The sequence below is a fragment of the Helicobacter anatolicus genome (assembly GCF_021300615.1).
Lineage (GTDB): Bacteria > Campylobacterota > Campylobacteria > Campylobacterales > Helicobacteraceae > Helicobacter_H > Helicobacter_H anatolicus.
In genome coordinates this window covers 115,344-172,066 of the sequence record NZ_JAJTMY010000004.1, presented here as the reverse complement: position 1 = coordinate 172,066, position 56,723 = coordinate 115,344, and the positions used below count along the sequence as shown (strand labels likewise).

General features: G+C 32.3%; 63 protein-coding genes (2 of these 63 cut by a window edge). 36 read left to right on the top strand and 27 right to left on the bottom strand.

Annotated elements, in window-relative coordinates:
* Positions 1-686: the 3' portion of an alanine dehydrogenase gene (gene ald, locus LW133_RS06570; protein ID WP_233077616.1), read on the top strand. The gene continues 424 nt to the left of window position 1, outside the view; only the last 686 of its 1,110 coding nucleotides appear in the window; its start codon lies beyond the left edge, outside the window; it ends in the stop codon at positions 684-686.
* 18 nt (positions 687-704) lie between these two features.
* Here ald and LW133_RS06565 read toward each other — a convergent pair whose 3' ends face one another.
* From LW133_RS06565 to hemH, 4 genes are read right to left on the bottom strand one after another with little or no spacing between them, the layout of a single operon-like run.
* A complete protein-coding gene (locus LW133_RS06565) occupies positions 705-2,087 on the bottom strand; it encodes a hypothetical protein (protein ID WP_233077615.1) in 1,383 nt (460 codons plus the stop codon).
* Entirely contained in the window at positions 2,081-4,825 is a 2,745-nt protein-coding gene (gene ccsA / locus LW133_RS06560; RefSeq protein ID WP_233077614.1) for a cytochrome c biogenesis protein, read from the bottom strand. Before ccsA ends, LW133_RS06565 begins: the two co-directional genes overlap by 7 nt.
* Positions 4,826-4,827: 2 nt before the next feature.
* Complete coding sequence (locus LW133_RS06555; protein WP_233077613.1) at positions 4,828-5,430, bottom strand: thioredoxin fold domain-containing protein; 603 nt, start codon at positions 5,428-5,430, stop codon at positions 4,828-4,830.
* Complete coding sequence (hemH, locus tag LW133_RS06550) at positions 5,414-6,358, bottom strand: ferrochelatase (RefSeq protein ID WP_269843760.1); 945 nt, start codon at positions 6,356-6,358, stop codon at positions 5,414-5,416. Before hemH ends, LW133_RS06555 begins: the two co-directional genes overlap by 17 nt.
* A gap of 111 nt (positions 6,359-6,469) precedes the next feature.
* Between hemH and LW133_RS06545 the strand changes: the two genes are divergently transcribed.
* Together LW133_RS06545 and LW133_RS06540 are read left to right on the top strand one after the other, a co-directional pair.
* Positions 6,470-6,889 (top strand): hypothetical protein, encoded by a 420-nt coding sequence (locus LW133_RS06545; RefSeq protein WP_233077611.1) that lies wholly within the window; start codon positions 6,470-6,472, stop codon positions 6,887-6,889.
* Positions 6,886-7,557: a 16S rRNA (uracil(1498)-N(3))-methyltransferase gene (locus LW133_RS06540; protein WP_233077610.1), complete on the top strand. Its 672-nt coding sequence runs from the start codon at positions 6,886-6,888 to the stop codon at positions 7,555-7,557. The genes LW133_RS06545 and LW133_RS06540 overlap by 4 nt, the downstream gene beginning before the upstream one ends.
* On the opposite strand, the gene LW133_RS06535 is transcribed toward LW133_RS06540, so the two are convergent.
* Genes LW133_RS06535 through LW133_RS06515 form a run of 5 tightly spaced genes read right to left on the bottom strand, consistent with a single transcriptional unit; the run spans position 7,543 to position 12,194 of the window.
* On the bottom strand, positions 7,543-8,049 hold the full coding sequence (locus LW133_RS06535) for a DUF2393 family protein (RefSeq protein WP_233077609.1): 507 nt from the start codon (positions 8,047-8,049) through the stop codon (positions 7,543-7,545). The two genes, LW133_RS06540 and LW133_RS06535, sit on opposite strands and share 15 nt — an antisense overlap.
* Positions 8,049-8,729 carry a bifunctional phosphoribosyl-AMP cyclohydrolase/phosphoribosyl-ATP diphosphatase HisIE gene (gene hisIE, locus LW133_RS06530; protein ID WP_233077608.1) on the bottom strand — a complete coding sequence of 227 codons (681 nt, stop codon included), beginning with the start codon at positions 8,727-8,729 and terminating at the stop codon, positions 8,049-8,051. The genes LW133_RS06535 and hisIE overlap by 1 nt, the downstream gene beginning before the upstream one ends.
* Positions 8,729-9,802 (bottom strand): prohibitin family protein, encoded by a 1,074-nt coding sequence (locus tag LW133_RS06525; RefSeq protein ID WP_233077607.1) that lies wholly within the window; start codon positions 9,800-9,802, stop codon positions 8,729-8,731. The genes hisIE and LW133_RS06525 overlap by 1 nt, the downstream gene beginning before the upstream one ends.
* A gap of 21 nt (positions 9,803-9,823) precedes the next feature.
* A complete protein-coding gene (locus LW133_RS06520; RefSeq protein ID WP_233077606.1) occupies positions 9,824-10,741 on the bottom strand; it encodes a branched-chain amino acid transaminase in 918 nt (305 codons plus the stop codon).
* A gap of 16 nt (positions 10,742-10,757) precedes the next feature.
* Entirely contained in the window at positions 10,758-12,194 is a 1,437-nt protein-coding gene (locus tag LW133_RS06515) for a DEAD/DEAH box helicase (RefSeq protein WP_233077605.1), read from the bottom strand.
* 289 nt (positions 12,195-12,483) lie between these two features.
* On the opposite strand from LW133_RS06515, the gene LW133_RS06510 reads away from it, so the two are divergent.
* Together LW133_RS06510 and LW133_RS06505 are read left to right on the top strand one after the other, a co-directional pair.
* Positions 12,484-13,182 (top strand): cytochrome c biogenesis protein CcdA, encoded by a 699-nt coding sequence (locus LW133_RS06510; RefSeq protein WP_233077604.1) that lies wholly within the window; start codon positions 12,484-12,486, stop codon positions 13,180-13,182.
* Positions 13,179-13,379, top strand: a complete 201-nt coding sequence (locus LW133_RS06505; protein ID WP_233077603.1) for a hypothetical protein — start codon at positions 13,179-13,181, stop codon at positions 13,377-13,379. Before LW133_RS06510 ends, LW133_RS06505 begins: the two co-directional genes overlap by 4 nt.
* A 3-nt stretch (positions 13,380-13,382) precedes the next feature.
* Here LW133_RS06505 and LW133_RS06500 read toward each other — a convergent pair whose 3' ends face one another.
* On the bottom strand, positions 13,383-13,847 hold the full coding sequence (locus LW133_RS06500) for a tRNA (cytidine(34)-2'-O)-methyltransferase (protein ID WP_233077602.1): 465 nt from the start codon (positions 13,845-13,847) through the stop codon (positions 13,383-13,385).
* Between the two features lie 118 nt (positions 13,848-13,965).
* Here LW133_RS06500 and LW133_RS06495 point away from each other — a divergent pair, with 118 nt between their 5' ends.
* Positions 13,966-14,946, top strand: a complete 981-nt coding sequence (locus LW133_RS06495) for a Gfo/Idh/MocA family protein (protein WP_233077601.1) — start codon at positions 13,966-13,968, stop codon at positions 14,944-14,946.
* On the opposite strand, the gene LW133_RS06490 is transcribed toward LW133_RS06495, so the two are convergent.
* From LW133_RS06490 to thrC, 8 genes are read right to left on the bottom strand one after another with little or no spacing between them, the layout of a single operon-like run.
* A complete protein-coding gene (locus tag LW133_RS06490; RefSeq protein WP_233077600.1) occupies positions 14,929-15,669 on the bottom strand; it encodes a hypothetical protein in 741 nt (246 codons plus the stop codon). The two genes, LW133_RS06495 and LW133_RS06490, sit on opposite strands and share 18 nt — an antisense overlap.
* Positions 15,669-16,877, bottom strand: coding sequence for a bifunctional phosphopantothenoylcysteine decarboxylase/phosphopantothenate--cysteine ligase CoaBC (coaBC, locus tag LW133_RS06485; RefSeq protein ID WP_233077599.1), 1,209 nt, complete (start codon positions 16,875-16,877; stop codon positions 15,669-15,671). The genes LW133_RS06490 and coaBC overlap by 1 nt, the downstream gene beginning before the upstream one ends.
* A complete protein-coding gene (locus tag LW133_RS06480) occupies positions 16,877-17,485 on the bottom strand; it encodes an HP0838 family lipoprotein (RefSeq protein ID WP_233077598.1) in 609 nt (202 codons plus the stop codon). Before LW133_RS06480 ends, coaBC begins: the two co-directional genes overlap by 1 nt.
* Positions 17,485-18,135, bottom strand: coding sequence for an LPP20 family lipoprotein (locus LW133_RS06475; protein ID WP_408610467.1), 651 nt, complete (start codon positions 18,133-18,135; stop codon positions 17,485-17,487). The genes LW133_RS06480 and LW133_RS06475 overlap by 1 nt, the downstream gene beginning before the upstream one ends.
* Positions 18,136-18,190: 55 nt before the next feature.
* Positions 18,191-19,048, bottom strand: a complete 858-nt coding sequence (locus tag LW133_RS06470; RefSeq protein ID WP_233077597.1) for an ATP-binding cassette domain-containing protein — start codon at positions 19,046-19,048, stop codon at positions 18,191-18,193.
* A complete protein-coding gene (gene modB / locus LW133_RS06465) occupies positions 19,045-19,728 on the bottom strand; it encodes a molybdate ABC transporter permease subunit (protein WP_233077596.1) in 684 nt (227 codons plus the stop codon). The genes LW133_RS06470 and modB overlap by 4 nt, the downstream gene beginning before the upstream one ends.
* Before the next feature lie 8 nt (positions 19,729-19,736).
* Positions 19,737-20,453, bottom strand: coding sequence for a molybdate ABC transporter substrate-binding protein (modA, locus tag LW133_RS06460; RefSeq protein WP_233077595.1), 717 nt, complete (start codon positions 20,451-20,453; stop codon positions 19,737-19,739).
* Positions 20,454-20,455: 2 nt separating this feature from the next.
* A complete protein-coding gene (thrC, locus tag LW133_RS06455; protein ID WP_233077594.1) occupies positions 20,456-21,922 on the bottom strand; it encodes a threonine synthase in 1,467 nt (488 codons plus the stop codon).
* An 89-nt stretch (positions 21,923-22,011) separates the two neighbouring features.
* Between thrC and LW133_RS06450 the strand changes: the two genes are divergently transcribed.
* The 3 genes from LW133_RS06450 to LW133_RS06440 all read left to right on the top strand — a co-directional run bounded on the left by LW133_RS06450 (position 22,012) and on the right by LW133_RS06440 (position 23,879).
* Entirely contained in the window at positions 22,012-22,665 is a 654-nt protein-coding gene (locus LW133_RS06450; RefSeq protein ID WP_233077593.1) for a hypothetical protein, read from the top strand.
* Between the two features lie 70 nt (positions 22,666-22,735).
* Positions 22,736-23,311 carry a DedA family protein gene (locus tag LW133_RS06445; RefSeq protein ID WP_233077592.1) on the top strand — a complete coding sequence of 192 codons (576 nt, stop codon included), beginning with the start codon at positions 22,736-22,738 and terminating at the stop codon, positions 23,309-23,311.
* Between the two features lie 70 nt (positions 23,312-23,381).
* Positions 23,382-23,879 (top strand): flavodoxin, encoded by a 498-nt coding sequence (locus LW133_RS06440; protein WP_233077591.1) that lies wholly within the window; start codon positions 23,382-23,384, stop codon positions 23,877-23,879.
* A 134-nt stretch (positions 23,880-24,013) separates the two neighbouring features.
* On the opposite strand, the gene LW133_RS06435 is transcribed toward LW133_RS06440, so the two are convergent.
* From LW133_RS06435 to LW133_RS06405, 7 genes are read right to left on the bottom strand one after another with little or no spacing between them, the layout of a single operon-like run.
* A complete protein-coding gene (locus LW133_RS06435) occupies positions 24,014-24,709 on the bottom strand; it encodes a hypothetical protein (protein ID WP_233077590.1) in 696 nt (231 codons plus the stop codon).
* 21 nt (positions 24,710-24,730) lie between these two features.
* Positions 24,731-25,423, bottom strand: coding sequence for a DUF3943 domain-containing protein (locus LW133_RS06430; protein ID WP_233077589.1), 693 nt, complete (start codon positions 25,421-25,423; stop codon positions 24,731-24,733).
* 49 nt (positions 25,424-25,472) lie between these two features.
* Positions 25,473-26,558, bottom strand: a complete 1,086-nt coding sequence (aroC, locus tag LW133_RS06425; RefSeq protein WP_233077588.1) for a chorismate synthase — start codon at positions 26,556-26,558, stop codon at positions 25,473-25,475.
* Positions 26,555-27,238, bottom strand: coding sequence for a ribonuclease III (rnc, locus tag LW133_RS06420; RefSeq protein WP_233077587.1), 684 nt, complete (start codon positions 27,236-27,238; stop codon positions 26,555-26,557). Before rnc ends, aroC begins: the two co-directional genes overlap by 4 nt.
* A complete protein-coding gene (gene rnhA / locus LW133_RS06415; RefSeq protein ID WP_233077586.1) occupies positions 27,225-27,662 on the bottom strand; it encodes a ribonuclease HI in 438 nt (145 codons plus the stop codon). Before rnhA ends, rnc begins: the two co-directional genes overlap by 14 nt.
* Positions 27,659-28,696, bottom strand: a complete 1,038-nt coding sequence (locus LW133_RS06410; protein WP_233077585.1) for a hypothetical protein — start codon at positions 28,694-28,696, stop codon at positions 27,659-27,661. Before LW133_RS06410 ends, rnhA begins: the two co-directional genes overlap by 4 nt.
* Positions 28,697-28,701: 5 nt before the next feature.
* Positions 28,702-29,541, bottom strand: a complete 840-nt coding sequence (locus tag LW133_RS06405) for a SurA N-terminal domain-containing protein (protein ID WP_233077584.1) — start codon at positions 29,539-29,541, stop codon at positions 28,702-28,704.
* 198 nt (positions 29,542-29,739) lie between these two features.
* Between LW133_RS06405 and LW133_RS06400 the strand changes: the two genes are divergently transcribed.
* The 18 genes from LW133_RS06400 (at position 29,740) to rpsR (ending at position 45,238) form a co-directional block, all read left to right on the top strand.
* Positions 29,740-30,177: a Dps family protein gene (locus LW133_RS06400; RefSeq protein WP_233077583.1), complete on the top strand. Its 438-nt coding sequence runs from the start codon at positions 29,740-29,742 to the stop codon at positions 30,175-30,177.
* 34 nt (positions 30,178-30,211) lie between these two features.
* Entirely contained in the window at positions 30,212-31,501 is a 1,290-nt protein-coding gene (hisD, locus tag LW133_RS06395; protein WP_233077582.1) for a histidinol dehydrogenase, read from the top strand.
* On the top strand, positions 31,501-31,779 hold the full coding sequence (locus LW133_RS06390) for a DUF2018 family protein (RefSeq protein WP_233077581.1): 279 nt from the start codon (positions 31,501-31,503) through the stop codon (positions 31,777-31,779). Before hisD ends, LW133_RS06390 begins: the two co-directional genes overlap by 1 nt.
* On the top strand, positions 31,772-32,158 hold the full coding sequence (locus LW133_RS06385; RefSeq protein WP_233077580.1) for a hypothetical protein: 387 nt from the start codon (positions 31,772-31,774) through the stop codon (positions 32,156-32,158). Before LW133_RS06390 ends, LW133_RS06385 begins: the two co-directional genes overlap by 8 nt.
* A gap of 8 nt (positions 32,159-32,166) precedes the next feature.
* Positions 32,167-33,066, top strand: a complete 900-nt coding sequence (locus LW133_RS06380) for a polyprenyl synthetase family protein (protein ID WP_233077579.1) — start codon at positions 32,167-32,169, stop codon at positions 33,064-33,066.
* 9 nt (positions 33,067-33,075) lie between these two features.
* Positions 33,076-34,380, top strand: a complete 1,305-nt coding sequence (gene hemA / locus LW133_RS06375) for a glutamyl-tRNA reductase (RefSeq protein WP_233077578.1) — start codon at positions 33,076-33,078, stop codon at positions 34,378-34,380.
* A gap of 10 nt (positions 34,381-34,390) precedes the next feature.
* Complete coding sequence (locus tag LW133_RS06370) at positions 34,391-36,136, top strand: proline--tRNA ligase (protein ID WP_233077577.1); 1,746 nt, start codon at positions 34,391-34,393, stop codon at positions 36,134-36,136.
* On the top strand, positions 36,133-36,564 hold the full coding sequence (locus LW133_RS06365; RefSeq protein WP_233077576.1) for an FxsA family protein: 432 nt from the start codon (positions 36,133-36,135) through the stop codon (positions 36,562-36,564). The genes LW133_RS06370 and LW133_RS06365 overlap by 4 nt, the downstream gene beginning before the upstream one ends.
* Positions 36,561-37,496, top strand: a complete 936-nt coding sequence (hemC, locus tag LW133_RS06360) for a hydroxymethylbilane synthase (RefSeq protein ID WP_233077575.1) — start codon at positions 36,561-36,563, stop codon at positions 37,494-37,496. The genes LW133_RS06365 and hemC overlap by 4 nt, the downstream gene beginning before the upstream one ends.
* Positions 37,497-37,550: 54 nt before the next feature.
* Entirely contained in the window at positions 37,551-38,624 is a 1,074-nt protein-coding gene (locus LW133_RS06355; protein WP_233077574.1) for an NAD(P)-dependent alcohol dehydrogenase, read from the top strand.
* A gap of 71 nt (positions 38,625-38,695) precedes the next feature.
* On the top strand, positions 38,696-39,688 hold the full coding sequence (gene purM, locus LW133_RS06350; protein ID WP_233077573.1) for a phosphoribosylformylglycinamidine cyclo-ligase: 993 nt from the start codon (positions 38,696-38,698) through the stop codon (positions 39,686-39,688).
* Positions 39,688-40,293 (top strand): SH3 domain-containing protein, encoded by a 606-nt coding sequence (locus LW133_RS06345; protein ID WP_233077572.1) that lies wholly within the window; start codon positions 39,688-39,690, stop codon positions 40,291-40,293. Before purM ends, LW133_RS06345 begins: the two co-directional genes overlap by 1 nt.
* Positions 40,286-41,071 (top strand): shikimate dehydrogenase, encoded by a 786-nt coding sequence (locus LW133_RS06340; RefSeq protein ID WP_233077571.1) that lies wholly within the window; start codon positions 40,286-40,288, stop codon positions 41,069-41,071. Before LW133_RS06345 ends, LW133_RS06340 begins: the two co-directional genes overlap by 8 nt.
* Positions 41,068-42,987, top strand: coding sequence for an RNB domain-containing ribonuclease (locus LW133_RS06335; protein WP_233077570.1), 1,920 nt, complete (start codon positions 41,068-41,070; stop codon positions 42,985-42,987). The genes LW133_RS06340 and LW133_RS06335 overlap by 4 nt, the downstream gene beginning before the upstream one ends.
* On the top strand, positions 42,987-43,970 hold the full coding sequence (gene holA, locus LW133_RS06330; protein ID WP_233077569.1) for a DNA polymerase III subunit delta: 984 nt from the start codon (positions 42,987-42,989) through the stop codon (positions 43,968-43,970). Before LW133_RS06335 ends, holA begins: the two co-directional genes overlap by 1 nt.
* A gap of 83 nt (positions 43,971-44,053) precedes the next feature.
* A complete protein-coding gene (rpsF, locus tag LW133_RS06325) occupies positions 44,054-44,443 on the top strand; it encodes a 30S ribosomal protein S6 (protein WP_233077568.1) in 390 nt (129 codons plus the stop codon).
* A gap of 17 nt (positions 44,444-44,460) precedes the next feature.
* Complete coding sequence (locus LW133_RS06320) at positions 44,461-44,973, top strand: single-stranded DNA-binding protein (protein WP_233077567.1); 513 nt, start codon at positions 44,461-44,463, stop codon at positions 44,971-44,973.
* A 10-nt stretch (positions 44,974-44,983) separates the two neighbouring features.
* Positions 44,984-45,238: a 30S ribosomal protein S18 gene (gene rpsR, locus LW133_RS06315; RefSeq protein WP_233077566.1), complete on the top strand. Its 255-nt coding sequence runs from the start codon at positions 44,984-44,986 to the stop codon at positions 45,236-45,238.
* Positions 45,239-45,558: 320 nt separating this feature from the next.
* On the opposite strand, the gene LW133_RS06310 is transcribed toward rpsR, so the two are convergent.
* Together LW133_RS06310 and glyQ are read right to left on the bottom strand one after the other, a co-directional pair.
* Positions 45,559-46,188 carry a tetratricopeptide repeat protein gene (locus tag LW133_RS06310; protein WP_233077565.1) on the bottom strand — a complete coding sequence of 210 codons (630 nt, stop codon included), beginning with the start codon at positions 46,186-46,188 and terminating at the stop codon, positions 45,559-45,561.
* A gap of 9 nt (positions 46,189-46,197) precedes the next feature.
* Positions 46,198-47,097 carry a glycine--tRNA ligase subunit alpha gene (gene glyQ / locus LW133_RS06305; protein ID WP_233077564.1) on the bottom strand — a complete coding sequence of 300 codons (900 nt, stop codon included), beginning with the start codon at positions 47,095-47,097 and terminating at the stop codon, positions 46,198-46,200.
* 127 nt (positions 47,098-47,224) lie between these two features.
* On the opposite strand from glyQ, the gene serS reads away from it, so the two are divergent.
* The 9 genes in view from serS to LW133_RS06260 are tightly spaced (at most 44 nt apart) and all read left to right on the top strand, a layout consistent with a single transcriptional unit that may run on beyond the window.
* The gene (gene serS, locus LW133_RS06300) at positions 47,225-48,511 is read left to right on the top strand and encodes a serine--tRNA ligase (RefSeq protein WP_233077563.1); all 1,287 of its coding nucleotides are present in this window, start codon (positions 47,225-47,227) and stop codon (positions 48,509-48,511) included.
* Positions 48,512-48,519: 8 nt separating this feature from the next.
* Positions 48,520-50,937: a tetratricopeptide repeat protein gene (locus LW133_RS06295; RefSeq protein WP_233077562.1), complete on the top strand. Its 2,418-nt coding sequence runs from the start codon at positions 48,520-48,522 to the stop codon at positions 50,935-50,937.
* Positions 50,934-52,958 (top strand): ATP-dependent helicase, encoded by a 2,025-nt coding sequence (locus LW133_RS06290; protein ID WP_233077561.1) that lies wholly within the window; start codon positions 50,934-50,936, stop codon positions 52,956-52,958. Before LW133_RS06295 ends, LW133_RS06290 begins: the two co-directional genes overlap by 4 nt.
* 2 nt (positions 52,959-52,960) lie before the next feature.
* Entirely contained in the window at positions 52,961-53,629 is a 669-nt protein-coding gene (gene flgA, locus LW133_RS06285) for a flagellar basal body P-ring formation chaperone FlgA (protein WP_233077560.1), read from the top strand.
* Entirely contained in the window at positions 53,626-54,165 is a 540-nt protein-coding gene (locus tag LW133_RS06280; protein WP_233077559.1) for a UbiX family flavin prenyltransferase, read from the top strand. Before flgA ends, LW133_RS06280 begins: the two co-directional genes overlap by 4 nt.
* Positions 54,165-54,653, top strand: a complete 489-nt coding sequence (gene coaD, locus LW133_RS06275) for a pantetheine-phosphate adenylyltransferase (RefSeq protein ID WP_233077558.1) — start codon at positions 54,165-54,167, stop codon at positions 54,651-54,653. Before LW133_RS06280 ends, coaD begins: the two co-directional genes overlap by 1 nt.
* On the top strand, positions 54,644-55,204 hold the full coding sequence (tmk, locus tag LW133_RS06270; protein ID WP_233077557.1) for a dTMP kinase: 561 nt from the start codon (positions 54,644-54,646) through the stop codon (positions 55,202-55,204). Before coaD ends, tmk begins: the two co-directional genes overlap by 10 nt.
* A 5-nt stretch (positions 55,205-55,209) precedes the next feature.
* Complete coding sequence (locus LW133_RS06265; protein ID WP_233077556.1) at positions 55,210-55,782, top strand: ComF family protein; 573 nt, start codon at positions 55,210-55,212, stop codon at positions 55,780-55,782.
* Positions 55,783-55,826: 44 nt separating this feature from the next.
* Positions 55,827-56,723, top strand: partial view of a peptidoglycan DD-metalloendopeptidase family protein gene (locus LW133_RS06260; RefSeq protein ID WP_233077555.1) — the 5' portion only. 264 nt of this gene lie beyond the right edge of the window; 897 of the gene's 1,161 nt are visible here — the first part of the coding sequence; the start codon lies at positions 55,827-55,829; its stop codon lies beyond the right edge, outside the window.

The window sequence follows — 56,723 nt, the reverse complement described above, 5'->3', positions numbered from 1 at the left end:
AAGCTGCTAAATATGGAGAAAAAACCTTTGGTGGATCTGGGGTATTGCTTGGTGGTGTAGCAGGCACACAAAAAGGAAAAATTACAATTTTAGGTGGAGGAGGTGTCGGAATTAATGCCGCACAAGTTGCTGTTGGTATTGGTGCAGATGTGACTATTTTAGATATTGATACAAATCGTTTGGCATATATTGATCAAATTTTTGGAATGCGAGTAACTACGCTTTATAGTAATAGGGGCAACTTGCTTTCTTGTTTGAAAAATACAGATGTTCTGATTGGCGCAGTTTTAATACCTGGGGCAAGGGCACCTAAACTTGTTAAAAAAGAAGATTTAAAAGTTATGAAAAAAGGTGCGGTACTTGTGGATGTTGCGATTGATCAAGGAGGATGTTTTGAAACTTCTAGGGCAACGACACATGATGATCCGATTTTTGAAGTAGATGGAGTTATTCATTATTGTGTGGCAAATATGCCAGGAGCGGTGGCAAGAACTTCTACATTAGCATTGACAAATACAACTATATCTTATGGAATCATGCTTGCGAATTTAGGTGTGCGTGAGGCATGTTTGAAAAATACTGCACTTTTAGAAGGGCTTAATACATACAAAGGACATATTACCTTTAAGGAAGTGGGCGAGAGTTTTTCTATGCCGTATGTAGATGCAAGAGAAGCCTTGCAATAAGATATAAGGCGGAGGGGGTTATTTTCTATCTAATCTTAAGATATCATTAAGGTTAAATTTTGTGTGTAAATTATTGATGTTGCCAGATATTTTCATGTTTAGTATGCTGTTTTTTACACGCATTTTTAATAAAGTTTCTAAGAACATTTTTTCAAAATCTAATGTTATTAAACTGGTGGAGAAGCCCAAATTTGTGCTTTGTAAATTCATATCATGAAGTATTGCTTGCTGGTTTTGAATATTGATTTTAAGTGGCATGGGATCAAAAATTTCTTTTTGGATATCAAATTTTGTGTATTGCCTGATGAGATCTAAAAAAGTATTGCGATTAATAGTGAAATGATCAATTTCGCCCTCTAGAGTTCCTTCGTGATCTATAAGTGAATAATTTAGTGTACCTGTGAGATTGGCGTGGATATTTTGTGGAATTTTTGTGAAATATAAAATTTTATTAAGATTATTTTCGCTAAAAATAATAGAGATATGATTTTTATGTAAAAATGCTTGTAACTCCCCTTCAAAACTTGTTGTGTCGAGATCAACATCCCATTGTCGATTTTTTAGATTATAGTTTGCTTGGCCATTGGCTAAAATATGAAAATCTTTTTTAATTTTTGGATTAATGTTTGCAACGCTTGGGAGTTGGAAATTGTAGTGAAAAGATAGTTGGTCTTGCATAAGATTGAGGTTTTTTATGTTGATTGTGTAGATATCAGAGTGTAATACTCCTTGTGCTAAAAGTGTTCCATTTAAAGAAATATCTCCTTTTAATTTTCCATGGAATCGTTTTTTAATAAGGGTATCTAGAAATTGAAAATGAGTTTTTTTTGTAATATAAATATTGGATAAGTCTAGTAAAAAATTTCCCTCATTACCTTTTTGTATTTTGATTAATATGTTAGCTCTTCCATTAAATTGATTTTCTAAATCAAAGAATGGTGGCAATTCTTCTAAAACAAGGTTTTGTGATTTGAAATAAATTTTTGCGAGCTGTAGTTTTTGAATGTTGGCAAAAAAATTGCTTCGAGAGGAAGCAATGTCGCTAAAAATTTTTATGTTAAAGTCTTTGAAATCTCCTGAAATATTACCATCAAGCGTAAATTTTTTTCTAACTGATTTACTCTTTCCTGAGATTTTAAGATTAAAGGTTTGTTGTATAAGATGATGTGATCCTTTTAGGTTGAGATCTAAGAAATTTTTGTAATCAAAATTTGCATCAATACTATTAAAACCAAGATTAAAATCAAGCAGTGTAAGATCTCTAGAGTAGTGGTTTGTGATGTATTTTTGTACTAGAGGTTTGACAAAAAATTTTCCTACCTGTGTGAAAAGTGCAATATAGCATAGCACTGCTATTAAAGCAATAGATAACAACAAGCCAAGAGAAATTTTTTTCAACATATTTTATCTTTTTTTGGAATTGCAAGGATTATTAAAAGAATTGTGATGATAACAAAGATATAAACAAAAGTTGGTATAGGGAATGGATCCCCAGACGCATAGCTGTGCATTCCAGATAGATAATAATTGACGCCAAAATAAGTCATTAAAATTGAGTAAAATCCAATTACGCTAGCGAGTGAAAACACATAACTAATTTGTTTGATTTTCAAAAAGCGTAGATGTAAAATAATTGCATAAACACCAATAGAAATTAATGCCCATGTTTCTTTAGGGTCCCAACTCCAGTATCTTCCCCAAGATTCATTGGCCCATATTCCACCCAAAAAATTTCCTATAGTAAGCATTAGGAGTCCGAGTATCATGGACATTTCATTGAGCGCATAAAGAGAGTTAATGCTCTTTGTTATTTGTGTGAAATGGTAAGTATTTTTTGTAAATTTTTGCAAAACAAAAAGTATTAATGTAATACATCCCATTATAAAACAGAGTCCTAAAAATCCATAGCTTGCTGTAATAATAGAGACATGAATATTTAGCCAATAGGATTTAAGGACAGGAACTAGGGGAGTGATCTGTGGATCCATGAAACCAAGATTTGCAACAAAAAGACTAATGCCTGCTAAAAACATGCTAGATGCTAGAGCGATATTATATTTTCTAAAAAATATTGCACCTGCAATAGCACTAGCCCATGCAATATAAAGCATAGATTCATAAGCATTGCTCCAAGGAGAATGCTCACTAACATACCATCGCAATCCAAGTCCGATTGTATGGGCAATTGTGCATACAAGCAATAGGATATAAAGGGTGTAGTTTAGCCATTTTGGCATTTGTTTATCTTTGAGGATAAAATATATTACAAGAATAAAAAGTAATAATCCCAATAAAATATAAGGAAGAATTAATTTGCTGAAATAATTGGAATGATTGAGAAAAATTTCAGCTTTGATTCTATTTTCCGGGAGATAGAGCTCATTCCCATATTCTTTTTGATAGGTAGTGATTTTTGCAAGCGCAGAATCAAGATTTTTCCATTGATTATTATTTACACCTTGATCAAAAGCTTCAAAAAACTCTTTAAGAAGATTAGAGACTTGATGAGAAGATTCTGGAGATGCTTGCTGGAAAAAGCTTATGGGATCTAGCCAGTTTTGTGTATCAGGAAGAGGGAATATTTTTAAAAAACTGCCGCTAAAAATGCTATAAGTAAGATTTACTCTTTCATCAATTTTTAAAAGATTTTTTTCAAAAGTATTGCGTTTTGAAGGGTTTGTTTGATTGGCTTCTTCGATATGATTATGTAGTTTGTATCCTAAAGAATCTTCAAAAAAATCCGAAAAAGATGCGTGAGTATCTACAGGTTTTAGTCCTAAGATTTTTTTGATTTCTTGATCATTGACTGCTATAATCTTGAGATTTTTCCAAATATTTGGATAGAGCATCATACCTAAAAATATTTGCATGTTATCCATACCTAAAAAACCGTCTTTTTTAGTGATTTTATGTACGATGTTTGTGGCAATTGTGTCAATAGGCTCTATTCTACCTGAATAGTTTTGCAATTGGATTTTTGCAAATTTTTTTGTATGATGTTTTGTAGTGTTTTTAAAATTATTGATAAATTGTGCCATTTGTTCGGGAGTGAGGTTTTGAATATCTTGTGCATGTAGGATAGGTGGGGATGATAATGCAAAAAGCCCTACAAGAAAAAGAACAATTTTTTGTTCTTGTAAAAAATTTGCAAGCTTTCTAAAGCGTCCATTTTTGCTAAAAAGTACCCATATTGCGCCTAAAATCAAGAGTGTGTAACCAAAGTAAGTCATATTTTTTCCTGGATCCTTATTGACAGAGAGAATAGTGCCTCTCTCATCTTGGTCGTATGAAGATTGGTAAAAACGATAGCCTTTGTAATCTAAAACATTGTTCATAAAAATGCGATAAGGCATAACATGTTTGCCTTCTCTATCTAAGACATTGATTTCTGAAGCATAGGAGGATGGGCTCATGGATCCTGGGTAGCGTGTAAGTTCAAATTTTTTAAGTTCTAATGTAAAAGGAAGAGGAATCTGTCTTTTGCCCCAAGAGATTAAGATTCTTGTATCATGAAAATCTGCTTTAGCAAATTTAAGATCCTGTCTTTCACCTCCTAGAAAAAGAAAATCTTGTGTTATGCCTTCATAATGAGCAGAGAGTTTAATACTTAAAGAATCATCTTTTTTACTTGGGGAAATTTTTGTAATGATAAAATGACTTAACTCCAAGGTTTTGTTAAAAATTTTTATTTTGATGGATTTGTTGTATCCTTCTTCTAAGGGAGGGGTTAAAAAATAACTCTCATGTTGATTGTCTTTTATTGCAATAATATTAAGTGTTAGGTTTGATGCTGTAATAAAGTTAGATTTTTCCCCTTCGCGGATATGCATAACTCCTTCAAAACTAAAGAATCTTGTAATTCCCGCTCCAAGGATAATAAAAATAAAAGAGGCATGTAAAAGCAAACTAGCATATTTTTTTTGTTGCCAGTATTGTAAAGAAAAGAGTGTGCAAGTTAGGGCAATTAAAAGGTAGAGGTGTAGAGTATTGAACCACCAAGTTGAGTAAATTTTTAGTTGTGCTACTCTGGTGCCATAATCATTTTCTATGAAGGTTGCAATTGCGCATGCAGTGGCATATATCGCCATTATTGGCAAGATGATCTTAAATGAGCAAAATAGATTTTTTATGCTTTGCATTTTTATTCCTTGTTAAGATAATTTTGTAAAAGCTTCATTCGTTCTTTGCTATTTGTGCTATTTTCCCATTGTCTAGATGTGATAAACTTTAGAATTTTGGAGAAATTGTGTTGTTCGATATATCCAGGAATTTCAAAAATTGTTTTACCATTATTGTCTCCAAAAATTATAGTGGGGGTTACTTGGATTTTATAAATACTATTTGAGAGTTGGGAAGTTTTGATATCTGCTTGATGTATTTCTCCAAGATCAAACAAATGATCTTTATTGTAACTAATATTGATGTAATAAGGGCTAAAGTCTTTTGTGATTTGATTTTGTAATGCTTGCGAATTTTTGATATCTTCTTTGAATTTTTCACAATAAGTGCAATTATTTTTTCCAAAAACTAACATAAGGTATTTTCCATTAGTTCTTATTGTGCTAGTATCTTGAAAAACATGCTCCAAACCCGCATAGCTTTTTTTATCTAGATTTTGTATGGCATCTTTTGTTTCCTGTTGTAGTGCTGTCCCCATGGAAAAAGTTTCAGAATCAATTTTCCCATCATTTTTACATCCAAACAGAAAAAAAAGTAGTATTAGAAAACTAAGAAAAACTTTCATAATTTTGCCTTTTTGTAAGATTTAATATGAGTTCTACAAACAATTCGCTGTCATTAAGACAAGGGCATGCTATAAAATCAAGTACCCCGACTTTTTGTGCAAGTTCTTTATATTCTATATGAATTTCATAGCTTGTTTCAGAGTTGTCAATTGTGAAGCTTAGCGGATAAATAAGCAGTTTTTTATCTCTGCTTTGTTTGATTATGCTTTCTGTGCTTGGGCCAATCCACTGCATTTTACCAATTTTTGATTGGTAAGCTAAGATAATATTTTGAAAAATAATATTTTTTTCTTCAAGGATTTTTTTAATTCCTAACAAACTTTCTTCACATTCTTTTTGATAAGGGTCACCTTTGTCAATTGTGCTTTGTGGCAATGAATGAGCAGAGAGAATTAAGGTATATTCGGAGGGATTTTTATTTGCAATGGCTTGTATGATTTGTTGTGTTATGGTTTGTAGATAAAACACATTGTCAAAATAGCGTTCAGTGAAAGTAATTTTAGGTTTGTAATTTAGCTTTTTTAATGCTTTTTGTACTGCATCAAAAGAAGAGAGTGTGGTGGTAGTGGAATATTGGGGATACATACTAAAAAGATGGATAGATGTTATACCTTTTTGCTGCATTTCTTGTAAGGCATTTTCTGTGTAGGGGGGTGCATAACGCATTGCATAGGAATAAAATCTTTCAGGATCTTTTTTTTGTAGTTTTTGGCATAATAAAAAAGTGAGTTCTACCATGGGAGATTTTCCCCCAATAGCGCGATAATTATTTTTGGCATATTCTAGGCGTTTTCTGATAATATTATAGCCTACAAATTTGCGTATAAGTGCATTTTTTATGGGTAGGATATAAGGATCATTAAACATATTTTTTAAAAAAACTTTCACCTCGCTAAGATGGCTCGGACCACCCATATTTAAAAGCAATACACCTTCTTGAATTGTCTATCCTTTTTGATTTTTTTGCATGATTCTACCATAGTAAAGTAAAATTTATATGCTAGAATAAGCCCTTGTTATGAGTTTTAAGGAGTTTTGATGGAGAGTGATTTGACTTTGAGAACATTAGAAATTTTAAAAAGTTATCATGTATTTTTTCTTTTTATTGTTCCCGTGGTATTTGTGTTAAATTTATTGTATCTTTACACACAAAAAAATTATGCATCTCTTAATAAAAAAATTTGGTTTAGTATGCCTTTGCTATTTTCTTTATATGCAGTGGGATTTGTATTGGGAATTGTAATTTGGGCTATGCTTGGATTTACTTATCAAGGTAAAATTTTATTGATGCTTTTTGTGTGGACTATATTTTTGGTAGGGGAGATTATTCGTAGTAAAAAACTAAAAATAATGCGTTTGTCACAAGAGGGAATGGAGCGATATATTGCAGGATGTAAAATTTTTTACATACTTGCCCTAGCGGTTTATCTAGTAAGTATTGGGGTATTTTTATTATGAGATTTTGCTATCACGATAGATCTGGAGATGTAGAAATTGTAGTTTCTGATAATTTATTTTTACATCTTTATAAAGCAAGGCGCACAAAAATAGATTCTGTGATTTGTTTTCGAAATCTAAGAGATGAGAATCTATATTTCTATAAACACAAAGAAATTGGAAAAAAAAGTGCAATTTTAAGACTTGTAAAATTTGAAAAATCTCAAATAAATTCTAAGCAAGCCCATATTGTATGGGCAATTACAGAAAGTAAAAATATTGAAAAAACTCTCCCGTATCTTAATCAATTGGGCGTTAAAAAACTTACCTTGTTTTTTGCCAATAGAAGTCAAAGGAATGAAAAACTCTCTTTAGAGCGTTTGCATAAAATTTTGATTGCTTCATGTGAGCAGTGTGGGCGTTCACATTTAATGGAAATTGAATTATTAAAAAATACAAAAGAAGTGTTGGAAAAATATCCACTCTGTCAAGTTTTAAATTTTGGTGGTTATGATATTTATGCAGGGGAACGTAGCTTTGCGCATGGGATTATGATTGGGCCAGAAGGTGGTTTTGATAAAGAAGAAGAGGAAATGTTTTTTGATAGAGAAGTTTTTAGTATTTCTGGGGGCATTGTTTTAAAAAGTGAGTGTGCTGCGATACTTGTTGGAAGTTTAGCGGCAATTTAGTGAAAATTTAAAATCTTTTTTAGAAGCGTTATAGGGAAGAATTTTTTCTAAGTGTTTAATAGATTTTTTTTTGATTTTCTCATAAAAAGTATAAGATATTCTAGGAAGAGGATTAAGAAGATCTAAGAGTTTGTTTTTTAATGAGTTTTGTGCTCTTGTGGGCATTATATCAAATTGACATTTTTTGATTTTTAATTTACCCATATTTTTAATGGTGATATCAATTAAAAAAGATTGGCTAAAAACGAGTGGGCGTGAGTGATTTTCTAGAATTTCTAATTTAAAAAGAAAATTTTGCGAAGATAGGGCGATGACAAATGGTGTGGAAAATAGTCCAATAAATGCGCAGAAAAAGCAAAATTTTGATAAAAAACTTTTTTTAAAAAGAAAACCAAGGAGTAAAAAAAGAAGAAAAATCAAAAAGCAGACGCCAAGCGTTGCAAACATTAAAAGGTCTAAATTGTAGATAAATTCTAGCATAATATCGCGCATTAGGATTTCCTGCTATTTTTTTCTTCTATTCCACTAAATGCAAAGCGACGTTTTAATTCTTGCAAAATTGCATCAGGATGGATATTAAAAGAAGCAAGAGCTACGAAAATATGATAAAAAACATCCGCACTTTCATAGATGATTTGCTCCTTGTTTTTATCTTTGATTTCGCAAATAAGTTCCCCAGTTTCCTCAGAGATTTTTTTGCAAATTGTGTTGATTCCTTTTTTATAAAGAGAAGCAGTGTATGAGGTGTCGCTAGAGGTAAACTTTCGTTCTAATAATGTGTGATAGAGCGTGTCAAAAATATTTTCTTCTGGTTTATTTTGAGACTGGAGTGTTGTAGCAGGATTGTTTTCCAATGTTCTAAAAAAACAACTTCTTGATCCACTGTGACAAGCACTTCCTTTTTGATCCACTGTGACAAGCAGACTATCACGATCGCAGTCAAAATTTATCGTAATGATTTTTTGATAATTTCCACTACTTTCCCCTTTCTGCCAGATTCTATTTTTAGTGCGGGAAAAATAATGCATGAGGCCAGTCTCTAAGCTTAGTCTTAGAGCTTCTTGATTAAGAAATCCCAACATTAGAACTTCTTTATTTTGGTAGTCTTGGATAATGGCAGGGATAAGTTCTGACTTACCCCAATCTAGTTGTTTTAAGAGATTTTCTAACATTAGTTGGCACTTGCAGCTTTTTTCTTAGAATCTACCCATAGATTTGGTACAGCACCTCCTGGCATTAGGAAAATTTGGGCATCTTTGTTTTCTTTGAGTGCTTCATTGAATTTGCCCTGTACTTCAATTTCTCTTAGTTTGAGCAATCTATCATTAAGGCTTTCTGCAATAGCTTTATTGGCATTAGCATTTGCTTTTGCTTGTATCATAATAGCATCCGCACTTCCTTGTGCTTTAATACGGTTTGCTTCAGCTTCACCTTTGGCAAGCGCAGCAACTTTTTCAGCCTCTTGTTTAGAGCGATCTACTTCATAGCGCACTCTTTCTGCCTCTTGTCTGGCAATTTGGACTTTTTCGATTTGTTCTTTGATCTTTAGAGGTAATACAATTTCTCGTAACTGCACAGAGCTAAGCATTACAGGATGATTTTCGCGTTTTAAAATATCATCTCTAATGCCCTCTTCAATGAGCTTTGCAATTTCATTACGCTTGGTTGGTAACTCTTCTGCTGGATACCGACCAATTACATTTCGTACAACATCTCTTACAATAGGATTGATAATGATTTGCTCCCAGCTTTGCCCATATGTAGCAAAGGTTAGAGATGCGTTTTGTGCATTAAGTTTATATTGCACTGTAAGTTCTATAGATACGGTAAGACCTCTAGAATCCATTACATTGATTGCTTCATTTTGGTAGATATTATGATTTTTTCCTAAAACCCCCATATTTTCTGTACTAGAGAAGTTAATTACTCTTACTTTTGTATCTACAACAATAATTCTTTGAATTATGGGGATAAAAAATCTAATTCCTGGTTGCAAGGGAACGCTGTCATATTCTCCAGCTGTGACTTTGATTCCTACTTCACCAGAATTGATTACTACAAAAGGCTTGAAGATAATAATTGTTGCAATTATCAAACCAGAAATGGCAAGTAAAATGATATTTTTATTTAGAAAAATATCATTATTGCTAGGTTTTTCTTTTCTTGGGGGCAACATATCTTTTATATCATTGTTATTATTATTTTGGCTTTTTTTCTTAAGGTGTTCATTTAAATCAATTGGCATTTTTACTCCTCTTAATTGAAATTAATGTAAATATGTAAGATAGTGCTCGTATTTTTCGCATTCTCCTCGCACGATTTTGAAGAAATATTCTTGGAGAGATTGTGTAATTTTCCCCCTTTTTCCCGTGCCAATCACTCGAAAATCTAGAGAATTTATCGGGGTGATTTCTGCGGCCGTGCCTGTGAAAAATGCTTCATCAGCAATATAGACTTCATCTCTTGTGATTCGCCTTTGCACTACATCAATATTAAGATCTTTGGCAATTTCCATAACTGTAGCTTGTGTGATTGATTCTAGTGCATTATCACTAGGAGGCGTGATGAGTTTGTTGTCTCGTATGATAAAAATACACTCTCCGCTACCTTCTGCTACAAAGCCGTTATCATCAAGCAATAGTGCTTCATGGAATCCGCATTCTATTGCCTCATATTTCGCAAGTTGGGAATTGAGATAATTTGCACTAATTTTTGCTTTTCCCATGATGGATTTTATGCTGTTACGGACAAAAGAACTTGTTTTGACTTTGATACCTGTTTTTAAAGCATCTTCTCCTAGATACGCCCCCCATTCCCATGCCGCAATCGCAACATTTACCGGAGCCTTTCTAAAATCAATCCCCATAACTCCATAGCCTAAATAAACAAGAGGTCTAATGTATATATCGCCCTTGTATGTATTTGCCTTAAGAAGTTCGATTTGTGCATTTTGTAATTCTGCTTGCGTGTAGGGACAGGAAATTGCAGTGATTTTGCAAGAATTTAAAAGTCTTTTTGTGTGTTCTTGTAAGCGAAAGATTGCTAAGCCCTTTTTGGTTTGATAGGCTCTTATTCCTTCAAATGCGGCATTGCCATAATGTAAGGTATGTGTGAGAACATGAGTAGTTGCATCTGCCCAATTAACAAGTTTGCCATCTTTCCAAATAAATTGCGCTTCTTTCATTTTATCTCCTTGGTATTTAGTGGCGGCCTTTTTTTGCATGACGCACTTTATTACTTCCGCGTTGATTTTTATGGCCTGTATTTTTATGTCTAGAGTTTATTGTAGAATTTTTTTGTGATTTTTTTGTGTTTTTTTCTTTGTGAAATTCTTTTTCTAGGGCAAAAAAATCATTTTTGCTTAAACCAATATTTTTGTTTTGCATCTGGATACTAAGGAGTTTAAGAGCAATTTCAGAGAGGTCAAAATGATTTAATAATGCTTCAAGAGATTCTTGTGCTTCGGGATTAATTTTTATCTCTTTGAGTTTTTGAATAGTTTTTTTTACTTCTCCTTGCTCTTGAGGAATCTCATAAAACTTCAGATCACTTCCTACATCTTTTTGGATTTGTTTGAGAGTGCTGAACTCTGATGGAGTAGCTATAGTAAAGGCTATGCCTTTTTTTCCTGCTCTTCCTGTTCTTCCAATACGATGAACATAGACTTCAGAGCTATGAGGAAGATGATAGTTAAAAACATGACTAATATCACTAATATCAAGCCCACGACTAGCTACATCTGTAGCCACAAGCACTTTAAATCTTTTGTTTTTAAAATTAGTAATTGTTTCTCGTCTTTGGAATTGATGCATATCTCCATGCAAAACACCTGTGCTATAACCTTTGCGCGAAAGTGCAATGTGTAGATTATCTGCTTCTTTTTTAGTGCGTGTAAAAATAATTCCCTTGTAAAGCTCTTTATTTTCAAGGAGTCTAGATAGAGCATCATATTTTTGATCGTCATTGACAAGACAAAAGTGTTGCATAATATTGAGGTTTGTGATATTAGCCGGAGTAATTTTGATTTGTACGGGATTGTGTAGGTTTTTTTGTGCAAGTTTATTGATGGCATCAGGCATTGTTGCAGAAAATAGTAAGGTTTGAATATTATTTGGTAGATATTGAAAAATCTGCTCAATATCAGGTAAAAATCCCATGTCTAACATCTCATCACTCTCATCAAGTACTACAAAGCGAGGTGTAAAATCTTCCAATCTACCATTTTGAAGATAATCAAGCAGTCTTCCTGGTGTGGCAACTATAATTTGAGGATTTTTACGAAAGATCTCAAGTTGTTTTTGCATACTTTGTCCACCAACAATACTAAGAGTTTTAATATTTTTGTATTTTCCTAGTTTAGAAAATTCATCACTAATTTGCATTGCAAGTTCTCTTGTTGGTGTGATAATAAGGGCTTCTGAAATATTTCCTGAGAGCAATTCTATAATAGGTAGAGCAAAAGCAGCGGTTTTTCCTGTGCCTGTTTGTGCTTGCGCAATAATATCTCGACCTTTTAAAACCGCGGGGATTGCTTGTTCTTGAATGGGGCTTGGTGATTGAAATCCTGCTTCTTTAATTCCGCGTAAGAGTGCTTTACTTAGTCCCAGGCTTTCAAAGGTTATTTTATTGTCTTTCATTGGATTGTCCTAAAGTTTTGGTTATGCATCTTTAAGATGCTAAATCATTACACTATCAATCATTCTGGATCTTGAAACTTCTAGGTAGCGACAACTTCAAATTTTTTAAAAACCCAAAACGATAAGAATGTTTTAATGGTCCTGTGATACCCTACAGAGTAATTTTATATGAAGGAATCAAGGAATTGCTAATAACGACGATTTGCAAAAGCAATGTAGTAAATATTATAACTAATTTTTAATTTGTTTATGTTTTAATTATGAAAAAATAAGAGTTGGAGAGTGATATTTGGATCAGTTTTTGGAAGGTATTTTTCATAGCACACCATTTTTTGCCGCATTTTTGGCAGGATTGTTGACATTTTTAAGTCCTTGTGTTTTGCCATTAGCACCTGCATATTTATCTTATATTTCAGGACAAAGCTTGCGGGAATTAAAAAATACAAAAGGTAGTATAGGAATTTTTTTTCAAGCATTGAGCTTTGTATTGGGATTTGGTTTGGTTTTTATGCTTCTTGGTGCAAGTATGGCAAAAATTATTGAGGTGTTTGCACCGCTATGGCTTAAGCAATTTGCAGGAATTGTTGTTGTTTTATTTGGTTTGCATTTTCTAGGTTTGCGTTTTAAGATTTTATATAAGTGCAAAAAATTTGAATGGCAGCAAAAAAGGTTTTCCAAACTTCTTACTCCCTTTATTTTAGGTTTGAGTTTTTCTTTGGGGTGGACACCCTGTATTGGTCCAATTTTTACAAGTATTGTGATTTTAGGTGGAGTACAAGAACAATATGGGTTGTTTTTAATGTTTGGATATACCTTGGGATTAGCAATTCCTTTTTTGGCAGCTGCTTTATTGATACAACAGGTTTCAAGTCTTTTAGATCGTGCAAAAAAATATGTAAATTTTACGGAAAAAATTTCGGGAATATTATTGGTTCTTTTGGGTATTGGGATTTATTTTGGAGCTCTTGATAAGTTTGGAAATTTATGAAAAAGATTTTATTTTTAATGGTTTTTAGTATGGTTTTTGCGCAAGATGCGGAAGAAGAGTGTGAAAAATATCCAACCGAGGAAATCAAGGGAGGATTTTTGCAAAGTTTGCAGCCTATGGGGTGTAAAAATGAACACGAAGAGGAAGAGTTGAAAAATCAAGAAATCGATGTATTGAAAAAGTATCTTGAAAAGTAATTTTTAAAAATTTTTATACAGCTCTGTTTGTCGGATTGCTTCATAGAGTACTGCGCCTACTGAAGTTGCAAGATTGATACTGCGGATATTTTTTTGCATAGGGATTTTGTAAACTTGCTTGGAATATTTTTGTAGAATTTCTGTGTTTAGCCCAGCATCTTCTCGTCCAAAATATAAAAAACATTCATTTTGAAATGGCGCATCGTAGTAATTTTTGTTTGCTTTAGTGCTAAGAAAAAAATGTTGGTGGTTTATGGGGTGGTGTGACCAAAAATCTTGGAGATTTTGCCATTCATAAACTTCTAGATTTTTCCAATAATCCATGCCTGCACGTTTTAGTGCTTTTTCATCAATACAAAATCCTAGTGGGTGGATTAGGTGTAATCTTGCATTTCCAGCGACGCATAACCTTCCTATGTTGCCTGTGTTTTGTGGAATTCTTGGTTCTACTAAGACAATGTTGATCATTTTTTCCCTTCAATGAGGATCGGATTTTTGTGTAATTTTATAAAAAAATAAAGTATTTATCTCTTTAAAATTGCTAAAATTATTTTTTTTATATTTTAAGGTGGTTTGAGGGAATGGCGTGCAGGTTGCAGTGATTGGTTATGGATATTGGGGGAGGAATGTTGCAAGGGCTATTGTAGATTCTGATTTTTTTTGCTTAAGAACAATTTTTGATTGTAATTTTAAACAAGTTTTAGAGGCACAAAAGATTTATGATTTTACTATTTATCAAAGCTATAATGATATTTTGCAAGATGATGAAATAGAAGCAGTTTTTATTGTTACGCCACCACACACACATTTTGATTTAAGTAAAAAAGCTTTAGAATCTTCTAAACATGTTTTTGTAGAAAAGCCTTTATGTACAAATTCCTTACATGCACAAAAACTCTATCATCTTGCACAAGAAAAAAAACGTGCTTTGCATTGTGATCATATATTTTTGTATGCACCTCCTGTTATATGGCTTAAACAAAATATAGATATTTTGGGCAATATTGTTTATATTAATGCAAGAAGAATTAATTTGGGGTTGTTTCAAAATAGTGTTGATGTGATTTGGGATTTAGCGATTCATGATTTAAGCATTATTGATTATTTAATTGGGCTTGAAATCAAAAATGTAGAAGTTTTTGCAAGAAAATATCAAGATTATCCTAATAATGCATTGGCAAATATCAATCTTGAATTGCAAAATGGCGTGATTGTAACAATTAGTGTTTCATGGCTTAGCCCAATAAAAATTAGAGAGATGATTATTGGGGGTGAAAAAAAAAGTGTAATTTATGATGAGACAAAAAAAGATAAGATTATATTATTTGATTCTGGTGTAGTGGTAAGGGATTATTTTAGTCCTGCAAACTTATATCAAAAAATGGTGGAGTATAAAACAGGTGCAATTAGCAATCCTACTTTACAGGGAAAAATGGCACTTAATCAGTCTTTAGATGCTTTTGCATTTAAGATTAAAAATTTAACACATGTACAAAATATTCTTGATCAAAAGCATGTTATGCGTATTATTGAAGCATTGGAAAAAATTTCAACCTCTAAGATCTAATAAGTTTTGTGTAAATTGATAGAGGGGTTCTATATGTTTTTGTAAAGAAATTTCTACTCTATGGAATAATTTGAGATCTTTAGCATGATTTTTTAAAAGATTTTTTGTGCTTTCAAAACTAGCTTGCAAATTTAAACCAATATCTTTTTCTAAAGTTTTATAAACTACTCCACTCAAAGGTCCAAGATTGGGATAGAGTGCATAAAATCCTAGACTTTCTTCCTGTCTTTTTTCAAGCTGTAAAAAATAATTTTTTTTATCTTCATAGATATTGAAAGAAATAACATTTTTTTGTAAACTCAAAAGGAGATTCCCGAAAAATAAAAAACTATTTTTATCTGGTGCATCGCTGAATTGATTGAGTAAGAATTCTTTCCATTCCCCTATAAAACCTTCTCCTTTGCTAAAAATTTCTTTAAGATTTTGAAAGCTAAGTTTTAAGGGAGAATCTTGTAATATTTCTAGATTTTTTGGGTAGGGGGTGAGTTGATTTAAAAGCAGAGTTCCTATAGAACTTTTTTGCAAGTTGGCAAAATATTGTGCACCTACAATAAGATCTTTTTGGCTTTTTGTTTGGGTGATAAGGTTGCCAATTTTTATTTTATATAGATCTTTGCCCTGTTTTTCTAGGACATTAAGTAATACAGGGAGAGTATTATTAAAATCTTTTTGGTGAGAGAGTTTAGAAATACTTTGTGAGAGGGAAGCAATTTTTTGGATCATTATGAAAGCGTGGCTATAAATTCTGCGATTTTAAAGGCAATGTGACTTTTGGTATCTAAAGAGAGAGTTTTTGTCTTATTTTGAGACATTAGAGTCATTTGATTATTTTGCGATCCAAAGGTATTATCTTTTGTAAGAATATTTAGACATACGCAAAGACATTTTTTATTTTTTAGCATCAAGGTAGCATAATTTTTGGCATTTTTTTCATCACTTTCTGCTTTAAAACCAATTTTGATAATATTTTTTTGTGTAATATTTTTTAAGATATCTATATTAGGAATACATTCTACAATAAGATTTGTATGGTCATTTTTTTTAATTTTTCCTTGATAGATAGTTTTTGGTTTGAAATCTGCAATTGCTGCTGCCATAAATAGATAGGTGGGGATATCTTTGGCAGATTCTAAAATTTTTTGATGATAATCTTCTGCACTTTTTACAGGAATTTTGATAATAGAATTGCTCAGTGTTGTGGGAAAAATTGAGCTAATAAAAGTTACTTTTGCACCCAAAATATCAAGTGCTTCTGCTAGTGCACTAGCTTGTAGTCCGCTGGAGTGATTGCTAAGACAGCGTACAGAATCAATATTTTCTTTACTACCTCCGCCGGTGATAATGACATTTTTATCTTTCCAAAAAGGATTTTGTGAAAGGTTTTTAGCAAGTGCAAGGAGAATATCTGAAGTTTCTGCTAATGCACCATCTCCAAAGGTATCGCATGCAAGGAGACTTTGGCGTGTGGGGATTAGAGTAAAGTTTAAGTCTTGAAGTTTTTTGATATTGTTTTTTGTGCTTTGAGCAAGAAGCATTTGGGTATTCATCGCGGGGGCAAGGATTTTTGGTGCAGATGATGCAAGAATAGCAGAGAGTAGAATATTATCTGCGATACCATTTGCAATTTTAGCAATTGTATTGGCAGTGGCAGGGGCGATTAGAAAAATATCTGCCCATTGTGCATAGCCAATGTGATTGCATTCACTACTCCAGTCTTCTGTTTGTGTGCAAAGAACACGAGTGTGTGTAATAGCCTCAAAACATAATGGAGTGATAAATTTTAAGCTTTCTTCAGACATTATAATTCTAAGATTTGCTTGTGCTTTTTTTAAAGTACTTAAGAGGTCTAAGATTTTATAAATGGCTATTGAACCACTTATTCCAACCAAAATATTTTTATTTTTAAAAAAATCACTAGGGTTAAAAAGCATTATTCATCTTCTATATCATATTGTTTGGCGGGGTCTATGTATTTGTCAATAGAGATAACTACTCCCGTGTTGAGGTTTTGAAATAAAATATGATCTTGTTTGCGAAGATAATAGATTATTTGTCCACTTTGCTGAAACCTTTGCACTAATGCACCATCTGCATTAATCATTTTTCCTTTGCCATTAAAAATATCTTTGCCTAAAATAATATCATCAAATAAATTTGCATAAGCTACCTTTCCAAAAAAATTTTTGGATGCCGGCCATTTTTTTGCACAGTCATTCATAAAACAAATTTGATTTTTTGTGATTGTGATATTTCCAATATTTTTTCCAAGCTTAAAGAGCTCTACCATAATATTTGTGTAATCAACATTTTCTTCTGTACGTATTAAGGCATAGTCATAATAGTTAAAAGTTGGACTTTTGATATAGATGATCTTAAAATCAGGAGGAGTACTTATGTCAATTTGTGGGGCTTGTTTGTGTGCTCGTACAGGTTGGTTGGTAAAAAATTTTTTAGTTCCAGCACAAGAAACTAAAAAAAAAGCAATAAGAATGCTACTTAAAATAGCACTCTTATTGTTAAGAAGGTTAGTAAAAAACATTAGCCTCTATCACCACTCAAAGCACGATACCAGATTCGACCATCAAGTTTTAATTCCATGCTTACTTGACATAAACCGTCTTTGTATACAGTTTCTGTGATTTCTGCATTTCTAATGAGTGCTTGTACTTTTGTTTTTACAGTAGAGTTTTGCAAAATCATATCTCTTACTGTATCTTGAGCATTTACTCTGATACCATACATTTTTTCACCAAGTTGTCTGTAAGCATCAACAATTGCGGCTCTTTTAGCAAGTGCAAGTGCTTGCGAAGGAGAAATGGTAGATTCTGGTGCTACACCCATGCCAACAGCACTAAGTTCAATGATATTATTTGGTGTTAGCATTGGGCTGTTGGGAATAATATCTCCTGTTTGTGGTGCTTCAGGTAATGGTGCATCAAATCTTGTATCTGGCAATGGAGAATCTATTGGACCTTGCGGTAGAGAATTTCCTGCTACAAGGTTAGGATTACTAAAGCCTACAGGTGGATACATAGGAGATTGTACAGAACCTGGCTGATAAACCGCAGATGGTGGTACAAGGCTTGTGTCATCTGCATTAGGGCCAAACATATTATTACATCCTGAAAGAGCAATTGCTCCACTTAGAATTAATGAAACTCTTAAAAACCTTCTTGTCATATTTTTCATAAAAATCCTTTAAAAAAGTATATGTGCTAAAGTCAAAGCAAAATGCATTCCAATTTTAAATTTTTTGGAACCTATTGATGGAAAAATGATTATCTACAGCAATCATATCGCCAATTTTTAGGGAGTTATCCACATTTTCTAAAATGAAATTAAAAATCATGTTTTGCACTAAAACTTGCAAAACACTTTTGTTGCCTTGTTTCTTGATGGATAAAATTTTTCCAAAGATTTTATGATTTTTTTGCTCCAAAAATATTTCTTGTGGAGTCCCATTTTTACAAAATTTACCATCTTCAAGCACAAAAACATGATCGGTTAAAAACAATACTTCTGTAATATCGTGTGAAATCAAAAAAGTTGTAAGGTTAAAATGTTTGAGAGTGTTTTTAAATTCTTGATATAAAAAAGTTTTTGTATCTTGATCAAGTGCGCTGAAAGGTTCATCAAGCAATAAAATTTTTGGATTTTGCAAAATAGATCTCGCAAGAGCTACTTTTTGAGCTTGTCCGCCAGAGAGGTGTTTGGGTTTTTTATCACAAAGTTGATTGAGATTTAGCAAAGAAATTAAGGAATCTACTTCAGATTTTAGGGAGTTGTTTAACCCGAAAGTAATATTTTTATAAACATTAAGATGTGGAAATAGTGCACAATTTTGAAATACAAAACCAATATTTCTCTTCCAAATAGGGGTATTGATTTGTGCTTTTTTGTCATAGAGGACTTGGTTGTTATGTGATATATATCCAGAATCAGGAGGAGTGATTCCGCAGAGCATTTTAAAAAAAGTAGTTTTTCCACTTCCAGATTCTCCAAAAATTGCATAGGTTTTGTTGGTTTGAAAATTTGCTTGTAAGTCAAGACTAAAAGGACCTTTTGCTCCTGATAGTTGTTTTTGTAAAGAAATTTGTATCATAAAATACCTTTTTGGATTTTGTGATTAATATAAATAACAATAAAAAGTAGACTAAAACTTGTAATACTTAAGATAAGAGCATAAGAATGAGCTATTTGATAATTAAGCATTTCAGTTTGTGTATAAATTGCAATACTTGCCACTCTGCTGACATTGGGTATATCGCCACCTAGCATGATTACAACACCAAATTCTCCGATGGTATGTGCAAAAGTTGTGATGATAGCAAGCAAAATGCTAGGCGAGATATTAGGAAGCAAAACAAAAAAGAGTGTGGAGGTTTTATTTTTTCCTAGAGTATAGCTTGCTTCTTTAAGGTTTTCAGGGAGCGTAGAGAGGGCATTTTTGATGGGATTTACCATAAAAGGTAGAGAAAAAATCACACTGCCAAGCACGATGCCCCAAAAACTAAAAGCAAGTTTAATTTGAAAATGTTTTTGTAAAAAAGCTCCTAAAAAATGATTGGGAGAAAAGCAAATTAAAAGATAAAACCCAAGCACAGTAGGGGGTAGAATAAGGGGCATCCAAATTAGCGTTTCTATGATAATTTTTGCTTTGTGTTTACTATATGCTAAAAAATATCCCAGAGCAATGCCAATGGGTAATAATAATAATGTAGTATATGTGGCAAGCTTGATGCTTAAAAAAATAGTCTGTAAAAAGTCTATATCAAAAATCAAGCAATGCCTTAGGGTAGTAGGTAGCCATGCTGCTCAAAAATAATTTTGGAATCCAAAATAAAATTTGCAAATTTTTGAGCCAAGAGGTTTTGTTCTCCAAATTTTGTAAGAGTTAGAGCTTGGAGAATTGGTTCATAAAGCGTGGTAGGGACTTTGATGAAACTAATGTTGTTATCTTTTATATCAATGAGTGAGAGTGCATCAAATCCTATTTCACAATTATTACTATCAATCCATTGATGAGCTTGTGAGATAGAGCTTGCTTGTGAGATTTTATGGGCAATTTTGGGGTAGAGTTGCGTGTTTTCTAAGGCTTGTTTTGCTGCTCTTCCATAAGGTGCTAGATCAGGATTAGGGAGTGCAATATTTTTAATTTTAGAATCTAGAAGTGTTTCAAGATTTTTTATTTTTATGTTTTTGCTCCAAAGAATTAGCGTTCCTTTGGCATAGATTCTTGGTTTTGTCGCAAGTTTTTCTTCAAAAAGCTTTTGTGGGTAAAAAGTGTCTGCGGAGACAAAAAGATCTACAGGGGCTTGATTTTTTATTTGTGCATAGGCTTTTCCTGAGGAAATATAGGAGATGTGAATTTTATGCTGAGGATTTGTAAGTAAAAAATCTTCTTTGATTTTTTCTAATACCTTAGAGAGATTTGCCGCAGCTAATACTTGAATTGTATCTGCAAATATAAAATTTATACTTAAAAAGAAAAATAATATTTTTATCATATCTATCTCCTTGTGTTAGGGGTTGAGTTGAGGGATTGTAAAATTTTATCTTTTACTTCAGAGATTTTTAAAACTTCTTGATGATAAATAGGTTTTGCAAAAAGTTGCTCGATATGTGGGGATAAGTTTAGATTTTGATCTTTAAGAATCTTTTCAATTGCCTCTTTATCGCTTGATTGTTTTTTTGTAACTGCTTTTATAACAATAGGAGCGAACTTGCTCCATTCTGCAGTAGAACAAATAATACTTTCTTTTGGATTTAATTGTTGATGTGCAAAAATTGCATTTGCAGTGTGTGGATCAATTAGAAGGTTTTTATCATAAAAATTTTTAATGATATCCAAACATTTTTCATCTTCACAATAAGTTGCCTCAAAATATTCTTGTAGAGTTTTTAGTTGAGTTTGATTGAGGGAATAACATTGTTTGGTTTCTAGAGAATGCATAAATTTTTTGGTTTCTTGATCGCCAAAAAGCGTAAAAAGTATACGTTCTATGTTGGAGCTTTTTAAGATATCCATTGCAGGAGAGTAGGTGTGTTTTAGGCTTCTGTATGAAATATCATAGATTCCTGTATTAATAAAATCACTAAGAATATTATTGGGGTTTGAAGCAATAATGATTTTTTCTAAAGGTAGTCCCATTTTTTTGGCAAAAAATGCTCCCAATGCATTTCCAAAATTTCCACTAGGAATGATGGTTTTTATTGGTGTGCCAAATGGGATTTTGGAGGTTTTAATATAGCAAAGATAACCCCAAATATGATAGATAATCTGAAATGCAATGCGCCCAAAATTTACAGAATTTGCAGCAGAAAGTAAAAAATTTTTTTCCTGTAAGGCGTTTTTAAAATCTAAATCTTGAATGAGTGATTTTAAAATACCTTGTGCATCATCAAAGTTACCTTCTATGCCAAAAACATGAAGATTTGATGCATCTTGCGTAGTCATTTGTAAAGCTTGTACATCACTAGTGCCACCTTTGGGATAAAGGCAGACAACTTCTATGTTTTCAAGATTCTTGAAGCTTTCTAAAGTTGCAGGACCGGTGTCGCCACTTGTAGCAGTTAAGATGAGATATTTTTCTTTTTTTTCTTTGGCCAGTAAGGAGAAAAGTTTTCCAAATGGTGCCAGTGCCATATCTTTAAAGGCTCTTGTTTTTCCATGATAGAGCTCTTGGATTGCAAGATTTTTTTGTATAAAATTTAAAGGTGCGGGATTTGTTTTGTCATCAAAGTTTTCGTATGCGTTTAAAACAGAATCTAAAATTTTTGAGTTTAGATTAAGGTCTAGTGCTTGAAAGATTTTCTCACAAAGGTTTTTGTAATCAAGGTTTTGATAAGTGGAAAAATCAATCTGAGGTATTTTCTTGAGTGTCCATAGTCCTCCAAAGTTTGCATTAGGGTTTAAAACCGCATTTTTAAAGTCACAATTTTGAGAGCTATCTCTTGTTCCGACAAAATTTAACATAAAAACCTCTTTCTGGTAGAATTGTGGTTTGCATTTTATCAAAAAATACTTTGTTATTTAAAATGAAAATAAAGTAAATGGGGTGGATATTGAAAAAAAAAGTATTGATGTTGTTTTGTGCGGTTTTTTTGCATGCAGATGAGGAAAATGTTAAAAATGGGTTATTTTTTGGTTTGGAGCTTGGGGTAAATAGTTTGCAAATGGAGGTTTTTGAAAATTTTACCCCCTTATCTTTGCAAAAAAAGATTTTTGCAGAAATTGGTTTAAAGCTTGGTGATCAGCTTTATTACACAGAAAATTTTGGTGCTAAATTATCTGTATATTGTGGCTTGGGAAATAAGATTATATTTAGTGATTTTGCATATAAAGATTTTGCAATTAGTCAAAGTATTCTTCCTTTTAGTATGGGGGTGGATTTTGCTTTTTTGTATGATGTGGTAAATCGGGAAAATTTTGTATTTGGATTGAATTTTGGAGCAGGATATCGGTTTAGGCAGTATTTTTTATTGCATGAAGGAGCATATTCGCTAAAAAATAATTTTCATATTCATCAGATTTATCCAGAAATTGGTGTGCATTTTTATATTCATAATCATCAAATAGCTTTGAGTTATCGATTTGGTGGAATATTATCACAGAAAAGTGCCAAAAATCAGGCAACTCTGTATGGGGCAAATGCTACTTTTTATCTTAGAGGAACTTTGGAGGATTATGCAACTTTGGAATATGGTTACCGATTTTAGGGGGTAAAAATTAAAAATTATTAAGGTTATTTTACTATAATGATAATCAATATTAATTTTGGAGACTGAAGTGGAAGCTATTCAAATATTTCAGGAAAATTTACAAACTTGGGGATATTTGCTTGTATTTGTTTATTCTTTGGGTGGGGGATATGTAGCAATTGTTGCAGCAGGATTTTTGTGTAGCATGGGGAAAATGGATATTAGCTTGAGTATTTTATTGGCATTTTTGGGCAATGCAATTGGAACAAATTTTTTTGCTCTTATGGTGCGAATGCAGAAAAAAGATTTTGAAAAATATCTTAAAAAGCACAAAAGAAAAGTAGCATTAGCATTTTTGTGGCTTAAAAAGTATGGTGTAGGATTAATTTTATTTAGCAAGTATTTATATGGAATTAAAACTATCGTGCCGATTGCTATTGGAGTAAGTAGATATAAGTTGAAAAAATTTTATTTTTTTAATACGCTTGCATGTCTAGTATGGGCTATTTCTGTTGGACTTGTGAGTTTTTTTGCTGCAAATTTTTTCCAAAATATTTTAGATAAGCTTTCTTTTTTACCCGCATATACTGCTCCTGTTTTATTTGTTATATTTATACTTATTATTCTAGGGGTTTTGAAAATTTATAGTACGAAAAAAAGTTAATTTTTTATTAGTTTTATTGGACTATAAGGAGAGAGCATAATTTTATGCAGTTTTAGACAAAGGAATTTATATGAAAAAAATAGGTATATTTTATGGAACTGATAGTGGAAATACGCACACTATTGCTGATTTAATTGCAAAAAAATTAGAAGTTGATACAAAACCAATGGATGTTTCCAAGGTAAATAAACAGCAGATTTTAGAGTATGATTATTTGATTTTAGCAAGTTCTACCTATGGTTATGGGGATTTGCAATCAGATTGGGAGGATATGATTGATGCTTTTGATGCTAAGGATTTTGAGGGAAAAACTATTGCATTAGTTGGATTAGGGGATCAAGATACTTATAGTGATACTTTTTGTGATTGTTTGTATTATCTTTACGAAAAAGTTAGGCTTGGTAATGTGGTTGGTAAAACCAGTATTGAGGGTTATAGTTTTGATTCTACCAAGTCTTTAGAAGATGGGAAATTTTTAGGTTTGGTGCTTGATGAAGATAATCAACCTGAGCTCACACAAGAGCGTATTGAAAAATGGGTTGCAGAAATTAAGCCATTTTTTAGTTAAAGAGGCGGCAAGTAATTGATATAAAATCAATAAAAACTCTAAGGACAAAAATATAAATAAAAAGGAGGGGTAGAGTTAGGGGTAAGTTTTTGATTGATAAAACCCCTTTTTTTCTAGATTGCTAGATATTGTTTTTAGAATCTAAAATTTATCCCTACGCTAAAATTTAATAAATCTCCAAATTCTACCTTTCTATTTGTCGCTGTTATTTCTCGATCAAGAGATGCTTGTATTGGGCTTAGGCTATCACTAATAAAACGCATACGTGTTTCAAATTCTAGATAAGGGAGGATATTGAAAATAAAGCCAATATTAATTCCGCCACCAAAACTTACTTGTTGCGCATAGTTTTGCGTGTTTAAAAACGCAGTATTGGCATGAACACCGACAAAAAGATCTAGTAAATCTATAAGACCATATCGATAATCTAGGTTTAAAAATAGGGCATTGAGATAAACTTTGCTGCTTGCTTGATCAAAAAAATTATTGCCACTATAATCAAAATAAAAACGCAAAATATGTTTAGGTTTAATGATGAAGTCATAACCGATTTTTAAACCATAGCTAAGAGCAATACTATTTGTAGAGCGGCTATCTCCTTTGAGTTCAGTAAGCTGATTGAAATATTTATTTTTTGTTGTAAGTGTATTGATACCACTAAAGATGCCAATAATTATATTTCCTTTTTTATTTTGCCCACTTTCTTGTTTGTCTTCTTTGAGATTTTGGGGAGCTGTTTGCTCTGTTGTGCTTTGTTTATCTAGGGTGCTTGATATTTCTTGTGCATAAAAAAATGTACAAAAAGATAAAAACAAGAAAATTTTTTTCATATTTTTCCTTTTTAAGTGAGATTACCAAATAATTTTGATACTTGCTACAAATCCTTCTTTTTGAGGCATTGTTGCAGTGATGATATTTTTATTTTTGATTCCAACAGCCTTTGCAAGACCCATATCACGCATAATAAATCCTATGGGATCCATAATCATTAAGGCTATAGTGCCCAAAAATTTTGAATTCCATAGTCTGCCATGATGATTTTGAATATAGCGGGAGGCTTGATAAAACCCTTCACCAATTAGTGAGCCTAATGCAGGAGTTAGAATTAGGTCTTGCCAACTTGGAATTTCTGCAAAAGCCTCAAGTCCATATTCCCAAAAAAATGTTGAAAACAAAAAAGAATAGAACGCAGATGCAGTCCAGCTAAATCCCGCAGTGCGAGGCTGCATATAATAAATCGCTCCAACATAAGGATGTGCAAGATAATTTAAATAAAGCTTATCTTTATCAATAACAGGACCTAAATTTACTTTTTTAACATAATTTGTGCCAAGATTTGCAATATCTTCATCACTCCAGTTTGTGATACTTTCTGGTAATAACAATAGTGTTCCAAACGCTGCAACTGCTGTTGCAAAAAGCACACCATTACTCATAAGAAGATAGCGGTATTTTTTGTCAGGTTCAAAAAAAGCAGGCGGCTCTTTAAATTCTGCATGCATAAAATTTAACAATAAAAATAAAAGTATAAGTTTTTTCTTCATTGTCCTATTTTGATTATTTGTTTTTTAGATTCTACAAAAAAATTTGGGTTTAATGTGATGAAAAATAAATTTTTTCAAGATGGCTTAGTTTGGCACTTGTATTTAGAAGTAATAAATCTGCTAAAATTAATGCTAATAAATGTTCGCATACAACACTTCCTCGAATAGCAATGCAAGGATCATGTCTTCCTTTGAGATTAAAAGATATTTGATTTTTATAAATATCTTGTGTATTTTGCGTGATAAAAATACTAGGCGTAGGTTTGAAATGAACTTTTAAAATTATCTCTTCTCCACTACTCATTCCTCCAAGAACCCCTCCGTGGCGATTGCTTAAAAATCCTTGAGAGTCCATAGAATCATTATTTTTGCTCCCAGTGTTTTTTGCTGCTAAAATCCCTGCACCAATTTCTACGGCTTTTACACCATTTAATCCCATCATTAAACTTCCAATTTGAGAATCTAATTTATGATAAAGCCCTTCACCAAGACCAATAGGAATTGTTCCAGAAGCCTTTATGAGAGCTACCCCACCAATACTATCATGAGCTTTTTTTGTATCTAAAATTAAATTTTTTTGTGCAGATTCTTTATCTTTATCTAGGCTAAAAATTTCACTATTTTTGGCAAAATCAAAATCAATTTCTGATGCTTCTATTTCCCCGATTGCATAAATTCCACTTTGCGTAAAAATACCAAAATGCTCCAAGAGCATCTTTGCGACACTTCCGGCACATACTCTAGCAACAGTTTCTCTTGCTGAACTCCTTCCGCCACCACGATAATCTCTAAAGCCATATTTGTGAAAATAGGTGAAATCTGCGTGCGAAGGTCGAAAAAGATTGCGAATTTCTTCATAATCTTTGCTTTTACTATCTGTGTTGTAGATAAGAATTGCAAGAGGGGTGCCTGTGGTGTAAGAATTAAAAACCCCGCTTAAAATTTCAAAAGAATCTGCTTCTTTTCTTTGTGTACTAAAAAGATTTTTTCCACCTTTTCTCCTATCCAGTTCTTGTGCGATACGCACTTCATCAATAAATAATCCTGCGGGCAATCCATCAATTATGCAACCAATGGCCTTTCCATGAGATTCTCCAAAAGTACTTATTTTAAGACGCTGACCAAAGGTATTCATATTTTTTCTTGTTCAATAATTTTTTGGTATGCAATTTTTGCACAATTTTGCTGGGCATTTTTCTTGCTTGTTCCGATAGCACGTGCATATTCTTGCCCTTGTATTAGTAAGGAGATTTTAAATTTTTTGCAGTGGTCAGGACCAATTTCTTCCAAAAGCTCATAGCGAGGGATTTCATTAAAGCGAGCCTGTGTGATTTCTTGTAAAGCGGTTTTGTAGTCAATAAAAAGGCTTTGTGTATCAATTTTTGGATAGAGTTCTTCTAGGATCTTGTAGGTAGTTTTTTTGGCTATTTTAATACCAGATTCAAGATAGATAGCACCAATTAATGCTTCAAATGCGCTAGAGAGAATAGAAGATTTTTCTCTACCCAAATTACTTTCTTCGTTGTGAGAGATGCGGATAAAATTTTGTAGATTAATGGCTTGTGCAAAACTTGTAAAACTTTGTTCATTGACTAGTGCTGCACGCATTTTAGAGAGATCTCCTTCTTGATTTTTGGGAAATTTATGGTAGAGAAATTCTCCTACCAATAAATCCAAAACAGCATCACCCAAAAATTCCAATCTTTCATTATTTTGATGATTTTTATAGCTTTTATGAGTGAGTGCAGTTAGTAATAAATTCTTGTCCTTAAAGTGGTAGCCAATAGAATTTTCAAGTTCTTCAAGGTTGCACATATTGCTCCTTTAGTAGTTGTGCTTGTTCCCTTGCGATTGTATCACATTTTTCATTTTCTGGGTGGTTGTTATGACCCTTTATCCAAAAAGTTTTGATTTTGTGGTTTTTAGAATAATTTAAAAATTCTTTCCATAAATCAGGGTTTTTAACATCACGAAAATTTTTTTTTATCCAGCTAAAAATCCATTTTTGTATGCCTTCACAAACATATTTTGAATCGCTATAAAGTTCGATTTCACAAGGCTCTTTTAGGGCTTTTAGGGCTTCTATTACCGCGAGAAGTTCCATACGATTATTTGTAGTATTTGGCATACTCCCATGGATGATTTTTTCTGTTTGTTTATAGCGCAATATTGCGCAATATCCACCAAATCCTGGATTGTTAAGGCAAGATCCGTCGCAATAAATTTGAATTTTTTTCATAATTCTATCTTTTGTAGAGGTTTTAAGATTAAATCAAGCTGTGTTAATTCTTCACATTGAGGGCATCGTGGAGAATCAAAAGGGAAAATGGCTTTGCAGTGATGGCAGCGATATTCAAAGGCAAGATGGATTTTTTTTGTGGAATATGTATGCATAGTGCGTAAAATTTCTAATTCAAAAACTGAACATTCTTTTTTGCTTTCAAAATAACCTTTTGCGACAAAAATTTCAAAAATTTGTGGGTGGTTTATGATTTCATCATGTAGATTTTCTTGAGAAAATTCCCATAAAATATCGATAATATTTGTTACGCTATTCAAGCAAAAAACATAATTCCAAAAAGCTTTTAAATCATAATTTTTTAGGTATCGTAAAATAATTCTGTCAAATAATGGGTTGTTTTTGCCAATAATAGTGGCGTTTTGGATTTTTTTGTAAAGAGGGATGTTGTGTGCGTTAAGAAGGATAAGTAGATAAAAATACTGTTGATTATTCGTATAAAAATCTTGTGTTTGACTATCAATTTCATCTAAACATTCTAGGGCTTCTAGCGCTTTTTGGTATTCACCCATGTTTTCATAGGATTTGATAAGAAGTTTCATGGCAGTAGCATTTCGTGGATAAGTTTTTAGAATCTGAGTGAAAATATCTTTGCTTTTTTGCATGAAACCTGCATTTAGATAGGTTTTGCCTAGAGATTCTAGAATAATAATTTTTGTTTTTGTGTTTTTATTAGATTCTAGGAGGCTCAAAAAAATTTTAATTGCCATTTCATTATCACCACTTTGTGCATAAGTTTGTGCAAGATTGATAAGAAATGGTGTAGCTTTGGGATAGAGGGTGATAAAATGAGACATATCTTCATTAAGTGTTGTATGTTCGTAGGATTGTGCCAAGGCTTGTAGGGATTGTTGTTTTTTATGTGTGCGATATTTATTACGAGAATAATCTAATAATGCAATCGTAGCAATAATAGAAAACAGGATAATAATATCAAAAAGTGGGTCGCGATAAAAATATAAGATGCTATCCATGAGGATTAGTTTCTAATTGTGATAATATTTGCTTTTTGCTTGATTTTTTCAAAATAATCTTCAAGGATTTTATCCTGACGTTTTTCAATAAGTTTTTGTGCGATAAAATTTTTTGCTTGCTGAAACGAAGTTTTTTCCGCACCTTTTTTTTCTTTAATCAAAAATGTTACATAAGTATTATTGCCTGCATTTAAAATAGTGGTAAATTCACCTATTTTTGTGCTTGTAAAGACTTGTGCAATCTGTGGTGCCATCATTTCTAATGACATTTTTTCTTGTGCGCGTTCCACACCTCTAACAGCAATATCAGGAGTCTTGATAGCTTTTTTCAAAAGATCAGAATCACTAGAGCTATATCGCATAACTACTACTTCTTTTGGCATATTGAATTCATCGGGATGTTTATCGTAATATTCTTTCATCTCTGCTTCACCAGAGTTATTTGCATTGGATAATAAGACATTTCGCATAAGCTCCTGGGTTTCAATTTGGTTTTTGAGATCTTTTTTGTAGTCTTTTATTTTGATACCTTGGGATTTGAGTGCTTTATAAAAACCTTCAAGATCTGTGCCATTTCTATATGCCATATTTTGAATTTCTTCATCAAGCTTTTCTTCGCTAATATTTACTTTTAAACGTTTAATTTCTTGGGATTTAAGTTTTTCAGAAATAAGAATGTCAATAGCTTTTTCTTTGGTAATTTTTTGCATTTTTTGTATTTCTGCAATTTCATAAAGCGTGATAGGATCGCCATTAACTGTGATAGCAATCCCTGCGATGAGCTTTTCTTCAGCATAAAGCAGGGAAAAGATAAAACTACAAAAAAGCAGTGTAGAGCGAAACATGAGCTTCCCTTTATTTTTTAGATTCTCTTATTTTATCATAAACATTTTAATATAATTAGTGCTTCAATTTAATGGACAAATATGAATTTTGGTTACATAAAATTGATAAGAGCAGGTTGTTGTAATCATGAGTTTAATAATTTACATTTTTTTTATACACTTCAGAGTACATGAGTTTTATTATGAAGGAGTTATATTATGAATAAGACTATTGAATTATTACGACAATTACAAGCAGATAGCTTAGTGCTTTTCATGAAAATTCATAATTTTCATTGGAATGTAAAGGGGAGTGATTTTTATCAAGTACATAGTGCTACTGAAGCAATTTATGGAGAATTTGCAACAATGTTTGATGATTTAGCAGAGTTGGTTGCACAAATGGGTGAAGTTCCTGTAATTACATTATCTGAAGCTTTGCAGGTTGCAAAAATTAAAGAAGAGAGTAAAAAAAGTTTTACTTCTAGAGAAGTATTTGCGGCAATCGCTCAAGATTATACTTATCTTCTTGAGAATTTCAAAAAGCTTTCACAATTTGCAGATGAAAATAATGATAAGCCTGTAGCAAATTACGCAGATGAAAAAATCAGTAGTTTGCAAAAATCTCTTTGGATGCTTAAAGCTGCACAAGCTTAATTTTTCCCCTCTTTTGAGGGGCGAGTGAATAAAGATGAAGATTATTAAAACTACACAAGATGATTTTTCACAAGTATTTCAAAGCATTTGTAATCGCGGGAGAGTTGATGGTAAAAAAGTGGTTGTTAAGGTGATGGAGATTTTAGATTCTATCCAACAAGGTGGTAATCAAGCAGTATTGCAACAAGTAGCGATGTTTGATAATTGGCAACCTAGTGATGTAGAGGATTTGCGGATTTCTTTTGATTCTTGTAAGAATGCTTATGAAAAATTAGATTCTATTGATAAAAAGGCATTGCATCAAGCATACGATCGTATTTATGCATTTCATTCCAAACAAAAGGCAAAAAGTTGGTTGGATTTTGAGGATAATGGGAATATTTTAGGACAAAAAATTACACCTGTAGAGAGAGCGGGGCTATATATTCCTGGAGGTAAGGCATTTTATCCAAGTTCGCTTCTAATGAATGCTATACCTGCTATTGTAGCAGGCGTTGATGAAATTGTAGTATGTAGCCCTACTCCAAATAATGCACCTAACTCTTTATATTTAGCAGCACTTTATCTCTGTGGAATTAAAGAAGCATATAAAATTGGTGGTGCGGGCGCAATAGGAATGATGGCCTATGGAACAGAAAATATAAAAAAAGTTGATGTAATCACTGGTCCGGGTAATATTTTTGTAGCAACGGCAAAAAAAATGGTTTTTGGCGATGTAATGATTGATATGGTGGCAGGTCCTAGTGAAATCGTAGTGATTGCTGATAAGAGTGCTGATGCAAGGTCTGTGGCAAATGATTTGTTGGCACAAGCAGAACATGATGAAATGGCAAGTGCAATTTTATTGACAGATAGCAAGGAATTAAGTCAGGAGGTACAAGAGATTCTTATGCAAACGCTACCTACTTTACAAAGAGAGAGTATTGCTGCTACTAGCTTAAAAGATCGCGGAGTAATTATTCTTTGTAGAGATATTAAAGAGTGTTTAAATCTTAGCAATACACTTGCACCTGAACATTTAGAATTATTAATAGCAAATCCCTTGGAGATGCTTGCACGCATTAAACATAGCGGAGCAATTTTTATAGGTCCTTATGCGCCAGAGGCAATGGGGGATTATATTGCAGGACCTAATCATACTTTGCCAACAGGTGGTAGTGCAAGATTTTTTTCACCACTTAGTGTGGAGCATTTTATGAAAAAAAGTTCCATTATTTATCTTTCAAAAGAGGGGTTTGAAGATTTGGCATCTTCTTGTGAAAGATTGGCAGAAATTGAAGGGCTTGGTGCTCATAAGAATTCTATTAGTGTAAGGAGAAAATAATGTGGGAAGACTTGGAGGTGTTGCAAGGAAATCCTGTGCAAAAATGGCAAGATATTGTTTTTCATGCAAATAGAAGCTTGGTTCAAAAGCAGTTAGAAAACTTGTTAGAGAGATTGGCATTGTGTGAAACTCTCATACATGAAGAGGGGCTAGAAGATAAACTTTTGGAGAAGGCAAGACTTTTACATTTTGATGAAGATTTACAACAAGATATTGGAAATAAAAAGGCAGATTTGGCTATAGAATCTATGGCTAAAATTTTAAGTGAAAATGAATAAAAAATTTATTTTTTTATCATTTGCTTTTTTTTATTGTTTATATGCTGTTCCTATTGATTGGGGAAGTGAGCAAGAAATTATTTTGAAAAAAGATGAGGTGGCTAGTGCAAAAGTCTATACTAATAGAAGTGTAAAAAATTTTACAATGCGCTGGACTTTGTTAAAAAAGGATGGAATTGTAATTTTGCTAAAATATGATGATTTTCCTTATCAGTTTATTTTGTATCTTGATTATCAGCGTAATCAATATAATCTTTTGCTTGATGGTAGTGATAATTCAAAACTGGTCATTTTGTATAAGGATTTTGATTTTTCAAGTAGGAGTGCAAAATTTTGGTTGGGAGTACAAGGGCAAGCAGATTTTGTATTAAATAGATAAGGAAGACAATGAAAGAAGAAAAACTAAAACAAATTCATACGCAAATATTTTCATTTATACAAGAATTAAAAGATCAAAGTATTGAGAATTTTTTTTCTCAATTTCAAAGTGGAAAAATGTTGCGTTCTAAATTGATGTTATCGATTTGTTTTGATCATCCAGATATTGTAAAATTATGTGCAATTGTTGAGATGATACAAAATGCATCTTTGCTTCATGATGATGTTATTGATGATTCTTTGCTGCGTAGAGGAGAGCCTTCTATAAATGCTTTGTTTGGTAATAAAAATGCTATTATGCTTGGTGATGTGCTTTATTCTAAGGCATTTTATGAACTTCTCTTTTTTGATAGAGAAATCGCAAAAACTTTATCAGATTGTGTAGTACGCCTTTCTAGGGGGGAGATTAATGATGTGGTAATGGCACAAGCTTTTTGTCCAGATAAAGCAAGGTATTTTGCAATGATAGAGGATAAGACTGCATCATTAATTGCAAGTAGTGCAAAAAGTGCAGCGATTTTGGCAGGATTAGATGCTAAGCAATATTATACATATGGTTTAAATTTGGGTATTGCATTTCAAATTGTAGATGATTTGTTGGATGTTTTTGGTAATGAAAGACAGCTTGGAAAACCAGCAATGAATGATTTTGCAGAAGGAAAAACAACGCTTCCTTATATTTTACTTTATGCAAAATTATCCAAAGGTGATCAAGAGATACTACAAAGTTTTTTTAAAAGTCAAGATTCTGAGGCAAAAGAATGGATTTTAAATAAAATGCAAGAATTTGAAATTTTTAAAGATACACAAAAAGTTGCTTTGGATTGTGGTATGCAGGCATTGGAAGCAATTAAGGGAGATGAAGGTTTGGAAAAAATTGTAAGAGAAATGATTTTTAGAGAGTTTTAAGGAAGAAAAATGCGATATTGTGCTTTGAGTTTTTCACATAGAAAAACCCCTATAGAATTGAGAGAAAAAATTGCTTTTAATCAAGAAGATTCATTTGCTTTTGCAAAAAAATTAAAAGACTATGGTGCGCAAGAGGTGCTTTTAGTTTCTACATGCAATCGGACAGAATTTTATTTTTATGTAGAAAATATAGAAGAAATGATTGCAAAGACACTTAAAGAGCTTGCAGAAATAAAAAAAATTGGTGAAGAAGTTTTATCCGCAAATGCAGAAGTATATCAAGAAGTTGAGGCTATTCACCATATTTTTTGTGTAGTGAGTAGCTTAGATAGTGTTGTGGTTGGCGAAACTCAAATTACTGGACAATTTAAGAGTGCTTATAAAATATTTTTTGATGCAGGATTGTGTAATAAAGCATTGACGCGATTAATACATTTTGCTTTTAAATGTGCAGCAAAAGTGCGCAATCAAACAGAAATTTCTAAAAACTCTGTATCTATTGCCTCTGTTGCCACACAACAAGCTACAAGGTTCCAAGTTCAGCATAATTTGCCAAAAAAGGCTCTTGTTATTGGTTTTGGAGAGATGGGAAGGTTGAATGCTAAACATCTTTTAACACAGGGTTATGAGATTATGATTTGTAATCGCGATCAAGAAAAAATTAAAAAATTTATTTTAGAGAATCCCAAAGAGGGATATAAAATTTCCTCATGTGTTTTTGAAGATTTGCAAAAAATGCTCAATTTTTATCCTTTTGTGTTTAGTGCGACAGCAGCAGATTCTTGTGTAATTTCAAAAGAAATGGTGCAAGAAGTAGAATTTAAAAGATTTTGGTTTGACTTGGCAGTTCCTAGGGATATTGAGCATTTTAGAGATGAGAAGATTGAGATTTTTGTTGTAGATGATTTAAATCAGGTAGTGCAAAATAATCTTGCAACAAAAAGAGAGAATATGCATAAAGCATATCAAATTGTTGGAATTGCGACAATGGAGTTTAATCAATGGTTACAAAATTTAGATGTTGAACCCTTAATAAAAGAGATTAGAGAATTGGCTAAACAAGCTTCTATGAAAGAAATAAAAAGAGCATTAAAAAAAGGCTATATTGCACCGGATCAGCAATATAGTGTGGAAAAAATTTTGCATCAAGCTTTTAATACTTTCTTACACGCTCCCACACAAAAGTTAAGAGATTGTGTAAATAAACAAGAATCTGATATTATTTTAGAGTCTATCAAAAGCTTTTTTGATATTAAGGGAGAAGGAGTTTTGTTAAATGCTTATAAATGTGAATATGAAACTCCAGTAAAATAAAAGGATAGTAATGCGTTTTTCTCAATTTTTTATTCCCACTATTAAAGAAACCCCAAAAGATGTAGTTTTAAAGAGTCATGAGTATTTGATACGAGGAGGGTATATTCATCAAATTGGTAGTGGGATTTATAATTTTTTACCTTTAGGAAAAAGGGTGTTAGATAAAATTTCTCAGATTGTCAAAGAAGAAATGGATGGTGCTGGTTGCATAGAGATTGCAATGGGATTTGTAACACCTGCAGAATTGTGGAGGCAATCAGGGCGTTATGAAAAATATGGCAAGGAGCTTTTGAGATTTTTGGATCGTAAGAATAATGATTTTGTTTTAGGACCAACTTATGAGGAGGCAATCACTGATATTGCAAGAAACTTTATTAAAAGTTATAAAAATTTACCCGTAAGTTTTTATCAAATTAATCTCAAGTTTCGCGATGAAGTGCGACCGCGTTTTGGCTTAATGCGAGGGCGAGAATTTGTTATGAAAGATGCGTATAGTTTTCACACTAGTTATGAAGATTTAGATAGAGAGTTTGAGAATATGCATCAAGCTTATAAAAGAATTTTTACGCGATTGGGGCTTGATTTTAGGGTTGTGGATGCAGATAGTGGAGCAATTGGAGGTAGTGGTAGCAAGGAATTTATGGTTTTGGCAGATTGCGGGGAAGATACAATTGTTGTGTGTAAAAATTGTGAGTATGCTTCTAATATCGAAGCTGCCAAAAGACAAAAAAGAGTAGTAGATTTTGATGCACCAAAAGCGGAGTTTGCAAAATTTAGCACCCCAAATGTTAAGAGTGTTGAAGAGCTTAGTGCATTTTTTAGAATCAGTGGTTTTTATATTTTGAAAGTAGTAGTAAAAAAAGTGATTTTTTTACCAGAAAAAAATATGAAACCAAAACTTGCTTTTTTCTTTGTGCGTGGAGATGATGAGTTGGAGGAAATTAAAGCATTAAATGCTTTGAGTGCGAAAAATTCTAATGTTTTGGAACTTGTAGATGCAAGTAGTGAGGATATAAAGTCTGCTCGGCTTTGTGAGGGATTTATTGGACCTTATTCTTTGCGTAATATTACCCAATCAGAATTTATATTTTTTGATGAAGATTTAAGAGAGGAGCGAGATTTAATTTGTGGGGCAAATGAGGAGAATTATCATTTTGTTGGTGTAGATTTGAGTACTTTTGAGGGGCTTGAGTATGCAGATTTGGCTAAAGTGAGAGAAGGAGATATATGTACTTGCTGTGGCAGTGTGATGGAGTATAAAAAAGGTATTGAAGTTGGGCATATTTTTAAGCTTGGGACAAAGTATTCTGGGGCAATGCAAGCTATGTATCTTGATCAAAATGGGAAAATGCAACCTTTTGTTATGGGGTCTTATGGAATTGGTATTTCGAGACTTTTATCTGCAATTTTAGAACAAAAAAGTGATGAAAAAGGTTGTGTGTGGACAAAAGCTAGTGCACCTTTTGCTGTGAGTATTATTATTTCTAATAGTAAAAATGAAATAGAAAGAGAATTTGGTGAGGAGTTATACAAGGCATTAAAACAAAAAAATATTGAAGTTTTGCTTGATGATAGACTTGAGCGATTTGGCTTTAAGATTAAGGATTTTGAATTAATTGGGAGCTATAAGGGTATTGTGATTGGCAAGGAATTAGAAAATAACAAAGTTGAAATTATACATAGAGATGGAATGCAAAAAACTTATCTTAATGCAGAGATTCAAGAAATTGTACAATTTTTAGAGAATCATAAATGAAAATTTTAAAATTTATTTTTCTATACTTTGTTTTGGAGTTAATCAGCACTATCTATCTTAGTGATAAATTAGGGTTTTGGGTGATATTTGTAGAAATTATTATTTCTGCCTTGATTGGAGGGGCAATTTTACTTTATACAAAACTTAGTTTTTTAGAAACTTTGGGAGAATTTACCTTAAATAGAACAGATCCGATGGAATTTATTAAGGGCAATCTTTCTAAAATCTTTGGTGCAATTTTATTGATATTGCCAGGGGTATTAGGCGATATAATCGGATTGGTTATTTTGATAAATGCTTATTTTTTTATGACGGGAAAGTCGAAAAAAATCGATTCTGGTGATAGACATAGTGGTGTTTTTGGACATCAAAATGAAATCATAGATGTTGAAATTGAGGAAATAAAACAGATAAAAGGGAAAAAATGAGAGAAGTGGTGATTGGGACTAGGGGAAGTATGTTAGCGCTTTGGCAAGCAGAACACATTAAAAGTCGTTTGGAAAATGAATTAAAGATTCCAGCAAGACTTGAGGTTGTAAAAACTAAGGGGGATAAAATTTTAGATGTCCCTTTGGCAAAAATTGGCGGTAAGGGATTATTTACAAAAGAACTAGAGGAACTTTTGTTACAAAAAAAAATTGATTTAGCAGTGCATTCTTTAAAAGATGTACCTGTAGAATTTGTTGATGGACTTGGCCTTGCATGTATTACAACTAGAGAGGATGCTAGAGATTGTTTTTTGAGTGTTAAATATGAAAATTTAGATTCTTTGCCACTTGGTGCTAGGGTAGGCACAACTTCTTTGCGTCGTTGTATGCAAATTAAAGCTAAAAGAAGTGATTTGGACACACAAAGTTTGCGTGGAAATGTGCAAACAAGGTTGAAACGCTTGTTTGATGGCGAGTTTGATGCTATTATTTTAGCAAAGGCAGGACTTAATCGCCTAAAGATTACGCATAGTGATGTACCTTTTATACGGGCTTTTGAGCTTGAGGAGATTTTGCCGGCTATGGGGCAGGGGGCATTGGGGATTGAAATGCGTCTTGATGATGACCTACTTTCTCTTATTTGTACTTTAAATGACGAAAATACCGCATTATGTACACAGGCAGAAAGACAATTTATTAAGACTTTAAATGGGGGGTGTCAAGTGCCTATTGGTGTGCATGCAAGTTTGTTGGAAGATACAATTAAGATTGAGGCAATATTGGGGTTGCCAAATGGTGAAAAGATTATGAAAGATTTAGTTATTGGAAGAAAAGATTTTGCACTTAATCTTGCAGAAAATTTGGCACAAAATTTTATACAAAAAGGTGCACTTGAAATTTTGGAAGAAGCACAGAAAATGGTATTTTCTTGATTTTGGTAAAATAAATCAATAGCTAGAATCTGATATAAAATTAAAGGGAAAGTGATGCAAAAACTAGATAAAGAAAAAAGAATTTTGGCTAAAGGGTATGCAGTTTTTTCAAAAGATAGTAAATTTGAGGCTTTTGATTTTACAAGGCATCCTGTGGGTGATGGGGATATTTTGATTGAGATTTTATATGCAGGGATTTGCCATAGTGATATTCATAGTGCAAGAAGTGAGTGGAGTGAAGGGATTTATCCGATGGTTCCTGGTCATGAGATCGTTGGACGTGTAATAGCTATAGGAAAAAATGTTAAAAAATTTAAGGTCGGAGATTATGCGGGTGTAGGTTGCATGGTAAATAGTTGCGGAGAATGTGAAGCATGTAAAGAATCTAAAGAGCAATTTTGTCAAAATGGAAAAACAATTTTTACCTATAATTGTAAAGATTGTTTTCACGATAATGAACCTACCTATGGGGGTTATAGTAACAATATTGTTGTGAGTGAAAAATTTGCGATTAATGTACCAAATGATGCACCTTTAGAAGTTGTAGCACCTTTACTTTGTGCAGGGATTACTACTTATTCTCCTTTGAAGTTTTCAAAAGTAAAGGCGGGAGATAAAGTGGCAGTGGCAGGTTTTGGAGGCTTAGGGAGTATGGCGGTTAAATATGCGATAAAAATGGGTGCAGAGGTTAGTGTTTTTGCGCGTAATGAGGGGAAAAAAGAAATTGCAAAAAGAATGGGTGTTGAAAGATTTTATACAACAACAGATGGAGTGCATGAGCGCTTTGATATGATTATTTCTACTATCCCTACATCTTATGATGTTAATGCGTATGTTAATCTTTTAAAATTTGGTGGTGAAATGGCTATTGTTGGCTTGCCTCCATCTGAAAATTCTCCACAAATTGATAGTATGAATCTTGTGCTTCATGGAGGAAGAAGGGTTTATGGTTCTTTGATTGGTGGGATTAAGGAAACACAAGAAATGCTTGACTTTTCTTTGAAACATAAAATCTATCCTGAAGTAGAAATTATTGGCGCAAGAGCTGAAGAAATTGATTTAGTGTACGAAAAACTTACAAGTGGGAAAGCTTCTTTTCGCTATGTGATTGATATGCAGACACTTTGATTTTAGTGAGCATGATGTTAGAAAGTTCATAAAATATAGTAGAATCTAGTAGAGACATAAAGGGGTGCATAATGGCTATAAGTTATAAAGATTCGGGTGTAAATATTGATGAAGGTAATGCTTTTGTAGATTTGATTAAGCAAGAAGTAAAAAAAACTTTTGATTCTAATGTTTTGGGGAATATTGGGTCTTTTTCGGGGGCGTATGCATTGCCTAGTGGATTTAAAGAACCTGTGATGTTAGCAGCTACAGATGGTGTGGGAACAAAACTTAAACTTGCAATTGAAAGTGGTAAATTAGATAATGTGGGGATTGATTTAGTTGCTATGTGTGTAAATGATTTGATTTGTAATTTTGGTACCCCCGCATTTTTTTTGGATTATTATGCAACAGGGAAGTTGGAAAAGCAAGATGCTGCACGAGTGGTTAGTGGTATTGTTAGGGGGTGTCAAGAAGCAGAATGTGCACTAATTGGTGGTGAGACTGCAGAAATGCCAGGAATGTATCATGGAAAAGATTTTGATTTAGCAGGTTTTGCTATTGGTATTGCAGAAAAAAAAGATCTCAATAAAAATCAGAATATACAAAAAGGCGATATTTTAGTAGCATTGCCTAGTAGTGGCTTGCATAGTAATGGTTATTCTTTGGTGAGAAAAATTTTGTTTGATGTATTAAAAAAAGATTTTAATGATGATTTTTATGGGAGAACGCTTATTGATGTGTTATTAGAACCTACAAGAATTTATGTAAAAACTTACAAAAAAATTTCTACACATATTAAGGGGTTGGCACATATTACAGGTGGTGGTATATTAGAAAATATTCCAAGAATTTTTCCACAGGGACTTGGAGGAGAAGTGGATAGGAATTTAATTCAAACACCAGAGATTTTTAATGTTTTAGTAGAACATCTTGAGATGCAAGAGGCGTATCGTGTGTTAAATATGGGGATTGGAATGGTGCTTGTTGTAGAGAAAAAAGAATTGGATTTTGTATTAAATCATACAGATGGATATGTGATTGGAGAAGTACAAGATGCATACGAGGGCATTAATCTTAGATGATGAATAATATTTTTAGATTTTTAAAAATTTTTATCACTCCTCTTATTTTTTTGATTTTTTGTGTTTTTATTTATGTTGGAATTGTGGTTTTTTTTGGTAAAAAAGATAAGACACAAGAGACATTTTTTTCTATTTTTTCTAAAGCAAAAAAAGTAGAAAAATCTTTTAGTGCAGAGGAAGAATCAGAGATAAAAAAAATAACAAAAGATGTTGAAAAACTATCATTTGTGCAAAAATATCGTGTAAAAACAGATATTTTAAATATTAGAGCCAATCCATCTATTAGAGCTGCAATTATAGCAAGGGCATATAAAAATGATGTGTTGGAAGTTTTTTCAGAACAAAATAGTTGGGGAGAAACTTCAAGAGGATTTGTATTTTTGGATCCCAAAAATATTATTAAAGAAGAAGAAAAGAAACTTCAAGAATATCGCGTAAAAGTAGATATTGCAAATATTAGACAGCAACCATTATTCCGTGCAAAAATTGTTGATCGTGCATATAAAAATGAAGTTGTGCTTATAGAATCTGTCAAGAATGGTTGGGCAAAACTTGAGCGTGGTGGATATATTTTTATGGATTTATTGTTAAATATTGATGAATAAACAATATTGTGTTTTTGGCAATCCTATTGCCCACTCTCTTTCCCCTTTAATGCATAACCATGCTTTTGAAGTTTTGCGCACTAAGATTGGTTTTTTGGGGAGTTATGGAAGATATCTTTTAAAAGATCCAACAAGGCTTTATCAAACTTTCTTGGATTTAGGGTTATGTGGTGCAAATATCACAGTTCCATTTAAAGAAGAGGCATATTTGCAAAGTGATGAGGTGCTAGGGATTGCTAAAAAAATTAAAGCGGTAAATACTTGGGTTTTGCGTTCTGGTAAGATTTATGGTTATAACACTGATGCACCTGGATTTTATGAAACTATTAAGGATTTGGAGTGCAAAAAAATTTTGATTCTGGGGGCGGGAGGGTCTGCAAAGGCTGTTGCTTATATTTTGCAAGAAAATCATAAAGAAGTATATATTGTTAATAAAACCTCTTCTAGACTTAGGGCGTTAGAGAATGATTTTTCTTGCTCTGTGGCGAGTGATTTGAAGGATTATCAATATGATTTAGTAGTAAATGCCACAGCAGCAGGTTTGCAAAATATGTTGCCTTTTGAGGAGAAATGGTTAAAAAAAATTTTAGTGCATGCAAAATTTGCTTATGATTTGATGTATGGTGATACACCTTTTTTAAGACTTGCTAGGGAATTAAAAATAGAAAATATGGATGGAAAAAATATGCTAATTATGCAAGGAGTATTGGCATTTGAGCTATTTTGCGGACAAGAAATTCCTGAGGTGTTTTCTATTATGCAAGAAGCTTTATTATGATAGAGTTTTTGTTACAAATTGCTTTTGGATGCAAGGAGATTACTAAAAAGTATCACCCATTGTATTTGCGATTGCAAAAACTTGGTTGTATTAAAACTAATGGAAAAATTTTTCAACTTCATGAAAGTTTTGTATTTGGGGTTATTGATTTTTATCGAAATAATTCTATGTTTGTAAGTGACTTGGCTAAAAAGCAAGAATATTTTGTCTCTTCTTATTGTTCTGGTCATAAGGGTGATATCGTAGTGGCTAAGATGGTTAAAAAAAGAGGAAAAATCAGTGTTGTTATTATAGATATTTTGCAATCCTGTAACCGATTTTTGTGCTATTTAGATTTGCATAAAGGTAAAATTGTTGGTTATAAAATGTATGAGGAAAAACCTCGTCCTATTTCTTTGCCAATTGCACAAAAAGCATTGCGTCAGCTACCTAGAGGATGTGTTATTTTAATGGATATGAAAGGGCAAAAGATTCTAGAGATTTTGGGGGTTTTAGAAGATGAAGCAATTGATGAAAAAATTATTTTATTACATTATATGCATCCTATGGAATTCTCTGAAGAAAGTAATAATTATGCGCAAAGTTTTGGAGTGGAGGTGGATAAGTCGTTATATTTAGATCGTATAGATCTTAGTCATTTGCCTTTTTATACGATTGATCCCAGTAGTGCTAAAGATCATGATGATGCGATTTTTTTTGATAGTAAAAAAAAGATTTTGTATGTGGCAATTGCAGATGTAAGTGAGTATGTAACACAAGATAGTGTAATTGATATAGAAGCAAGACAGCGGGGGTTTAGTCTATATTTTCCGCATAAAAGCTATCCTATGTTGCCAAGAAATTTGAGTGAAAATATTTGTTCTCTTAAAGAAGGTGCTATACGATTAGCGTTTACCTGGATGATATTTTTTGATAAAAATTATGAAATTAAAAAAAGCCATTTGTTTGAATCTATTATTTGTAATCACCAAAATATTACTTATGAGGAAGTAGATAATTTTTTGGAGGGAAAGAATCATGCAATAAAGCAAGATATTGCTAAAAGTATTAAGAGTTTTTATGAAGTTGCTCAAAAACTTTATAAAAAAAGAATAGAAAAAGGCTATGCTTTTAGTTCATCAGAAGTTGCAATGAAACTTAATGCAAACAATTCCTTAGAAAGTGTTTTTGTGTATGAAGAGACGAAAAGTCATCAAATTGTAGAAGAGGCGATGCTTTTAGCAAATAAAGAATCTGCAAAAATGCTAGAGGGTTATACAAAAGGGATCTTTAGGGTGCATTCCCCAATAAAAGAGGAAAAAAAACAAATATTATTTTTTGATTTAAAGAATTTAGGATTTTTAATTTTAAGGGCAGATTTTCACACACAAATTAAAGATATTCAAAGACAAGCTGTGCAAAATGGAATGATAAAAGAGATTGACCAGATGATTATTAAAATGCAAAATAAGGCACAATATGCAAGTAAAAAAGAAGAGCACTTTGCCTTAGGTTTTGAGGCTTATACACATTTTACTTCCCCGATTCGTAGATATAGCGATTTGTTTTTACATCGCTTGTTAAAAGAAATTTTACGCGGAAATAAAAAAATAGATTTTTTGCTTACACATACAGATTCTCTTTGTGCATTTTTAAATGAACAAGAACGCAAAATTGCAAAAATGGAAATCGGTTTTAAGGATCGGAAATATATGCATTGGGCATTGCGAAATCAAGGAAGAGAAGTTGAAGTTATGGTGATAGATGTTCAGTATCCAGTTTTGGCTAAAGGTTTGGGTGAAATATTAGGGGCTAGGATTGTGGTGGAGGGGTGTTTTGAGGTGGAGAAATTTGATAAAATTTTGGTAGAAATAACAGATGTGGATTTAAATAATGCTAGAATCTTTGCAGTTTTTAAGGGGATTCAACAAAAATAATGTATAAAAGAGATTTTGATATTTTGTTGCAAAAAGAATTGCCTCAAGGGATGTTATTTTATGGGGATAGTGAGTTTTATATAAATTTTTATACAAAAAAAATTCTTGATAGAATGCCTGGTGCAAGTATTAATACTTTTTATTTTTCAGATTATAATATTTCTCAAGTCTTGGATATTTTGGGACAGGGGAGTTTATTTGGAGATAAGAGTATTGTGGTTTTGAAACTTGATAGCAAAATTCCTAAAAAAGAAGTAGAGGCTTTATATAAATGTTTAAAAAATAATCCTGACAATATGTTAATTATTAATTTTTTTCGTTCTGAAAATAAGAGTCCTGTGCAATACGCACAGGACTTTAGAAGTTTTGGAGCAATGTTTAGGAAAGAAGGTTTTGTTGATGTGCAGTTTTTTGCACCAACGATGATGGAGAGTATAATTCTTTTAAGACAAAAAGCAGAGGAATTGGGGATAAGAATTGCGGATTATTTATTACAAAGTTTATTGCAATTGCAAAATAATGATTTGGGAATTGCAATGGGGGAGTTGGAAAAATATCAAGTTTTTGATGAAGAAATTACAATGGAAATTTTGCAAAAACTTTCTTTTGGATTGGGGAGTGTGGGGCTTGAGAATCTTTTAGATAGTATTTTTGAAAACAAAGATATATTGGTAGTTTATGAAAAGATACTTGAGGAAGGAGAGGATGAGATGGATATGATTAGGGAAATAGAGCGTTATTTTTATATTTTGTTTATGTTTTGTGTTTTTATCAAAATTAATGGGAGATGTGATGCTAAGGAAATTTTGGGTTATCAACCCCCGAAATTTATTGTGGATAAATATATTAATCGTGCAATTAAAATTAAAGAAAAGCAATTTCAAAAAATTTTTGAGGGGTTGCGCACTTGGCGGAATACATATTTAAGTGGAGAGAAAGAAGCGGGCATGCGTTTTTTAATAAATTTACAAGCAAATTTATGATAGAATGCAAAGTTCTTTTCTGAAAGTTAAAGAAAGAATCCTTGCTCTTAGGATATAAGGGCTATAGACCATAAGGAGAAAAAATGCGACATTATGAAACAATGTTTATTGTAAAACCTACTTTAGTAGAAGAAGAAATCAAAGCAAAAATTGATTTTTTTAAAGATATTATCACAAAAAATGGTGGTAACATCGTAACTTGTTTGGATATGGGGATGAGAAACCTTGCTTATGAGATTAAAAAAAGTAAGCGTGGTTATTATTTTGTAATTTATTTTCAAGCAGAGCCGAGTTTGGTATTGGAGCTTGAGAGACTTTATAGAATTAATGAAGATATTTTGCGTTTTATCGTGATTAAATATGAGAGTAAAAAAGAGCAAAAAGCTTGGCAAACTCTTGTAGATCGGGCAAATAAAAAACCTGAAGTTAAAGTACAAAAAATAGAAACAAAGGCTGAAGAGACTGTACAATAAGCAGGATAGGTTGGAATATGTTTAATAGAGTAGTGATGATTGGAAATTTGACACGTGATGTAGAATTACGTTATACACCCAGTGGTGCGGCAGTTGCCACAATTGGTCTGGCAAGCAATCGTAGATATAAAAAACAAGATGGAAGTTTAGCAGATGATACTTGTTTTATTGATGTGAAACTTTTTGGCAGAACCGCTGAAGTAGCAAATCAGTATTTGCGCAAAGGAAGCAGGGTTTTGATAGAAGGTAGGTTGACTTATGAAACCTGGACAGATCAAATGGGAAACAAAAGAAGCAGACACACTATTGCAGCAGAAGGTTTAAGTATGCTGGATTCTAAGAATGGTGGTGCAACAGAAGGTTATAGTGCCTCTGCCCCGATGACCAGTAATAATTATAATGACACTAATGTTTCTGCAACATATTCTAGTGCAAATGATAATAATGGGTATGCAAAGCAGCAATCACAAAAAGATTATGTACATAGTGTACCGGAAATAGATATTGATGAAGATGAATTACCTTTTTAAGGAGTAGGAAATGGAAAGAAAAAAATATTCAAAAAGATATTGTAAATATACAGAAGCAAAAATTGAGTTTATTGATTATAAAGATGTGGAAATGTTAAAGCATTCTTTATCAGAGCGTTATAAAATTATGCCAAGAAGATTGACAGGAAATACTAAAAAATGGCAGGAGCGTGTTGAAATTGCTATTAAGAGAGCAAGACATATGGCACTTATTCCTTATATTGTGGATAGAAAACACGTTGTAGAAAATCCTTTTAAAATTTAATTTTTGGCCAAAAGACTTGAACTTTTGGCACACATCGACTTACCACTTTATTTCTCTTTAGTTTTATATTTATTTTTATATATTTAGTCATTGTGTTTTTTAGATTCTAAACTTAGCATTTTTGTTAAATTTGAAGATTGTAGCATTGTGGCAAAGATAAAGCACATGGTGACATGGCTAAATGTAGCAACAAGATATTATAAAAGTTTAATAATAGGGATTATAAAAATAAATGGTATAACAAGAGTAGTAGAAAGATAAGGATCGGACGACACAATATTAGGATTATTAAAAAATAAAACTTTTGCTTAGAAAAAGTTTTATTCATAAAATGATTTTATAAGATTTAGGATTTTGCAAGAGTTTTTATTGCCCTGATAGCACTCCTTTTCAAAATAGTTTTTTGCCAAAAAGAAATAAGCCAATGCAATTTCTGCGCTTTGTTTAACTTTATCACCACCAATTTCATAAAGTACACCCAAATTAAAACAAGCAGATGCATCATAAAGGCTACAGGCCTTTTGATAATAAAATGCGGCATCTTGAAAATTTTTTGGAACACCAAGTCCTTTATAATATAAATCTGCTAGTCTAAAACAAGAAGTTGCATCCAAATTATCGCACATAACCTCATAATACTCTTCTGCTTTTGGACCAATTTCAAAAAGTCTTGCATGAAAACAACCAAAAGAATCTCCTCTTTTGCAAGCAAAATCATAATATTGTTTAGCTTTTTTGAGATCTTGTTCTACATCAAGCCCTCTTTCATAAAGCGTCCCAAGACCACTGCATCCCAACATGATACCTTTATTACAAGCTCTAGAATAATATTTTTTTGCTTGTTTAAATTCTCCTTTTTCGTAAAAATCACGAGCTTTTTTAATATCGCTATTTAGATCCCCTCCAAAGACAAAGGATAAACTTATGAGTAGAAAAATAATTTGTTTCATGATTTTTATTTAGCTTTGTTTAATATTTTGCAGTCTTTGCTCTCTTTGTTTTTCTTGCTCTTTGTATAGTAGGGCGCAATTTTTAGAAAGTTCACGAATTTTTAAGATAAACTCCTGTCTTTGTGAAACAGAAATTGCTTTCCTTGCATCAAGAATATTGAAAAAATGTGAGCTTAGCATAGTGAAGTCATATGCAGGTAGGGGAAGGTGTTTTTCCAAACAGGATTTTGCTTCATCTTGCACAAGTGTAAAAAGTTCTAAAATTCTTTTTGTATCAGCAACTTCAAAATGATATTTGCTAAATTGATACTCACTCTCTAAGTGCACATCTGCATAATTTACACTTTCTTTACAAGTATTTTCCCCCCATTCAATATCTAAAATAGATTCTACTTGTTGGATATAAGTAGCTAGGCGTTCTACGCCATAGGTGATTTCAATTGCTACAGGATCGCAAGCAATTCCACCTACTTGCTGAAAATAGGTAAATTGTGTAACTTCCATACCATCAAGCCATACCTCCCAACCAAGTCCCCATGCACCAAGAGTTGGGGATTCCCAGTTGTCTTCTACAAAACGAATATCATGTTTTTTGAGATTTAATCCAAGATGTTCTAAACTTTTTAAATAAAGCTCTTGAATATTATCAGGACTAGGTTTGATTAAAACTTGAAATTGATAGTAGCTTCCTAGGCGATTTGGATTTTCTCCATATCTTCCATCTGTTGGGCGTCGTGATGGTGCTACATAGGCAACTGACCAAGGCTTGCTATCTAGGCTACGCAATAGCGTCGCAGGATGAAAAGTACCTGCACCAGCAGGGATATCATAAGGTTGCACAATAATACATCCTTGTTCTTTCCAAAATTCTTGTAATTTTAAAAGAAGATTTGAAAAAGTAGGTTTCATGACAATGCCTTTATCTTGTGATAATTTTGTTTAATTATAGCAAAATGAAAGAATAGGAATATCTAATGTTTTATGCTAGAATTATTTAAGATTTTTGGTATAAATAAAGCTTTAGGGGTTTGAAAGTATGATTGATGTAAAGAATTTGCTAAATAATTTTGATAGTGTGAGTGAAAAATTACAAATAAAAAAAGTAGATGGCGATATTTTGTTGACATTAAAAGATGCGGCACAAAATTATAAAAAAACTAAACAGAATTTAGAATCCTTGCAAGCAGAACAAAATAAACAATCTAAATTATTTGGTGAAAAAGCAAAAGAGGGGAAGGAGGCTTTGGAGGTTTTAAAATCTCAGCTTGATGGTTTAAAAAAGGAAATTGCTACTTTGAATCAAGAACTTAAAGCAAAAGAAGAAATTTTAGAAAATTTACTTTTTGGAATTCCTAATATTCCTGATGAAAAAACTCCAAAGGGTGATGATGAAAATGATAATATTGAGTTAAAAAAAGTTTTAAAACCAAAAGAATTTGCCTTTAAGCCCAAGGAGCATTGGGAGTTGGCACAAGAAAATGGTTGGATTGATTTTGAGCGAGGAGTAAAACTTGCAAAAAGTCGATTTTCCGTGTTAAGGGGTATGGGTGCAAGATTAAACAGGGCTTTGATAAATTTTATGCTTGATTATAATCAAAAAGCAGGGTTTGAAATGGTGGTAACTCCAGTTATTGTTAACGAAAAAATGCTTTTTGGAACAGGACAACTTCCAAAATTTGAAGAAGATATGTTTAAAATTGATGGTAACACAGACCCTTTGATTATTGGCGAAGAAGTAAAAAAGCAAGATTTTTATTTGATTTCGACTTCTGAGATTACATTAACAAATCTTTATCATGATGAAATTATCCCTGCGCAAGATTTGCCAATTTTACTTACCGCGCAAACCCCTTGTTTTAGAAAAGAAGCAGGAAGTGCAGGAAGGGATACAAGAGGAATGATTAGACAGCATCAGTTTGATAAAGTAGAGCTTGTAGCGATTACTAAGCCAGAGCAAAGTGATGAGATTCATCAAAAGATGATTGATACGGCTAGTGGGATTTTGGAGGCTTTGGGGCTTCCTCATCGTATGGTACAGCTTTGTGGGGGTGATTTAGGTTTTAGTGCGAGCAATACCGTGGATATTGAAGTGTGGTTACCAGGACAAAATTGTTATCGTGAAATTAGTTCTGTTTCTAATACAAGAGATTTTCAAGCAAGAAGAGCAAAAATTCGCTATAAAGAAGATAAGAAAAATGCTTTAGTGCATACTTTAAATGGTTCTTCTTTGGCGGTAGGCAGAACACTGATTGCAATTATGGAAAATTATCAAAAAGAAGATGGAAGTATTGAGATACCTGAAGCTTTGAAATCTTATTTGTGATTTAGAGAATGGCGAAAAAAAAATTAGAAGTAAATTCCCTTGAGGAGAGTGAAGAAAGTAAGTTTTCTAGAATTTTTAAGATTGATATTAAAGCATTAATCAAAAAATTCCGAGGCTTTGGCACAAAACAAAAGGCAATATTTTTAGGAATTATTAGTGGGGTTTTTTTGTCCTTATTGGCCTTGATAGTTTTATGGGCAATTTCTCATAAAAAAACACATGGAAAAGAAATTCAAGAGTCAAGTGAAAGAATTGCTGTATTGGAAAAAAAACAAGATTTAGATGAAGAGATTCCTAGTGAGGTGCTACAATCTTTGCCAAAACTTAATGCACTCGCGAATCCTATTAATAATAAAGAATTAAATGGCCTTATCCAAAAGGCACATATGCTTTATAGTAATGGTAATGTTTTAGAAGCATTAAATGTTTATAATAAAATTGCAAATTTTTCACAATCCTTAGCAAGTTATAATTTGGGAGTTGTAAGACTTAGGCAAAAAGAATATGCAATGGCATTAGAATCATTTAAGCAAGCTATTAGTTCAGGTGATGATATAAGCTTAAATGCCTTTAATGCAGCAATGAGTGCAAAATATCTTGGCGATCAAGATTCTTATAAATATTATTTAAATTTAGCAGCCAAAGAATTGTCGCAGGAAAATAGTGAAGCATTTTATAGCTATCTTTATGCTCTTATACAATTTTATAATCAAAATTATTTTGCCACTTTTTCGGCACTTAAAAATCCAAGCTCTGATGCATATGTACAATTTAGCGATACCTTATTAGTAAAAACTTATTTGATTTTTAATAATTATGAAAATGCTATTGATATTTTGGAGAAGAAGTCTCAAAAAGATTACAAAACCCTGGGGTTGCTTTATGCAAAAATTGGGGATTATGATAGAGCAAAACAATATCTCTCACAGTATATTTATAAGTATCCTGAGGATCGTGATGCAAAATTGGCGTTACAAATCGTATATCTTAAAATGAAAGATTTTTTTAATGCCGCTAAAATTTTGGAGCAATTTGCAGATAAAAATGAACAAGAAAAGGTGTTGAAGTCCTATCCTATCAAAGTAGTACTGCATCCAAAAATTTTTGATATTAATCTTGCACAAGAACTTTTTGTTAAGCATATTTTGGATACACAAGATGTAATGGCGTATAAAATTTTATTTTATTATGCCCCTTTTAAGGTGTTTAATATTCAAGATGCTTTGGGGGCGTTACATCAAGGTGGAATGTTATTATCAGGAAATATTTTGGCTTCTGAAGAAAAAGTGATAGAAGGTCAGACGATTGCAAAAATTGATAAAAATATTGCAGAGGCATTGGTTTATGTCAATCAGAAAAAAGTGCGTAAGGCATTGGAAATTTTAAAAACAATGCTAGATCAAAATCCAAATCACTCTATTTTACACTATAACGCAGGGTTGCTTTATGCACAGATGGAAAATTATACACAGGCTTATAAACATTTTATAAAAGCATACTATCTTAATACACAAGAAATAGATTCTGCAATGTATGCAATTATTGCATCATATTTTTTGGATAAAAATACTAAGAGAATTCAAAATGATATCACTAAAAATTTTGAAGATTTGGTAATTCAAAATCCAGAGCATAGGAAGTTTTTGCTTGCATTTTTAGGTTATTTGAATAATAATGTCGCAGATGAAATGTTGTGGATTGATCAAGTAAAAAATAAAAAATCAATTTATTATGCCTTAAAGGCTGCATACGCAATGCGTTCTAAAAACCAAAAAGCCTTAGAAGATTCTTTTATGGCGTTAAAAGATATGAATCCTAATGACTTTATTGCAGATATTTTTTATATGGTCGCTAGGGATTTAAAGACAAGTTTTAAGCAAATTGCTTTGGGCTTGCATAACCTTCTTGTGCAAAAAGTAAATAATTTTGATAGTATTTTTTACGGTCCAGCTTTGGCAAGAGAGCTTTATGCACATATTGGTTTTATTACAGGATCTTTGCAGAATCAAGAAGAAACGCTACGTAAAAAACTTACTGAGACCCTTGAGGATACAAATGGGATTTTGCAGGCTTTGGCATTGGTAAATATTTACCAACATAAATTTGAACAGGCTTATGATATCTATAAGGTTTTGATAGAAAAATTAAAAGAAGATGATTCTCATACACAGTTTTTGGCTGCTGTTGCTGCAATGGGACTTCAAGATAAAGATAACGCAACACTTTTATTACAACTTTCAAAAATGGAAGCAGAATCAGAATTTGAAGCAAGAATGGCTTTGGGAATGCTATATCAGCAAAGAGGAAATTTTCGCACAGCAACAGGGTATTATAATATGCTTTCTGGAAAATTTTTTGAACCTCAATTTTTTGATTTTGAAATTGATACACAAAAAATTTTAGATTCTAAAAGGTATAAGAAATGAGTGATATCCTAAGGGGTCTAAATGCTGCACAAAAATCTGCAGCTATGCATGTTGATGGGCCTTTGCTGGTGTTAGCTGGTGCAGGAAGTGGAAAGACAAAAACTTTAACAACGCGATTGGCATATTTGATCGATGAGATTGGGATACCTGCGCAAAATACCTTGACATTAACTTTTACAAATAAAGCAAGTATGGAGATGCGCCAAAGAGCATTAAGTCTTATTGGTTCTCAAAGTAGCATTCCTATTTTGGCTACTTTTCATCGTTTTGGACTAATGTTTTTGAAGTTTTATATTACATACTTAGGGCGCAAAAATGATTTTTCTGTAATTGATGATAAGGACAAAAATAAGATTCTTAGCAAGATTGAAAAAAAAGTAAAAAATATAGACTTGACTACAAGAGAAATTAGTTCGGAAATTTCTTATATAAAAAATAGTTTACTTGGATCTCTAGGTGAAGAAAAAGAATATTTAGAGGAGTTTTTTTACGCATACCAACAAGAATTACTAGATCACAATTTAGTAGATTTTGATGATTTATTGCTTTTGCCTTTTAATATTTTAAGTACAAATGATGCACTTGCTGCAAGAATCTCGCAAACTTATTCTTATATTATGGTAGATGAATATCAGGATACAAATTATCTACAATTTCAACTGTTGCGAAAGCTTTGTTTTTCTCATGAAAACCTTTGTGTTGTGGGAGATGATGATCAAAGTATTTATGGTTGGCGTGGTGCAGATATTCAGAATATTTTGCAATTTAATAAGCATTTTAAGGATGTTAAAACTATAAAATTGGAAGAAAACTATCGCTCTACGGAAGAAATTTTAAATGCAGCAAATTTAATGATTGCGTATAATACTCAGAGAATTGGAAAGACATTAAGAAGCATAAAGGGAAGTGGAGAGGCAATAAAAAATTTAAGTTTTGAAGATTCTAAGGCAGAGGCTTTTGGTATAGCACAAGAAATACAAAATTTATTGCATAAGGGTGTTAGGGCAGATGATATTGCGGTATTGTTTAGGTTGAATGCAATGTCAAAAGGGTTGGAGGAAAATTTAAACAGATTGAAAGTGCCGCATATGTTGGTGGGAACAATGCGTTTTTATGAAAGAGCAGAAATTAAAGATATATTGGCATATCTACGATACTTAAGCAATAAGCATGATGATTTCTCGCTTGAGCGCATTATTAATCAACCAAAACGTGGAATCGGTGAAAAGACGCAAGAAAAAATATTTTCTTTAGCTAGAGAAAAAAAAATAAGCGTGGTGGAGTGTTTTTTGCAAGGAGAATATGATAATGTCTTATCTTCAAAGGTTCTTGCGACATTGCGTGAGTTTTTCGCACTTTTAGAAGTATTGCGTGAAGATAGAGATAGGCCTTATAAGATGGCAGAAGCATTATTAAATCATATTAATATTTTACAAGCTTATGAGGCAGAATATGATCATATAGATCGTATGGCAAACATAAAAGAACTTTTGCAAACAATTAAGGAATATTTTGAAGAAAATATAGATTCTACGATAATTGATTTTTTTAATAATATTGCTTTGTCTTCAAGCCTAGATGATACACAAGAAGGTAGTGTAAAATGTATGAGCATTCATACTTCTAAGGGCCTTGAGTTTGATTATGTTTTTGTGATTGGTATGGAGGAAAAAATTTTTCCTCATGAAAAAAAAGATACAGATTTAGAAGAAGAAAGAAGGTTGGCTTATGTGGCTTTTACGCGTGCTAAAAAGAAGCTATATACAAGTCATGCAAATTCTAGGTTGCACCATACAGGTCCTTTGAAAAGTTCAAGATTTTTGCAAGAAGCTCAGATTTTACAGGGTAAAAATCTTGACATACAAACAGGTGGGTTTGTAAAAAATGATGCAGTTATACATAGGGTTTTTGGTTTGGGGATTGTGCAAAAGGTAGAGAAAATAGGTCAAGACATGTTTTTGACAATTAGTTTTGGTGGCTTGATACGGCGTATTAAATCAGGTTTTGTAGAAAAGGCGTGAGAGTGCAAAAGATTTTTTATTGCTTTTTTTTTAGTATTGCTTTTTTAGTAGCAGACAATATAGAGATGCTTAAAAATAAAATTAAAAAAGAATATGAAGTTTTTTATAAAAATCATAAAATAGAAATTCATGCTATTACTTTAGGACTTAGTCAATCTAGTCAGATTAATGAGGTGCAGATTAAAAAAGTTGTTTTAGATTCTAAGGATTTTCTTGCACAAGGAAAAATAAAGATTATTTTTCTTTATAAAAATAAAGAATATGCACATTTTGTAGAATATTATATAGATGCAACACTAAAGGCTATTTTTGCCAAAAATGAAATTAAAAAATCTCAAGATATTAGCACGGAAAATATCCGATTAAAACCTATAGAGCTTTCTAGGATTCTTTCTCCTATAATTAATCCAAAAGATGTCAATCATGTTGGTGCAAAAATTTTTATCCCCAAAGAAACACTTATTACTCAAAATCTTATAGAATCTAAAATTCTTATTCGTAAAAATGATACTTTTTTGGCAGTTTATAAAGAAGGGAATATGCAAATACAATTAACGCTTATTGCAAAGGAAGATGGTGCAAAAAATGCCATTATAGAGGCATTAAATCCTGAGACAAAAAAAGTTTTGCGTGTGAGGATTCTTACAAACAATATGGGAGAAGTGTTGTGAAATTTGTACTTGGAATTAGTGGGGCTAGTAGTATAGAACTTGGAATTAAGTTTTTAAATTATCTACCTAGTGATTTTGAGATTTTTTTGGTATTAAGTCAAGGGGCAAAAGAGGTGATTAAAAAAGAGGGGTTAAATTTTAATCCTGGAGAAAATGTACAAATTTTGGATTCTAGAGATATTGGTGCTTGTATTGCCTCAGGAAGTTTTGGGGTTGATAAAATGGCAATTATTCCTACCTCAATGAATAAACTCGCAAAAATTGCTTATGGGATTTGTGATGATTTGATTACGCGGAGTGCTAGTGTCATGCTAAAAGAGCGCAAGACTTTATTGTTGGCACCAAGAGAAATGCCTTTTTCAGCAATTGCATTAGAAAATATGCATAAACTTTTTTTACATGGAGCAATCATAGCACCGCCTGTTTTGGGGTATTATTCTGGTGCTAAAACTCTAGAAGATATGGAAAAATTTTTAATTGGTAAATGGTTTGATTCTTTAAATATTTCTCATTCCTTGTATAAAAGGTGGCAATAATGAGAAAAATGGCAATTTATCCTGGTACTTTTGATCCTTTGAGTAATGGGCATTTAGATGTGATTACACGGAGCGCGGATCTTTTTGATGAAATTTTGGTAGCTGTGGCTCAATCTAGTGCCAAAAAACCTATGTTTAGTCTTGAAGATAGGGTAGAGATGGTGAAATTAGCGACAAAAAATCTAGCCAATGTAAAATGTGTGGGGTTTGATAACCTTTTGGCAGATTTTGCAAAACAAAATGGAGTACGGTTTTTGGTGCGTGGGCTTAGAGTAGTGAGTGATTTTGAATATGAAATACAAATGGGGTATGCTAATACTTCTTTAAATGCAGAGTTAGATACAATTTATTTCATGCCAAGTTTAGAGAATGCCTTTATTAGCTCTTCTGTAGTGCGTAATATTTTGACACATAAGGGAAAGATTTCACACATTGTGCCAGAAGAGGTATTTACGTATATTAAAAAAAAGGGTATGTTATGTATGTAGTATTTGAGGGGATTGATACTTGTGGAAAGAGTACGCAAATTGAGCTTTTAAAGCCAATTTTTCCAGATGCAATTTTCACAAAAGAACCAGGAGGGAGTAAGATTGGCGCAAAAATTCGAGAAATAATTTTGATGACAAAAAATCTTGATTTTTATACAGAATTTTTTTTATTTTTGGCAGATAGGGCACAACATTATAAAGAAGTGCTTTTGCCAAATAAGGATAAAAAAATTTTTGCAGATAGGAGCTTTATATCAGGGATTGCATATGCCAAAGATAAAATGAAAGAATCGTGGGAGTATAATCTTTTTGTAATGCGCGATATTTTACCAGATAGAGTTGTTTTATTTTATATTGATAGAGAGAATCTTAAAGAAAGAATTTTGCAAAAAGATCATGATGTAATTGAGCAAAGAGGGATAGATTATTTAATGAAAATTCAAGATAATCTTTTGGAAGTTGTAGAAAAATTAGATTGTAAAAAACTTTTAGTGGATGCGACAAAACCTAGAGATTTTATTCATCAGCAAATTTTAAAATTTATTATTTAGATCTTATGCTTTGTTTAACTTGTAGTGCTTTTTGTTTTTCCTTGCTTTGTAAAAATTGTAGGGATCAGTTTTTAAAAGTTAAACCAAAAATTCGTATTGTAGAGGATTTAAAAATTTATAGTTTTTATAATTATCAAGATATAAGTTTGTTGTTAAATACCAAATATTATGCTATTGGCAGTAGAGTGTTTTCTTTGCTTGCTAAAAAAGCAAATGCACATTTTTTAACAACACATCAGGAATTTTTTAAACAATATATTGCTCATGGTGTAGGAATTGATGATGATCCAAAAAAAGGATATTCGCATACAGGAGTAATTTTGCATGCCTTTAGAAATATGATTACCCCAATTTATGGGGAATTACAGGCAAAAAATAAAGTGAAATATGCGGGAAAAAGTTTGGAATTTCGACAAAAAAATCCTAGAGGATTGGTTTATAAAAGCGGGAATAAAAATCTTGTAATTTTTGATGATATTGTAACAACGGGTTTGAGTATGCTTGAGGCAAAAAAGGCTATAGAAAAAGGTGGAGGAAATGTGTTATTTGGTGTTGTTTTAAGTGATGCAAAAAAATGATATTAATCATGTTTTTATATAATTTTTGAAGTTAAAGGAAAGAGATGAAAAAATTTTTTTTTGTTTTTTTGTTCGTATTAACCTTTTGCTTTGGGGCAGTCGGCGAGCGTTTAGTATGGAATAGTGGACTTTCTTTACTTGCATTTTTAGAGCAAAATAAATTACCCTTAAAGCTTTATTACAATCTCTCTAATACTGATAAGGAACTTGCAAGTGAGGTGCGTGTAGGTTCTGTATATTATCTACTTAAAAATGCGGATGGCATGGTTTTACAAGCTTTAATTCCCATTAGTGAAGATGTGCAAATACATATTTATTTAAAAAACAGAGAATATTTTTTGGATTTTATCCCTATTATCTATACTACGCATAAAAAAACTCTAGTATTGGCAGTGCAAAAATCTCCTTATCAGGATATTCTAGAGTATACAGGTGATGTAGTTTTAGCAAATGAGTTTGTAAATATTTATCGTAAAAGTATTGATTTTAAAAAGTTTATGTTAAAAAATGATAAAATTGCTATGATTTATACAAGAAAGTATCGTCTGGGCAGGACTTTTTGGGTGCCAGAAATTAAGGCTGCTGTTGTAGAAACACATAAAAAATCTAATTACTTATTTGGTTATAATGAAAGTTTTTATGACCTCTCAGGAAGAGAGGTCATGGGATTTTTACTAGATATGCCCGTAAAATATACAAGGATATCATCAAGATTTTCTTACGGAAGATTTCATCCAGTCTTAAAGAAAACAAGACCCCATTATGGTGTGGATTTGGCTGCACCTCATGGGACGGTGATTAAAGCCGCAGCATCTGGAAAGATTATTTATTCGGGATATAGAGGGGGGTATGGAAATGTTGTAGAGATTGCACATGGTGATGGAATTAGGACTTTGTATGCACATATGAGTAAAAGAGATGCAAAAGCTAGAGTTGGTGCT

What these genes read in the sequence shown, in the direction of transcription:
- LW133_RS06565 (WP_233077615.1), bottom strand. Translation starts at nt 2,087, where the DNA reads ATGTTGAAAAAAATTTCTCTTGGCTTGTTGTTATCTATTGCTTTAATA.
- ccsA (WP_233077614.1), bottom strand. Translation starts at nt 4,825, where the DNA reads ATGCAAAGCATAAAAAATCTATTTTGCTCATTTAAGATCATCTTGCCA.
- LW133_RS06555 (WP_233077613.1), bottom strand. Translation starts at nt 5,430, where the DNA reads ATGAAAGTTTTTCTTAGTTTTCTAATACTACTTTTTTTTCTGTTTGGA.
- LW133_RS06545 (WP_233077611.1), top strand. Translation starts at nt 6,470, where the DNA reads ATGGAGAGTGATTTGACTTTGAGAACATTAGAAATTTTAAAAAGTTAT.
- LW133_RS06540 (WP_233077610.1), top strand. Translation starts at nt 6,886, where the DNA reads ATGAGATTTTGCTATCACGATAGATCTGGAGATGTAGAAATTGTAGTT.
- LW133_RS06535 (WP_233077609.1), bottom strand. Translation starts at nt 8,049, where the DNA reads ATGCGCGATATTATGCTAGAATTTATCTACAATTTAGACCTTTTAATG.
- hisIE (WP_233077608.1), bottom strand. Translation starts at nt 8,729, where the DNA reads ATGTTAGAAAATCTCTTAAAACAACTAGATTGGGGTAAGTCAGAACTT.
- LW133_RS06525 (WP_233077607.1), bottom strand. Translation starts at nt 9,802, where the DNA reads ATGCCAATTGATTTAAATGAACACCTTAAGAAAAAAAGCCAAAATAAT.
- LW133_RS06520 (WP_233077606.1), bottom strand. Translation starts at nt 10,741, where the DNA reads ATGAAAGAAGCGCAATTTATTTGGAAAGATGGCAAACTTGTTAATTGG.
- LW133_RS06515 (WP_233077605.1), bottom strand. Translation starts at nt 12,194, where the DNA reads ATGAAAGACAATAAAATAACCTTTGAAAGCCTGGGACTAAGTAAAGCA.
- LW133_RS06505 (WP_233077603.1), top strand. Translation starts at nt 13,179, where the DNA reads ATGAAAAAGATTTTATTTTTAATGGTTTTTAGTATGGTTTTTGCGCAA.
- LW133_RS06500 (WP_233077602.1), bottom strand. Translation starts at nt 13,847, where the DNA reads ATGATCAACATTGTCTTAGTAGAACCAAGAATTCCACAAAACACAGGC.
- LW133_RS06490 (WP_233077600.1), bottom strand. Translation starts at nt 15,669, where the DNA reads ATGATCCAAAAAATTGCTTCCCTCTCACAAAGTATTTCTAAACTCTCT.
- coaBC (WP_233077599.1), bottom strand. Translation starts at nt 16,877, where the DNA reads ATGCTTTTTAACCCTAGTGATTTTTTTAAAAATAAAAATATTTTGGTT.
- LW133_RS06480 (WP_233077598.1), bottom strand. Translation starts at nt 17,485, where the DNA reads ATGTTTTTTACTAACCTTCTTAACAATAAGAGTGCTATTTTAAGTAGC.
- LW133_RS06475 (WP_408610467.1), bottom strand. Translation starts at nt 18,135, where the DNA reads ATGAAAAATATGACAAGAAGGTTTTTAAGAGTTTCATTAATTCTAAGT.
- LW133_RS06470 (WP_233077597.1), bottom strand. Translation starts at nt 19,048, where the DNA reads ATGATACAAATTTCTTTACAAAAACAACTATCAGGAGCAAAAGGTCCT.
- modA (WP_233077595.1), bottom strand. Translation starts at nt 20,453, where the DNA reads ATGATAAAAATATTATTTTTCTTTTTAAGTATAAATTTTATATTTGCA.
- thrC (WP_233077594.1), bottom strand. Translation starts at nt 21,922, where the DNA reads ATGTTAAATTTTGTCGGAACAAGAGATAGCTCTCAAAATTGTGACTTT.
- LW133_RS06440 (WP_233077591.1), top strand. Translation starts at nt 23,382, where the DNA reads ATGAAAAAAATAGGTATATTTTATGGAACTGATAGTGGAAATACGCAC.
- LW133_RS06435 (WP_233077590.1), bottom strand. Translation starts at nt 24,709, where the DNA reads ATGAAAAAAATTTTCTTGTTTTTATCTTTTTGTACATTTTTTTATGCA.
- LW133_RS06430 (WP_233077589.1), bottom strand. Translation starts at nt 25,423, where the DNA reads ATGAAGAAAAAACTTATACTTTTATTTTTATTGTTAAATTTTATGCAT.
- aroC (WP_233077588.1), bottom strand. Translation starts at nt 26,558, where the DNA reads ATGAATACCTTTGGTCAGCGTCTTAAAATAAGTACTTTTGGAGAATCT.
- rnc (WP_233077587.1), bottom strand. Translation starts at nt 27,238, where the DNA reads ATGTGCAACCTTGAAGAACTTGAAAATTCTATTGGCTACCACTTTAAG.
- rnhA (WP_233077586.1), bottom strand. Translation starts at nt 27,662, where the DNA reads ATGAAAAAAATTCAAATTTATTGCGACGGATCTTGCCTTAACAATCCA.
- LW133_RS06410 (WP_233077585.1), bottom strand. Translation starts at nt 28,696, where the DNA reads ATGGATAGCATCTTATATTTTTATCGCGACCCACTTTTTGATATTATT.
- LW133_RS06405 (WP_233077584.1), bottom strand. Translation starts at nt 29,541, where the DNA reads ATGTTTCGCTCTACACTGCTTTTTTGTAGTTTTATCTTTTCCCTGCTT.
- LW133_RS06400 (WP_233077583.1), top strand. Translation starts at nt 29,740, where the DNA reads ATGAATAAGACTATTGAATTATTACGACAATTACAAGCAGATAGCTTA.
- hisD (WP_233077582.1), top strand. Translation starts at nt 30,212, where the DNA reads ATGAAGATTATTAAAACTACACAAGATGATTTTTCACAAGTATTTCAA.
- LW133_RS06390 (WP_233077581.1), top strand. Translation starts at nt 31,501, where the DNA reads ATGTGGGAAGACTTGGAGGTGTTGCAAGGAAATCCTGTGCAAAAATGG.
- LW133_RS06385 (WP_233077580.1), top strand. Translation starts at nt 31,772, where the DNA reads ATGAATAAAAAATTTATTTTTTTATCATTTGCTTTTTTTTATTGTTTA.
- LW133_RS06380 (WP_233077579.1), top strand. Translation starts at nt 32,167, where the DNA reads ATGAAAGAAGAAAAACTAAAACAAATTCATACGCAAATATTTTCATTT.
- hemA (WP_233077578.1), top strand. Translation starts at nt 33,076, where the DNA reads ATGCGATATTGTGCTTTGAGTTTTTCACATAGAAAAACCCCTATAGAA.
- LW133_RS06370 (WP_233077577.1), top strand. Translation starts at nt 34,391, where the DNA reads ATGCGTTTTTCTCAATTTTTTATTCCCACTATTAAAGAAACCCCAAAA.
- LW133_RS06365 (WP_233077576.1), top strand. Translation starts at nt 36,133, where the DNA reads ATGAAAATTTTAAAATTTATTTTTCTATACTTTGTTTTGGAGTTAATC.
- hemC (WP_233077575.1), top strand. Translation starts at nt 36,561, where the DNA reads ATGAGAGAAGTGGTGATTGGGACTAGGGGAAGTATGTTAGCGCTTTGG.
- LW133_RS06355 (WP_233077574.1), top strand. Translation starts at nt 37,551, where the DNA reads ATGCAAAAACTAGATAAAGAAAAAAGAATTTTGGCTAAAGGGTATGCA.
- purM (WP_233077573.1), top strand. Translation starts at nt 38,696, where the DNA reads ATGGCTATAAGTTATAAAGATTCGGGTGTAAATATTGATGAAGGTAAT.
- LW133_RS06345 (WP_233077572.1), top strand. Translation starts at nt 39,688, where the DNA reads ATGAATAATATTTTTAGATTTTTAAAAATTTTTATCACTCCTCTTATT.
- LW133_RS06340 (WP_233077571.1), top strand. Translation starts at nt 40,286, where the DNA reads ATGAATAAACAATATTGTGTTTTTGGCAATCCTATTGCCCACTCTCTT.
- LW133_RS06335 (WP_233077570.1), top strand. Translation starts at nt 41,068, where the DNA reads ATGATAGAGTTTTTGTTACAAATTGCTTTTGGATGCAAGGAGATTACT.
- holA (WP_233077569.1), top strand. Translation starts at nt 42,987, where the DNA reads ATGTATAAAAGAGATTTTGATATTTTGTTGCAAAAAGAATTGCCTCAA.
- rpsF (WP_233077568.1), top strand. Translation starts at nt 44,054, where the DNA reads ATGCGACATTATGAAACAATGTTTATTGTAAAACCTACTTTAGTAGAA.
- LW133_RS06320 (WP_233077567.1), top strand. Translation starts at nt 44,461, where the DNA reads ATGTTTAATAGAGTAGTGATGATTGGAAATTTGACACGTGATGTAGAA.
- rpsR (WP_233077566.1), top strand. Translation starts at nt 44,984, where the DNA reads ATGGAAAGAAAAAAATATTCAAAAAGATATTGTAAATATACAGAAGCA.
- LW133_RS06310 (WP_233077565.1), bottom strand. Translation starts at nt 46,188, where the DNA reads ATGAAACAAATTATTTTTCTACTCATAAGTTTATCCTTTGTCTTTGGA.
- glyQ (WP_233077564.1), bottom strand. Translation starts at nt 47,097, where the DNA reads ATGAAACCTACTTTTTCAAATCTTCTTTTAAAATTACAAGAATTTTGG.
- serS (WP_233077563.1), top strand. Translation starts at nt 47,225, where the DNA reads ATGATTGATGTAAAGAATTTGCTAAATAATTTTGATAGTGTGAGTGAA.
- LW133_RS06295 (WP_233077562.1), top strand. Translation starts at nt 48,520, where the DNA reads ATGGCGAAAAAAAAATTAGAAGTAAATTCCCTTGAGGAGAGTGAAGAA.
- LW133_RS06290 (WP_233077561.1), top strand. Translation starts at nt 50,934, where the DNA reads ATGAGTGATATCCTAAGGGGTCTAAATGCTGCACAAAAATCTGCAGCT.
- coaD (WP_233077558.1), top strand. Translation starts at nt 54,165, where the DNA reads ATGAGAAAAATGGCAATTTATCCTGGTACTTTTGATCCTTTGAGTAAT.
- tmk (WP_233077557.1), top strand. Translation starts at nt 54,644, where the DNA reads ATGTATGTAGTATTTGAGGGGATTGATACTTGTGGAAAGAGTACGCAA.
- LW133_RS06265 (WP_233077556.1), top strand. Translation starts at nt 55,210, where the DNA reads ATGCTTTGTTTAACTTGTAGTGCTTTTTGTTTTTCCTTGCTTTGTAAA.